This is a genomic window from Streptomyces malachitofuscus (genome assembly GCF_055571035.1).
The window spans coordinates 56454-110625 of sequence record NZ_JBVIGA010000015.1 but is presented as its reverse complement, the minus strand read 5'-3'; the positions used below and the strand labels follow the sequence as shown (position 1 = coordinate 110625).

Below are 54172 nucleotides of genomic sequence, written 5' to 3'. Positions count from 1 at the left end.
CCCGGTGTACGCGTCGGTGGCGAAGAACCGCAGCGTCCGCTCCGGCCATTCCCGCACCGGCAGTTGGGGTTCCAGCGCCTCGAACACATCGGTTGCCGACTTTCCGCGCACCGACAGCGCGAGTCTGCCCAGCCGCTGGACCACCGCCTCCGGGTCCCGTGAACCGAGGGCCGCCCAGAGGTACTTGACCGTCATGCGGAGGGTGAAGCGCACGTCCGGCATGACCCGCTTGCCGCCGACCTGCTCCTCGTACAGGTCGGCCGGCGCCGCCCCCGTCGCCAGCTCCAGCGCGAGCAGTGCACCCGCCGAGGTGCCGGCCAGCACCTCGGCGTCGCCGACGTCCACGCCTGCCTTCGCCAGCCCCGCCAGTACGCCGGCCTCCCAGGCGTACGCGGTCAGCCCGCCGCCGCCCAGCACCAGTGCCGTATCGGACACACCGACCCCTCCTCCCCAGCGGGGACCTGTCCCCGCTTCTACGGGCCGACGCTACCACGCAAACGGGGAGCACTCCCCGATTACTCGTGTCAGGCCCGTGTCGAGGAAGATCGACGATCGGCTAACATCCCGCCATGTCCGACACCGACGGCCGCACAGCACGAGGGAACCGATGCCCGATCCACTGACCCCAGACCCTCTTGCCGCCGTCATCGCCGCAGGTGAAACCATCACCGTCCCGGAGGGGCACAAGAAGGCGCTGCAGGCGGAGCTCCGGTCCGGCGAGACCGTGCGGGCCGTGTACCACGACGGGTGGGGCGTCGCCGTGCTCACCGACCATGGGCTCATCCTGCTCGGCAGCATCCTCTCCCCCCGGGCCACCCGGGTCCCGCGGCCCCTGCACCTTCTCCGGCGGGCGTCCGGGGTCCTCGACGCCGTCGAGATCCTCGTCGACGGCAGGCCGCGCAGGCTGCACGGATCGAAGATCGACCCGAAGGGCGCACTCCTCGAGGCGGCGGGGGAACTGGTGCCGCCCGGCTCCCCGCTGCGTCCCGGGCGGGGTACACGGCTGTTCACATGGGTGCGGAGGCACCCGGTCGCGGTGACGGTGCTCGCGGCGGCGATGGTGGTGGGCGGCCTGGGTTCCGGATCCGGCTCCGGGTCCGACGGGGAGCAGCCTCTGGCCCGGGACGACAGCAAGCGGTCCGCGGCCGTCGTCGCCGACTTCACGGGGTCCGCCCTGGACACGGCGGTGTTGCGGGCCCGTGAGGACGGCTGGAGGACGGTGTCGGCCTCCTACGCCGCCTCCGGTCCGCGGTCGGTGCCGACCGACGAACCGGGCTGGCGGGTGTGCTTCCAGACGCCCTCCCCCGACCTGTCCGTGCGCCCGTCCGGCAGGACGCTCACGCTGTACGCCGTCCCCGAGCAGGAGGAGTGCCCGACGCGGCTGCTCGGCCCGCGTCGGCTGACCATGCCGGACCTCGTCGGCTCGCGGTTCGACAACGCCTCGGAGACGCTCGAGAACCTTCGCCTGGACCCCGTGTTCCCCTTCCACGCCCACACGGGAAAGCTCCTGCGCGAACAGGACCCGGCCGACTGGGCCGTGTGCCGGCAGCATCCCGAACCCGGCGTCCGGATCTCGGGGTCGGAGTCGGTCCGCCTGTGGCTCATCGGCTCCGGCGAGCCGTGCACCGAGCCCAGCCCGGACCCCGAACCGAAGCCCAAGCCGAAGCCGAAGCCCGCGCCGAAGCCGAAACCCTCGTACAACAGCACCTCGGGCGGCGGCTCGACGGGAGGTGGCACCGGCGGGAGCACCGGGGGCGGCTCCACGGGAGGGAGCACCGGCGGGGGCTCGTCGAGCGGGGGCGGCTCCGGCAGCGGTGGCACCACCGGCGGTTCGGGCTCCGGCGGTGGCGGTCAGGCCGGTGTCGGATTCGGACAGTTCTGCTCACCCGTGGGCGCGACCGCGATCACCGCCGACGGCCGTCCCGCCAAGTGCTTCATGGGCAAGGACGGTCGTGCCCGCTGGGGGTACAACTCCGGGTGACCCGGCAGCCGGCCGGACGGCTCCGGGTGACCGGGGAGCCGGCCGGCTACTCCGCCTTCGCGTAGTCCTGGGCCATGGCGCCCGCGAAGTCGTACACCACGACCTGGTCGTCGCCGACGACCCACGCGTCGTGCCCCGGCGGGCAGACGAAGACGTCACCGGGGCCGACCTCGCCCTCGCCGCCGTCGTCCATGCGAATGTGCATGCGCCCCTGGACCACGTAGCCGTTGTGGTGGATCCGGCAGCTCTCCGTCCCCGCGATGGGGCCGACGGACTCGGACCAGCGCCACCCCGGCTCGAAGGTGGCGACGGCGAAGTCCAGTCCGCTCAGGTGGACGGCCTCGAGGTGTCCCCTGGGGAAATCGCGTCGCTCGTCGGGCTTGTCCAGCGTCTTGACCTCGAACATGCCCCTTCTCCCTTCCGGTCGTCGCTCCGTACGACCGGGTCCGGTCTCCGTCTGCCCCGAACGGTACCGGCGGGGGCCGGGCCCCACTCCTTCATCGTCCGCCCGTCCCGTCGGGGCCGCCATTCGGGTGACGGCCCTGCGGGTCCGTCAGTCGTCCGCCCCGCAGAGCCGGGCGAATCGCGCGGCGTCGACGTTGCCGCCGGACAGGATGACGCCGACGCGCCCCCGGAGCGGGGCCACTCGGCCGGTGAGCAGCGCGGCGAGCGGGGTGGCCCCGCTCGGCTCCAGGACGATCTTCAGCCGCTCGAAGGCGAACCGCATCGCGTCCCGGATCTCGCCGTCGCCGACGAGCGCGATTCCGTCGAGGAGCCGCCGGTTGACCGAGAAGGTCAGTTCACCCGGGGTGTGCAGGGCCTGGCCGTCGGCGATGGTGCGCGGGACCGGGATGCTGACGCGCCGGCCCGCCTCCAGCGACCTCTTGGTGTCGTCCCCGGCTTCCGGCTCGACGCCGATCACCCGCGTGGCCGGGTGCAGGCCCTTGACCGCGGTGGCGCTCCCGGCGATCAGTCCGCCGCCGCCGACCGGCGCCAGCAGGACGCCCAGCTCCCCCGCCTCCTCCACCAGTTCCAGCGCCGCGGTGCCCTGCCCGGCCATGACGTGCGGATGCTCGTAGGGCGGGACGACGGTCAGGCCCCGCTCTGCGGCGAGTGCCTCGGCGACGGCGACCCGGTCGCCGGTGTACCGGTCGTAGGTGACGATCTCGGCGCCGTACCCTTCGGTGGCCGCCCGCTTCGACGGCGGGGCGTCCTCGGGCATGACGATGACGGCGGTGGTGCCCAGCTCCCGTGCGGCCAGGGCGACCGCCTGGGCGTGGTTGCCGGAGGAGTAGGCGGCGATGCCCCGGGACAGCTGCTCGGGCGTGAGCCGGGAGGCCGCGTTGTAGGCGCCGCGGAACTTGAACGCGCCCACGCGCTGGAAGTTCTCGCACTTGAGGTGGACCTCGGCGCCGACGAGCGCGTCCAGTGTGCGGGAGCGCAGGACGGGCGTGCGGTGGGCGACGCCCTTGAGACGCTCGGCGGCGGAGCGGACGTCGTCGAGGGTGATCGGCGGGGTGGCGGTCGTCACGCGGTGCCTCCAGCGGGGGTCGGGTCGGTGGTCGTCCTGGACTGGGAGAGGTAGCTGTAGGCGGTCGCGCGGGAGATCCCGAGCCGGCCGGCGACCTGCTCGACCGCCCGCCGTACGGCGAAGACCCCGCGGGCGTCCAGGTCACGGAAGAGCCGCAGGCGTTCCGCGCGGTCGAGTTGCGCCCAGCCGCGGTGCTGCCGCAACTGGTGGGCGTCGACGATCGCCTCGACCACGGCGTCGATGTCGTTGCCGAAGGTGGTCGTCGGCGGTTCGGCCGGTCCCGCGCCGAGGCCGGCGAGCGCGCCGAGCAGGGTGTGCGCCTGGCCGACGGCGGTGATGTCGACGTTGACGCACAGGGCGCCGAACACCGCTCCCGTGGAGTCACGGAGCACCATGGTGGAGGACTTCACGAGGGTTCCGTTCCCGGTCCGGGTGACGTAGTTCAGCTCGTCGTCCGCCTCGTCGCCGCGGGCCAGCGCCCGCATGCCGATCTCGCTCATCGCCCCGCCCACCGCGCGCCCGGTCACCGACCCGGCCACGGCGACCACCGACTGCTCGGGGCGCCGGTAGTCGTGCAGCACCGCTTCGCAGACCGGTCCGAACGTCGCCGCGATCCCGTCGACGACCGGCGCCAGCGCGGCGAGGATCGCGTCCCGCTCGGCGTCCCTGGCCGGTTCGGCTGTCATGGGCAGACCTCCCGCCTTCTCCTCCCCTCATCCTAGACCACATGTCCGGCGTCTGGACAGATCGTCCAGACGCCGGTTCGCGTGACCGGACCAGCATGGGAATAGACCACTCACCCGATCCGTTGCCGCCGCCGAAGGAGGTCACGAGTGGACACCATGTACTACGACCACGGAACGCCGGCCGAGCGCTGGGAGCGCGCCGGGATGTTCTTCGACGCCAAGGACTACACCGCCGCCGCGCGCGTCCTGGGCGCGCTGGTCGAGGAGGTGCCGGAGCAGACCGGACCGCGGCTGCTGCTGGCGCGCGCCTACTACCACTCGGCCCAGCTGCGCCGGGCGGAGGCGGAGTTGAAGGTCATCGTGGAGCGCGACCCGGTGGAGCACTACGCCCGGCTGATGCTGGGGCGCACCCTCCAGCGGCAGGGACGTGACGACGAGGCCCAGCCGCATCTGCGTATCGCCGCGGCGCTGGGCGGCGAGTTCGACGACGCCTAGGCCGTCGGCGGGCTCGTGCCGTGCCCGGTCCCCCCTCGGGGAGCCGGGCACCGGCACGAGCGGCCCGCGTCAGGACACCGCGCTGCCGCCTCCGTACGTCCGCCGCCCCCGCCGGTGGGCAGCCTCCCCGAGGACGATGTCGACGACGAGGAACGCGGCCAGGGGGATGCCGAGCAGCGGCACGAAGTAGCCCAGTACGGCGACCAGCGCCAGCAGCGGGACCAGCACGTACGGCGGCACCTGCTGCCAGGCGCCCCGCGGGACCGGCCGGCCGAAGGCGGAGCCGCGGCCCCGCTGCCACCACATGCGGTACCCCCACAGGATGAGCAGGATCAGGGCGAGGGCGAGCACCATCAGAGCGATCTGGTTCGCCAGGCCGAAGAGGCTGCCGGTGTGCAGATCGATGCCCCAGCGGGTGAGCTTCGCGAGCACCGGGTAGTCGTCGAACCGCAGGACGTCGGTCACCTGTCCCGTCGCGGGATCGACGGCGACCGAGTCCTGCTTCTCGGGCCAGCTGCGCTGGATCTGCCGCACCACGTACGCGGACTTCGCGTCGGCCGGCGGGACGATCTCCACCGGGTTGCCCAGCCCTTCGGCCCGCGCCGCCGCGAGGGCCCGGTCCAGGCCGGCCCCGGACGCCGCGTCACCGGTCGCACCGCCGGCCGCGCCGTGCCTCGCGTGTTCGCCGGCCGCCGCCGACACCGACGGGGTCTCCTGGCCGAGGGAGGCGCGCAGTTCGCCGATGTTCGCGCCTGCGTAGGTGGACCAGGTCAGACCGGTCGCCGAAAGGAACACGAAGCCGGCCGCGGCCCAGACGCCCACACTGCCGTGCAGGCCCAGTGTGCGGCGCCGCCCGCCGGTGCCGCGTACCTTGCGCAGCGCGCGGCGCCGGGAGAACCAGAGGACCAGTCCGCCGCACGCGATCACCCACAGCCAGCTGGCCGCCAGCTCGCTGTAGAGACGGCCCGGTTCACCGAGGTGCAGATCGCGGTGGAACTCGTCGATCCAGGTGCGCAGGGGCAGTGCTCCCGAGGAGCCGTACTGTTCCAGCTCGCCGCGCACCTCGGCGGTGTAGGGGTCGACGAACACGGCCAGGGTGTGGTCGGGGTCCACGCCAGGTATGCCGGAGAGCATCACTCTGGTGGTGGCGCCCGCCTCGGGTGAGGGGCGTACGGCGGTGATCGTGCCGTCGGGCCGGGCCTCGCGGGCGGCGGCGACCTGTTCCGAGACGGGCAGTTCGCGGTCGCCGACGGGGACGGTCAGCTCGTGGCCGTAGACGATCTTCTCGGCCTGGAAGGAGGCGGCGTACAGCAGGCCGGTGAGGGCGGCGACGAGGAGGAACGGCGCCACCAGCACGCCCGCGTAGAAGTGCAGGCGCAGGACGAGGGGGCGCAGGGCGGCCCATGCGCTCTTCGCGGGTGCGGGGGCAGGGGGTTGCGGGGCCTCGTCCGTGGTGGTCGAGGGAGCGGTGGTCATCGGTGGGGTTCTCCCGGGAACATGGGCGGACATGGTGGTGCAGTAGTCGGGGCGACGGGGCGTGGGGTTCCCGGACGGGGTGTGTGACCTGTGGCACACGCCCTGGGCGTGCGATCCTGACAGGATGGAAATTCCGGACGATCGCGCGCCCTTGGCCGAGCGGGTCGAGCAACTGCTCGCCGTGGGAGGGCCGTTGCCCATTGTCTCGGCCGGCGATCCGGTGCTGCGCGGGGGCACCGAGCCGTACGACGGCCAGTTGGGGTCCGCTCTGCTGGCCCGGTTCGTCGCGGCCCTGCGGGTCACCATGCACGCTGCGCCGGGTGTCGGGCTGGCCGCGCCGCAGGTCGGAGTGGGGCTGCGGATCGCGGTGATCGAGGATCCGGCGCCCGTTCCACCTGAGGTGCGCGTGGCGCGCGGGCGGGTGCCGCAGCCGTTCCGGGTGCTGGTCAACCCCGTCTACGAACCGGCCGGTACCGGGCGGGCGGCGTTCTTCGAGGGGTGTCTGAGCGTGCCGGGGTATCAGGCGGTGGTGGCGCGTGCCGCCGAGGTGCGCCTGACCGGGCAGGACGAGCACGGGCGGGCGCTGGACGAGGTGTTCACCGGCTGGCCCGCCCGCATCGTGCAGCACGAGACGGACCATCTCGACGGCACGCTGTACCTCGACCGCGCCGAGCCGCGCTCACTGTCGTCCAACGCAGCCGTGGCGGAGCGCTGGTCGCAGCCGACGCCGGACGGGGCGGCCCGGCACCTGGGCTTCGAGCTGCCGTGAGCGGCCACTGACGGACCCCGTGGGTGGCTCCCGCACGCCACCCCTGCCCCGGCCCGGAGGGCCGAGAAGGCCACGCCCCGGACGCGCCACCCCGAGCGAGCGCCGCCCCGCGCTCGAGAACCGTTCGCGCCCGCCGTCCCTTCCCGGCCCGGGAGGGCTGCCGCCTCTGCGGCTCAGGCGTCCCGGTACGCCTCCAGCAGGCGCAGCCACACCTCGCTGATCGTCGGGTACGACGGGACCGCGTGCCACAGCCGGCCGATGGGGACCTGGGCGGTCACCGCGATGGTCGCCGCGTGGATGAGCTCCCCGACGCCGGGGCCGACGAGGGTGAGGCCGCGCAGGATCTCCTCCTCGAGGTCGACGACCATGCGGGCACGGCCCTTGTAGCCGTCGCCGTAGAGGCCTGCGCCCGAGACCGAGGACAGGTCGACGTCGACGGCGCGGACGCGGTGGCCGGCCTGCTCCGCCTCGGCCAGGGAGAGGCCGACGGCGGCCGCCTCCGGGTCGCTGAAGACGACCTGGGGGACGGCGGCGTGGTCGGCGGTGGCGGCGTGCGCGCCCCACTCCTCGGCGCGTACGGACTCGCCTGCGGCCCGGGTGACGATGGCGGCGCCGGCGATCCGGGCCTGGTACTTGCCCTGGTGGGTGAGGAGTGCCCGGTGGTTGACGTCACCGACGCCGTACAGCCAGTCGTGGCCCGTGACCCGCAGGCTGTCGTCGACGGAGAGCCATGAGCCGGGCTCCAGGCCGATCGTGTCCAGGCCGATGTCGTCGGTGCGCGGTGCGCGGCCGGTGGCGAAGAGGATCTCGTCGGCCTCGATCCGGTCACCGCCGTCGGTGACGACGAGGACGGTGCCGTTCTCCCTGGTCACCGACTTCACCGAGGTGCCGGTGCGGATGTCGGCGCCGGCCTCGGCGAGGCCCTCGGCGACCATCTCGCCGGCGAACGGCTCCATGCGGTTGAGCAGGCTCCTGCCGCGCACCAGGACAGTGACCCGCGAGCCGAGCGCCTGCCAGGCGCAGGCCATCTCGGTGGCGACGACGCCCCCGCCGACCACGACCAGCCTCCCGGGCGCGGACTGCGCGCTCGTGGCCTCCCGGCTGGTCCACGGCCTCACCTCGGCGAGCCCCGGCAGGTCGGGCAGCTTCGCGCGGCTGCCGGTGCAGACGGCGACGGCGTGCCGGGCGGTGAGGACTCGACGGCCGCCGTCGGGGCCGGTGACGGTGACGGTACGCGGGCCGGTGATCCGTCCGTGTCCCCGGTGGAAGTCGGCGCCGGTGCCCTCCAGCCACTGGACCTGACCGCCGTCCTTCCAGTCGGAGGTGAAGTAGTTGCGGCGGGCGAGCACGGCGTCGGTGTCCAGGGGGCCCCGGACCGACTGGCTCAGTCCGGGCAGGCGACGGGCGTCGGCCTGGGCGAGCACCGGCCGCAGCAGGGCCTTGCTGGGCATGCACGCCCAGTAGGAGCACTCGCCGCCGGCCAGTTCGCTCTCCACGACCGCGGTGGTGAGCCCGGCGGCGCGGGTGCGGTCGGCGACGTTCTCGCCCACGGGCCCGGCTCCGAGCACCACGACGTCGTAGGCGGTTGCTTCCAGTTGCGTCGATTGCGTTTCCGTCATGGCGTCAGTCTGGTGGGTGGTGTGCCCCCTGACCACATGGGTAGGGGCGCGGAATACGTGACCGGCCGGCCGTGTTGTGCCGACGGCTCGCCCCGACACCAGGAAGAGGGAATCACCCATGAGCAGCACCGTGGAGCTCACCAAGGAGAACTTCGACCAGATGGTCACGGACAACGAGTTCGTGCTGATCGACTTCTGGGCGGCCTGGTGCGGCCCCTGCCGTCAGTTCGCACCGGTGTACGAGAAGGCGGCGGAGGAGAACCCGGACCTGGTGTTCGGCAAGGTGGACACCGAGGCGCAGCCGGAACTGGCCGCGGCCTTCGGGATCCAGTCGATTCCCACGCTGATGATCGTGCGCGATCAGGTCGCCGTGTTCGCCCAGCCGGGTGCCCTGCCCGAGGCCGCGCTGACGGATGTCATCGGGCAGGCCCGGAAGCTGGACATGGACGAGGTCCGCAAGCAGATCGCCGAGCAGCAGGCACAGCAGGGGCAGGCGTCGGCCGCGGGCGAGTGAGCGCCTTCGCGCGGCCGGCGCGCCGCTAGAACGGGTACCGGGCGACGGCGCCGCGCACCGTCGTCCACCGCAGGTCGGTGAAGGCCTCCAGGTTGGCGTCCCCGCCGAAGCGGGAGCCGGTGCCGGACGCGGCCACCCCGCCGAAGGGGGCGACGGCCTCGTCGTTGACGGTCTGGTCGTTGATGTGGACGATGCCGGTCGGAATGCGGTCGGCGAGGTACAGACCGCGGGCCGGGTCCGCGGTGACGATGCCCAGGGAGAGTCCGTAGGGGCTGGCGGTGGCGAGCGCGACCGCCTCGTCGGCGTTCGCGAAGGACCGTACCGGGGCAACGGGCCCGAAGACCTCCTCCGTGTAGGCGGGGGTGAGGTCGTCCGCGTCGGCGAGGACCGTGGGCCGGTAGAAGAGCCGGTCGTGGGTGCCGCCGGCGGCGAGCTTCGCGCCTCCCGCCGTGCTGGCCTCGACCAGTCCATGGACCTTGCCGAGCTGACCGCGGTCGATGAGCGGGCCCAGATGGACCTCCTCGCGGTACGGGTCGCCGACGGTGAGGGAGTCGGCCCTGGCGGCCAGCCCCTCGACGTACTCGTCGTACAGCGACGCGTGGACCAGGTGCCGTCCGGCGGTCATGCAGATCTGGCCCTGGTGGAAGAACGATCCCCAGGCGGCCGTGGAGATCACCGCGTCGAGGTCGGCGTCCTCGAGCACGATGAGCGCCGAGTTCCCGCCCAGTTCCAGATGGGCCCGCTTCAGATGGCGGCCGGCGGCCTCTCCGACCGCCCGGCCGGCGCCGGTGGAGCCGGTGAAGGAGATGACGGGGATGTGCGGGTCCGCGACCAGGGCCTGACCGGTCTCCGGCCCCCCGGGCAGCACATGCAGCAGCCCTTCGGGCAACCCCGCCTCGGCGAACACCGCGGCGAGCGCCAGTCCGCCGCAGACGGCGGTGCGCGGGTCGGGCTTGAGGACGACCGCGTTGCCGAGCGCCAGGGCCGGCGCGACGGAGCGGATCGAGAGGATCAGCGGCGCGTTGAACGGGGCGATGACACCCACCACGCCCACCGGTACGCGCCGGGTGTAGGACAGCCGCGGTTCCTCGGTGGGCAGCACCTGTCCGGCGGGGCGGGAGGCGAGGGCGGCGGCCTCGTAGCACTCCTGGGCGGCCACATGGAGTTCGAAGTCGGCCTTGCCGGGGATGTTGCCGCCCTCGCGGATCAGCCACTCCCGCAGTTCGGTGTGGCCGGCGAACAGGTCGCCGGCCTTGCGGAGCACCGCCGCGCGGACGAAGTGCGGTGCTGCGGCCCATCCGGTCCGGGCCGCGCGGGCGGCCTCGGCGGCGGTCTCGACGTCCTCGGCGGTGGCGAGGGTGACGGTGCCGAGGGTGTCACCGGTGGCCGGCTCGGTGACGGGGTGCTCGGGTCCCGTGAGCGGGCGGGACGGCCGGGGCGTGGGGTCGAGCAACGTCATGGCGGCTCTCCGATCGGTCACCGGCACGCCGGAGCGGCGTGGGTGCGGTCGTCCTTCGCGTACCCATGCGGTTGAGCGCGCAACATCCTAGCCCCGGGAGGGCCTGGCGGCGGAGGGGTCGCGCCCCTTTCCTGCCCGGGCCCGGTACCCGTCGGCCGCCTCCCACGGTGTCAGCTGGACTCGCGTCGCACCACCGACGCCCCGAGCACCTTGTGGGCCTCGGGCGCGGCCGCCGGGTCGCGCACCGCGCGGTCGACCAGTTCGGCCAGTTCCCGGCCGGAGGGCAGTTCGAGGTGGACGGTGCTCAGCCGGGGCCGCAGCAGCCGGCCCAGCATCAGGTTGTCCGCGCCGACGACGGCGACCTCCTCGGGGATGCGGATGCCCTCGTCCTTCAGCGCGCGCATGAGCAGCATCGCGTACTCGTCGTTGTACGTGAACACGGCGTCGAGGCCCAGTTCGCGCCAGCGGGCGGCGAGCCGGGCGGCGGCGCCCTCGTCGTGCGCCAGCGGCAGCTCGGTGACCGTGGCGTCGGTGCCGTCCACGGCGGCGCGCACGCCGTCCAGCCGGGGCGCGGAGAACGTCTCCAGGCCGGGCTCGCGCGGGACGACCACGCCGATCCGGCGGCGGCCGCGGTCGAAGAGGTGGGCGCCGGCGCTGTGGCCGACGACGTCGTGGTCCATGAGCAGGGCGTGCGCGCCCTCGACGGCATCGGGGCCGAGGGTGACGACGGCCCGCGCCCCGGAGCGTTTGAGCACCTCCACCCCGCGCGGGCCGAGTCCGGAGCCGGGGACCAGGACGGCGACGGGCCGCAGCTCCGCCCAGGAGCGGGCGGCCTCGTCGTCGTGCAGGCCGACGGTGCCGTACTGCACGACCGTGTAGTCGAGGCGGCCGAGGGCGCTCTGGAGGTCGTTGATGAACTGGCTGTACAGCGGGCCGACGGGGAAGGCCGGCGCGGGCATCAGGACCATACGGCTGTGCCCGGCGCGCAGGCTGCGGGCCGCGGCGTGCGGCACGTACCCGAGTTCCCGCGCGGCTTCGCGGACCCGGCGCCGGGTGGGTTCGCTGATCCGGACGGCGCCGGCGTTGTTCAGGACGTAGGAGACGGTCGCGCGCGAGACTCCGGCCAGGCGGGCCACATCGGCGCTCGTGGGTACGGAGCGCGTCGGTGCGGGGGACGCGGGCGCGGGCGGGTTGGGTATCTGCACCATGACGTACCGCATCCTTGCAGAAGCCGTAACGGGCGCGGCGGCCGGGTGAGTTGAGACGGTCAGCCGGGACTCGCGGAGCACGTCACCCGGTCGACGAGGTCCACCCACGCGGCTTCCAGCCGCTCCAGGGGCATGCCGCACTGCCGGATCAGATGGTGGATGAGGGCGGGGTCGAGCTGCGCCATCAGCGTGTGGGCCAGCAGGGCGCAGTCCGCGCCCGGGACCGCCTCGCGCAGCAGCAGGTTGACGTGGTGGCGCCGCACCCGGCGGGGTGCGTTGGTGAAACGGCGTCCGGGTTCCGGCTCGGCGGCCAGCTGCAGTTCCAGTTCCTCGGCGGTCCGCCGGAGTGTGGCGAGTCCGAACGCCCGGAGCCGCTCGACCGCGGGCGCGCCCGGGCCGAGCGGTGGGGGCCCGCTGAGGAAGGCCGCCTGGAACTTCTTCTCGGAGTGGTCGAGGAGCGCCGTGAGCAGTCCGGTGCGGTCGCCGAAGCGGCGGAAGACCGTCCCCTTTCCCACGCGGGCTGCTGCCGCCACCTCCTCCATGGTGATGCCCTCGGCCCCGCGCTCGGCGACCAGCCGGGCGGCCGCCTCCAGCAGCCTGGCGCGGTTGCGGGCGGCGTCGGCACGCAGGCAGGGCTCGTCGGCGTCGGTGCCGAGCTGAAGCAACTCCAGCGGCTCGACGGGCTCCTGTGGCGTCGGGGCGGGCGGCGGCGCGGCGGACATGAAGTCAGCGTAAAGCATGGGGAAGAAACTGGACCGCGGTCCGGTTAAAGTGCTACAACAACGAAGCGGACCACGGTCCGGATTTTGTCGAGGCCAACTCAGCCCCCTGGAGTTTTCGTCATGTCTGTTCGCATCCTCGCTCTCGTCGGCAGCCTTCGCGCGGGCTCGCACAACCGTCAGCTCGCCGAGGCCGCGGTCAAGCTCGCTCCCTCGGGCGCCGACGTGGCGCTCTACGAGGGGCTGGCCGAGATCCCGTTCTACAACGAGGACATCGACGTGGAGGGCGGCGTCCCGGCCGCCGCCGCCAAGCTGCGCGAGGCCGCCGCGGGCGCCGACGCGCTGCTGCTCTTCACCCCCGAGTACAACGGGACGATCCCGGCCGTCCTGAAGAACGCCATCGACTGGCTGTCCCGCCCGTACGGTGCCGGCGCCATCAGCGGCAAGCCGGTCGTCGTCGTCGGCACCGCCTTCGGCCAGTACGGCGGCGTCTGGGCGCAGGACGAGGCGCGCAAGGCCGTGGGCATCGCCGGCGGCAAGGTGATCGAGGACATCAAGCTGTCCATCCCCGGCTCCGTGACCCGCTTCGCCGAGACGCACCCGGCGGACGACAGCGAGGTCGTCGAGCAGCTGACCGAGGTCGTCACCCGCCTGCACACCCTCGCCACGGAGCCGACGGCTGCCTGACGACGCCCCTGTGTGCCGGCCCCTCCGGCCCTGAGGAGCGGGGTCCGGGGCGGAGCCCCGGGTCGGGACGGGAAGGGGCGGCGGGGGCGACATCCCCGGCCCCCGCCACCCCATCGGCTCACGCAGCCGCCGGAGCCGGCCGCCCGTCCCGGTGGATCGGCGTGGCCGAGCCCGTCAGCGGGGCGCCCGTCCCCCCGCGCCGGGAGGCGACGATCTCCGCCGCGATGGACAGGGCCGTCTCCTCCGGGGTACGGGCACCGAGATCGAGCCCGATCGGGGAGCGCAGCCGGGCCAGGTCCCGCTCACCCACGCCGGCCTCCCGCAGACGGCGCTCCCGGTCGGCGTGGGTGCGCCGGGAACCCATCGCCCCGACGAACGCCACCGGCATCGCCAGCGCGGCCCGGAGCAGCGGAACGTCGAACTTCGCGTCGTGGGTGAGCACGCACAGCACCGTGCGCGTGTCCGTCCTGGTGCTCCGCAGATAGCGGTGCGGCCAGTCGACGACGACGTCGTCCGCCTCCGGGAAGCGGCCGCGGGTGGCGAAGACCGGCCGCGCGTCGCACACCGTGACGTGGTAGCCGAGGAACTTCCCCGCTCGCACCAGCGCCGCCGCGAAGTCGATCGCGCCGAAGACGATCATGCGGGGCGGCGGCACCGACGTCTCGACCAACAGCGTCACCCCGCCGGGGCAGTACGCCCCGTCCTCCCCGACCGCGACCGTGCCCGTGCGGCCCGCGTCCAGCAGGGCCCCGGCCTCGGCCGCCGCCGTGCGGTCCAGCTCCACGGGCCCGCCCAGCCCGCCCTGGTACGACCCGTCCAGCCGTACGAGGAGCGCCGCGCCGAGACGTTCCGCCGGGCCCTCGACGACCCGGACCAGGGCCCCCGGCCCGCCTCCGGCCGCGACGGACAGCGCCGCCTCCAGCACCTCCCTGACGGGTGACCGCGCCAGGACCGGGGTGATCATGATGTCGATGACACCGCCGCAGGTCAGGCCCACGGCGAAGGCGTCCTCGTCGCTGTAGCCGAAGCGTTCGACGCGGGTTTCGCCGTCCGCGACCGCCTGTGCGCACAGGTCGTACACCGCGCCCTCCACGCAGCCGCCGGAGACCGAGCCGATCACCGTGCCGTCGCTGTCGACGGCGAGGGCGGCGCCGGGACCCCGCGGTGCGCTGCCGCTCACGGACACCACCGTGGCCACGGCGAACTCCCGGCCCGCGGCCAGCCAGCCGCGCAGCTCACCCGCGATGTCAAACACGCGGTCCTCCCGCCTCCAGCACCCGGTCCGGGCGGATGGGAAGGCTCCGGTGGCGTACGCCGGTCGCGTGCCAGACCGCGTTGGCGACGGCCGCCGCCGCGCCCACGATGCCGACCTCGCCGATGCCCTTGATCCCTACGGGGTCGTCGGGGTCCGGGTCGTCCACCCAGTCCGCCTCGACCGCCGGTACGTCGGCGTGGCTCGCCACGTGGTATCCGGCCAGGTCGGCGCCGTAGAGACCGCCCGAGGCCCGGTCGCGCACCGCCTCCTCGTGCAGGGCCATCGAGATGCCCCAGGTCATTCCCCCGACGAGCTGGTTGCGCGCGGTCAGCGGGTTGACGATCCGGCCCGCGGCGAAGATGCCGAGCATCCGGCGCACGCGTACCTCGCCCGTGGTGACGTCCACGGCGACCTCGGCGAACTGCGCCCCGAAGGAGTGCCGTTCCTTCTGGGCGAGGGCGGCGAGGGCGGCGGTGGTGTCGGAGCGGACGGTGATGCCCTCCGGCGGAACGGTGCCGCCGGGGACGAGCCGCTCCCTCAGTTCCCCGGCGGCGGCCGTGACCGCCCAGGCCCAGGAACGGGTGCCCATGGAGCCGCCCGCGATCATCGCCGGACCGAAGTCGCTGTCGCCGATGCGCATCCGGACCCGCTCCACCGGCACCCGCAGCGCGTCCGCGGCGACCAGGGTGAGCGCCGTACGGGCCCCGGTGCCGATGTCGGCGGCCGAGATCCGCACGGTGAAGGTGCCGTCCGGCTCCGCCGTCACCGCCGCCGTGGACGGCATGGCGCCCGCGGGGAAGGAGGCCGCGGCCGTGCCCGTGCCCAGCAGCCAGCGTCCCTCACGGCGCACACCGGGCCGCGGATCGCGGTCCGCCCAGCCGAAGCGGCGGGCGCCCTCGCGGAAGCAGGCGGCGAGATTGCGGCTGCTGAACGGCAGCCCGGAGACCGGGCCCCGGTCCGGCTCGTTGCGCAGCCGCAGTTCTACCGGGTCGATCCCGCACTTCTCGGCCAGTTCGTCGAGCGCCGCCTCCACAGCGAAGGACCCCGGGGCCTCGCCGGGCGCGCGCATCCAGGTCGGGGACGGGACGTCCAGTCGTACGACCCTGTTCTCCGTGCGGTGGGCGTCGGCGTCGTACATGATCCGCGCCACGCCCGCGCTCGGCTCGACGAACTCCCAGACCGTCGACGTCTGGTTGAGCGAGCGGTGGTCCAGGGCGCGCAGCCGGCCGTCGGGACCGGCGCCGAGCCGGATCCGCTGGGTGGTGGGGCTGCGGTAGCCGGTGAGCGAGAACATCTGACGGCGGGTCAGTACGACGCGCACCGGCCGCTGCAGGACCGTGGCGGCCATCACCGCGGACACCTGGTGGGCGCGCAGTCCCTTGCTGCCGAAGCCGCCGCCGACGTGCTCGGAGCGCACCCGCACGGCGGAGGCGTCCAGCGAGAACATCCGTGCCAGCTCGTCGACGACCCAGGTGGTGCCCTGGTTGGAGTCGACGACCTCGAGTCGCCCGCCGTCCCACCGGGCCGTCGCCGCGTGCGGCTCCATCATGCCGTGGTGCTCTTCGGGTGTGGTGTACTCCTCGTCCACCACATGGGCGGAGGCGGCGAGTTCGGCTTCGAGGTCGCCCTTCTCCGTGAGGGCGGGCATGTGTCCGTCCGCCGGGTAGGCGTCCGGGTGGCCGGCGGAGAACGCGATGTCGTGCGGCTCCCGCTCATAGGTGACCACAAGCGCCTCGGCGGCCTCCCGGGCCTGCTCGGAGGTCTCGGCGACGACGAGGGCGACGGGCCAGCCGGCGTGCGGGACACGGTCGTTCTGGAAGACCGCGGCCGTCAGGTCCGGCCGCACGCCCAGCATGCCGACGTAATCGGTGTGCAGCCGGGGGGCGTTGCCATGGTGCAGGACGGCCAGCACGCCCGGCATGTCCAGGACGGGCCCGGTCTCGACGGAGCGCACGCGGCCGCGGGCGACGGTGGAGAGCACGAGCCAGCCGTGGGCGAGGTCGGCGAAGGGGATCTCACCGGCGTAGCGGGCGGCGCCGGTGACCTTGTCGCGGCCCTCGACGCGGGTGTGCGCGGTGCCGACGGCGCGCGTCGGAGCCGCGGCGCCGGTCGTGGCGGTGGTCATCGGGCGGCCTCCTCGGTCAGTTCGGAGAGCACGGCCACCACGAGGTTGCGCATGAGGGTCACCTTGTATCCGTTGTCGGGCAGCGGCCTGGCGGCCGCGAGTTCGGCGTCGGCGGCGGCGGCGAAGTACTCCGCGGTGGCGGGGGCGCCGGTCAGGACGCGTTCGGCGGTGCGGGCCCGCCAGGGCCGGGAGGCGACCGCGCCGAAGGCGAGCCGGGCCTCGCGGACGACGCCGCCCGAGACGTCGAGGGCGGCGGCGACCGAGCCGATCGCGAAGGCGTACGAGGCCCGTTCGCGGACCTTGCGGTAGCGGGAGCGGGCGGCGACGCGCGCCGGCGGCAGGGTGACGCCGGTGATGAGCGCGCCGGGCGGCAGGGCGGTCTCGCGGTGCGGGGTGTCCCCGACGGGCAGATAGAGGTCGGCCAGCGGCAACTCGCCGGTGCCGTCGGCGGTTTCGTACGAGACGACCGCGTCGAAGGCGGTGAGGGCCACGCCCATGTCGGAGGGGTGGACGGCCACGCAGTGCTCGGAGGCGCCGAGGACGGCGTGGTTGTGGTGCTCGCCCTCGACGGCGGGGCAGCCGCTGCCGGGTGAACGCTTGTTGCAGGGCTTGCTGACGTCGGTGAAGTAGCCGCAGCGCGTGCGCTGGAGGAGGTTGCCGCCGACGGTGGCCATGTTGCGCAGCTGCCCGGAGGCGCCCGCGAGCACGGCCTGGGCGAGCGCCGGGTAGCGGTTGCGGATCCCGGGGTGTGCGGCGAGGTCGCTGTTGGTGACGGTGGCGCCGATGCGCAGTCCGCCGTCGTCGGCCGGTTCGATCCGGTCCAGCGGGAGGGTGCGGACGTCGACGAGCCGGGCGGGGCGCTCCACACCGGACTTCATCAGGTCGACGAGGTTGGTGCCGCCGCCGAGGTAGCGGGCGTCGGGGTCGTCGCCGAGCAGGGCCACCGCGCCGGACACGTCGTCGGCGCGCCGGTAGTCGAACTCCCTCATGCGGCTGCCTCCTCGGTCTCGGTGCGGGTCTCGGCGGCGGCGCGGGCGACGGCCTGGACGATCTGCACGTAGGCGCCGCAGCGGCACAGGTTGCCGCTCATGCGTTCCCTGATCTCCTCGGGTGTCAGAGCCGGCGGTCCCGCTTCCGGCCGTACGTCCCCGGTGACGGCGCTGGGCCAGCCCGCGGCGTGCTCCTCGATGACGGCGACGGCGGAACATATCTGGCCGGGGGTGCAGTAGCCGCACTGGAAGCCGTCCAGGTCGAGGAAGGCCTGCTGCACGGGGTGCAGTCGGTCCCCCTCGGCGAGACCCTCCACGGTGGTGATCTCGCGTGCGTCGGACGCGACGGCCAGTTGCAGGCAGGACCCAGTGCGGCGGCCGTCGACCAGAACGGTGCAGGCACCGCACTGCCCGTGGTCGCAGCCCTTCTTGGTGCCGGTCAGGTCCAGCCGCTCGCGCAGCGCGTCGAGCAGGGTGGTGCGATGGTCGACGGACAGCGTGTGCTTCTCGCCGTTGATGTTCAAGGTGACGGTGCTGGACGTCGAGGTGGCCATGAGCAGCCTTCTTTCAGGGATCTGGAAGGCGGACGGGTCGGTGACGTGGGGTGGGGGCGGGCTGTACGGAACGGGGGGCGTCCGGGACCATGCGGGAGGGCGGAGGAGCCGGGAACGCCGGTCGTTCGGGGCATGCCGCGGCCGTCCGTGTCCGCCGATACGATGGAGCCGAAGCGGACAGCTGTCCGTTACCCCCGAAAACGTAGTGGACAGCTGTCCGGTTAGCAAGGACGGGTTTCGGCCACGACCCGTGAGGAGGACGCATGGGGCACGAGAAGGACGCACCTCTGCGCGCGGACGCGCAGCGCAACCGGGAGCGGATCCTGGAAGTGGCCGTGGCCGAGCTCACGCGCTCGGCGGACACCCCGCTGAGCGTGATCGCCAAGAAGGCGTGCGTCGGGCAGGGCACCTTCTACCGGAACTTCCCCAGCCGTGAGGCACTGGTCCTGGAGATCTACCGCTACGAGATGCGGCAGGTCGCGGACAGTGCGGCGGAGTTGCTGCAGAACCGGGACCCGGACCGTGCCCTGCGCGAGTGGATGGACCGGCTGGCCCGGTTCGCCATGACCAAGGCCGGACTGGCCGACGCCATCCGGCAGGCGACCAGCGGGCCGGGAAGCCCCGAGAAGCCGGCCCACAGTCCGGTGACCGAGGCGGCCGAGCATCTGCTGCGCCGCTGCGAGGAGGCGGGCGCCATCCGCCCGGGAGTGACCGCGGACGACCTCATTCTCGCCATGGGCGGCCTGTGGCAGCTCGACCCCGCCGGTGACTGGCAGCCGCGCGCCGCCCGGCTGCTGGACCTCATCATGGACGGCCTGCGCGTGGGGGCACCGGGCCGGTAGGACCACCCGGGCAGCCCGGGTCACGCACAGGCGTCCGGACACCCGGTCGGGTCACGCCGACGCGCGGCCGATCCCGCGCGCGGGTCGTCGTCGGCGGGACCGCCGACACCCCAACAGCCGCGACACGCCACGGACAACAGCACCCCGGGCACCTGGACCCGCACCGTCCGTCCCACCGCATGGACACCCCACGACCCAACCCCCACCGCCGGCCCCCCACCAGGCCGAACCCACACCGCCCCTCCCACCGCATGGACACCCCACAACCCAACCCCCACCGCCGGGCCGAACCCGCATCGCCCCTCCCACCGCGCGGAAACCGCACGACCCAACCCGCACCGTCCGTCCGGCCCGTGGAGGCCGCGGGTGACGGCTGCGACGGCGCCCGAGCGGCCGGGGCCTGGACGCCGGGGACGGTGACCTTGGTGAGACTCCACCGTCGGCGTCGAGCGGGCACCGCGGACGCGGGTTCCGCGTGACGCCGACGGTGGATACCGCGTGGTGGCGGCGGTCAGGCGACCGCCGTGGGGGCCAGTGCCCGTAGTTCGCGCAGCGCCGCCGCCACCGCGGGACGGGCGTGGCCCCCGCCGCGGGTGCAGGTCAGCAGCTTGCGGTGCGGGTTGCCCGCACAGCGCACGCGGGAGATCGGCAGATGCGGCGTCAGATGGGCGAGGCGCGGGATCAGGGCGACGCCGAGTCCGTGGGCGACGAGATGGGCGGTGACGTTCCAGTCCAGGGCGTGGTGGACGACGTCCGGGGAAAAGCCGGCCGCACCGCACGCGGCCATCACATGCGGCCGGCAGGGGCTCTCCGGCACCGGAGCGATCCACGGCTCGCGCGCCGCCTCGGCGAGGTCGGCCCGCTCCGCACCGGCCAGCGCATGCCCGTCCGGGACCACCAGGTCGAACGGGTCGTCCAGCAGCGGCTGCTGGTCGAACCGGGCGTCACTCAGCGGCGGGTTGTGCGGCGTGGACTCCACCACGGCCAGATCGGCGGCTCCCTCGAACAGCAGGTCGAAGCTCTGCGGCACCCCCGCCTCCGCGATCCGCACCGACAGCCTCGGATGGCGCGCACGCAACCGGGCGGCCATCGGCGCCAGCAGCACCGAGATCGCCACCGGGAACCCGGTGACGCGCAGCAGCCCGGCCGGGGCGTCGTGATCGGCCCGCAGATCCAGTTCCGCCTGCTCCCAGCGCGCCTGGATGGCGTCGGCGTGCGCCAGCAGACTCTCGGCGGCGGGGGTCAGCCGCACCCCTCGCCCCTGCGGCTCCAGCAGCGTGACATCCAGGTCACGGGCGAGCTGGCGGATCTGCTGGGAGGCGGCGGACGGGGTGAAGTGCAGGGCGCGGGCCGCCGCGGTGACCGTGCCGTAGTGGGCGACCGCCCGCAGGACGTGCAGCCTGCGCAGATCAATCATGAAGGAAACGCTTCACGGTTGCGTCCATAAAGTCAACCTGGACGTGTACGGACGTGACGGCGCACCCTTGCTGTGTCGCGACAACTGACATGCACCGAGGCAATTGAGCAACGAGGAGTCACCATGACCAGCACGACCGGCGCCGCGGGGACGACCGGCACCTTCTGCCCGTACTGCGGGTGGCCGGACGACGCCGAGCCGTTCCAGGTGGTCTCCCGGCACGGCACCGCGACGGGCAGCACGGTCTGGACCCGCTGCGGCTGCGGGTCGCTCCAGGTCCGCTCCGTCGACGGGAGCGGCGCCCGCATCGTCTCCCGCAGCCGCCCCGCCGACGCTCCGTGGAGCCGGGCCGGCCAGTGAGCGGACGGGGCGGCCGTTGACAGACCGTCCGCCCCGGCGGTACTGATCGAGACCGGTGCTCCGGGAGCAGGCAGGAGGCGTGGACGTGCGGAAACTCCCCTTGTCCGGGGTGACGGTGGTCAGCGTGGAGCAGGCGGTGGCCGCCCCCTACGCCACCCGGCAGCTGGCCGATCTCGGCGCACGCGTGATCAAGGTGGAGCGGCCGGGCGAGGGCGACTTCGCCCGGCGCTACGACACGACGGTGCACGGCCACTCCAGTTACTTCGTCTGGATCAACCGCTCCAAGGAGTCCCTCACCCTGGACCTCAAGGACTCGCGGGGCCGGGACATCCTCCACCGGCTCCTGCGGGACGCCGACGTGTTCGTGCAGAACCTCGCACCGGGCGCCGCCGACCGGCTCGGCCTCGGGACCGGTGAGCTCACCCGCCGCTACCCGAGGCTCATCCCCTGCACCATCTCCGGTTACGGCACGAGCGGGCCATGGGCCGACCGCAAGGCGTACGACCTGCTGATGCAGTGCCAGACGGGTCTGGTGTCCCTGACCGGGACGGCGCAGGAGAGCGCCCGTACCGGCATATCCGTCGCCGACATCGCCGCCGGGATGTACGCGTACAGCGGCGTGCTCACCGCCCTGTACACGCGGGCGACCACCGGCAAGGCCCACCCCGTGGAGGTGTCGTTGTTCGAGGCGCTGGCGGAGTGGATGGGCCAGCCCGCCTACTACACCCGCTACGGCGGCAGCCAGCCTCCGCGTCTGGGGACCCAGCACGCCACCATCGCCCCGTACGGGACCTACCGGGCCGCCGACGGCCGCGAGGTGCTGTTCTCCATCCAGAACGAACGCGAGTGGGCGACCCTGTGCGCGGAGTTCCTCGGCCGGCCGGAGCTCACCGACGATCCACGGTTCGCGACCGGTTCCGACCGCGTGGCGCACCGGGAGGAGCTGAACGTGATCATCGCGGAGCGTTTCGCCCGCGACGACGCCGAGGAACTGCTCAAGGACCTGGAGGCGATCGGCATCGCCTGCGCCGGTGTCAACGACGTCGCCGCCTTCCTCGACCACCCGGTGCTCGCCGCGCGCGACCGCTGGCGTGAGGTGGAGGTGCCGGGCGCGACGGTGTCGGCGCTGCTCCCGCCCGCCGACCTCGCAAGCCTGCCCGCGCGCATGGATCCGGTACCGGCCGTGGGCGAGCACACCGAGGCGATCCTGACCGAACTCGGCCACGACCCGCAGGAAATCGAGGCCCTGCGCGCGGACTCCGTCATATGAACCGCCGCCGGGCGGCCCAGGTGTGCTCTCCCGGGACGTTGGTGACACGCGTGCCACCGTCAGTTCCCTGCGACATGATCCGAAGCACAGACCCTAGGCCTGCCGCTGGCGCAGGGCTTCCAGGACGTCCTCGTCCGTCAGCTGGTCGAACTCCTCGTACCACTGGCCCACGGCCATGAACGCGGCGGGCTCGTGCAGGCACACCACCTCGTCGGCCTCGGCGCGCATCAACGCCACGCCCTCGGGCGCGCCGACGGGTACGGCCAGCAGGAGCCGGCCGGGGCCCTGCGCGCGCAGGGCGCGCAGGGCGGCGCGGGCGGTGGAGCCGGTCGCCAGTCCGTCGTCGACGACGATCACGGACCGTCCGCGCAGCTCCGGAGCGGGGTGGCCCCGGCGGTAGAGCTCTTCGCGGCGGCGCAGTTCGGCACGCTCGCGCTCGACGACGGGCGCGAGGTCGGACTCGCTCAGGCCCAGCCGGCGCAGGGTGTCCTCGTCGAACACCGGCACCCCGTCACCGGCCATCGCGCCGACGCCGAACTCCTCGTGGAAGGGGGCGCCGACCTTCCGTACGACGAGGACGTCGAGGGGAGCGTCCAAGGCGTGGGCGACCTCGGCGGCCACGGCGACACCGCCGCGGGGCAGGGCCAGCACGACCGGGTCCGGCAGCCCTCCCTCGTCCTGCCTCTGCCGCAGTCGGGCGGCCAGTTCGCGGCCGGCCTCCCGGCGATCACGGAACCGCATGGCGGATGCCTCCCTCCGCGCGGACGGCACCTGAAGCACCTGGTCCGCACCCGCGTACCCGCTCCCCAGCACCCGAAGCACCGCCGACCGGCATGGGTCCGCGAGCGTCGGGCAGTCGAGGGTCATGGTCGGTGACACGGGCGACTACGGGCAGGCGCGGCGACCGGACGAGAGCGGGCACCGGGCGGTGGCGCAGCAGGACGAGGTCCGCATCGAGGCGTGGGCGGCGAGCCGGGAGCACTGTCTCGCGGAGGCGGTGTCGGCGATGGTGGAGTGCTTCGCCGACGTCTCCGGGGTACGGCCGACCGGTGTGGGCCGCATCCGTCTCGACGAGGCCAGCGACGACGATCTGCTGGCCGCGCTGCTGGACGAGGTCCTGTACCGGCTGGATGTGTACGGCCAGGTCCCGGTGGACGTGGAGGCGGACGAGGCGGAGGGCGGCCTCGATGTGCGCCTGGCGGTCGCCGGCCTGTCGGACGTGCGCCTCACCGGAACCGCCCCGACGGCCGTGACCTGGGAGGATCTCCATGTCGCCCCGGGCCCGTGCGGGTGGTCGTGCGCGGTCACCGTGGACGCCTGACCCTCCCCGGCTCGGTCGGCCCCTCCGGCGTCCGGGTGACGGACGTCCCGCTGCATGTCCGAAAAGCGTCAGGGGTACCCCGCCCGTATGACCGGCATCCACATCGGCAGTGACGCCTTCGACGACAACACGTTCATCGGCCGCCGGCACGCGTACGAGGGACCCAACCTCTCCCCTCCCCTCACGTGGCAGGGCGTACCGGACGACGCGGCGGAACTCGTCCTCCTCTGCGAGGACCCCGACGCCCCCTCGGGCACGTTCGTGCACTGGATCGTGGTCGGCATCGACCCCCACAGCGACGGAGTCGGCGCGGGCCAGAGCCCGCCGCGGGGCACCGAACTCGTCAACGGCTACGGCGACCGCGGCTGGGGCGGCCCGCACCCGCCCCCGGGCGACGACGCGCACCACTACCTGTTCCGGCTCTACGCCCTCGCCGAACCGTGCGTGCTCCCGGACGCGCCCCGTGCGCAGCAGGTGCACGAGGCGGTCGAGGAGCGGCAGCTGGCGAGCGGCACCCTGGTGGGCCTCTACCGGCGCTGACCGCACCGCGCTCAGTGGGTGGGCGCGGCCGTGCTGATGTCCGCGAGGGCGGAGTGCGGGTCCTCGACGGCGGCGAGATCACCGAGGCTGACCATGCCCACCGGACACCCCCCGTGTTCCACCACGGGGAGCCGGCGGACGGCGTGCCGCCGCATCAGCTCGACGGCGTGGTCGGTGGTGTCCTCGGGGTCGAGGGTCACCAGGGGCGGGCGCGTGCACACCGAACCGACCGTCGTGACCTCGGGATCGTGTCCTTCGGCGACGCCCCTCAGCACGATGTCGCGGTCGGTGAGCACACCGAACAGATCACAGTCGTACGCGACCAGGACGTCGCCTATGTCGTGCTCGCGCATCAGGCGCGCCGCCCGCGCCACCGTGGTCATGGGCTCGACGGACGCGGTGTCCCCGGACATCACGTCCCGTATCCGCTGGGTCATGGCACCTCCCGGCACGAGTGACCGGCCTGGACTTCCGTGTGCGCCGCGTAGCCCGCGTCGCGGCACGTAAACCGGCGCGGGCAAGGCTGCCCCCGCCGCGCTCACGTGCCGCGGGGCGGCCGTGCCGGTCGGACGGCTCCGGGGATCTCCTCGGTGACGCCGTTCAGCGGTGAGTCGGGGTCGGTGCCGTAGGGACGGGTGATGGCCTCGAGGCCGTGACCGGCCGGGTCGAGGAAGTACACGCCGCGCCCGCCGTCGTTGCGGTTGATGCTGCGGGGGTGCTTGCCGTGCGGGTCGGCCTGGAAGGGGACCCCGGCGTCCACCAGCCGGTTGAGAAGCGCGTCGAACTCGTCCTCGGAGACGAGGAACGCGTAGTGCTGTGCGGGGATGTCGATGTCGACGGTCGCGAAGTCCAGGGTGACGCCGTTGGCGGTCGTCACCGGGAGGAACATCCCGGCCGGCTCCCCGACCTCGAGACCCAGGATCCGGGCGAGGAAACGGGCGGACTTCTCCCGGTCGCGGGTGAGAACGATGGTGTGGTTGAACTCGACTGACACGTGCAATGCCTCCACGGGCATCCGCGGCGCCTCCATGCCTCACCCAGCCGGTGACCGGCACGCGATGCCGCGCGGAAGAGCCTAGACACGGCGGCGGACGCCTGTCGAGCGGCCGAGCGGCCGCGCAACGGCCCGGACAACCGGCCGCCCGGCCCGTTCCGCGCCGACGGCGCTGTGCGATCGCGAAGGCCCCGATCGCACGACCCTCGAAGGGCGCCTTACGGGCCGGGGCCGCCCGCGGCCCCTCAGAGCGGTGTGCCGTGGCCGCCCTCGGCCTCGACGGCCTCGTCCACCCGGCCCGCCACCCAGGCCAGGAACTCCCGCACCGCCGTACCCGGCAGCGCGAGCGCCGACTCCCTGGGGAGTTCGAAGCTGCGCAGCGCCTCCGTGAGCAGCGGGGCGAAGGCCGCCTCGGAGGCGGCGACGATCCCGGCCGCCCTGCGCTTGGCGAACCAGTGCCCCGTGCGGCAGTACACGACGGAGCGGCAGCCGTTGAGGACCCGGTTGTCGGCCGCGTGTCCCTCGCCTTCGGCGTGCTCGCGCACGGAGGCGCGGAGCGCGGTGAGGACGGCGGCCCGCCGGGGCGCGGCGATCGCATCGCGGACCGGCGTTCCGTACAGCGGGAGGCCCGCCTGGTGGGCGATGGAGCGGTCGAGGACGTACCAGAAGGCGGGGGACTCCCCGGCGTCGTGGCTGACCCGCTCCGGCAGGGACGGTCCGGTGTTGAGGTCCAAGAGGTACCCGGCCGCGTCGGAAGGGCCGGCGGCGAAACCGTGGGCATACACCACCAGTTCCAGTCCGGCGGCGGGGCAGTCCAGGGCGGGGTGGGCGAGCCTTTGGGCCAGTTCGGGCAGTGACCCGAGCGGAAGCGAGTCGTCCACCACCACCGTCACGTCCACGTCGCTGCGTCCGTGGCGGTAGTCGCCGAGGGCCAGGGACCCGACGGCCAGGACGCTCACCAGGTGCGGTCCGCAGACGGCCCGGGTGCGGTCGACCAGTTCGTCCAGGTAGGGGCGGAGCACGGGCGGAACGGGCGTACGGCTCATGGTGCCAGTGTCGGCCCTCGGACGCGCCCCGAGGGCGTCAGTTCCACAGTTCGTCGCTGTCGCACACCCGCGCCCCCATGTTGCGTTCCATCATCCGCAGCGCGGCGTCGGCGAGATCGGCGTGCATATGGGCGACCGCGTCTCGCGGGACGATCACGTCGAGGTGCCGGATGTGCGCGTCGAGCGAGGAGTACAGGACGCACTGCTCCGTCACCTGGCCGCACAGCACCAGCCGGTCGATGCCCTGCTGGGCGAGCAGATAGCCCAGCGGGGTCTCGAAGAAGATCGAGTGCCGGGCCTTGACGACGAACAGGGCGGAGTCGTCCGGCCGCAACGGCTCCACGAGGTGGGCGTGCGGTCCCGCCAGGGCCTTGTCGAGCAGCTCTCCGTGATGGGAGCGCCACTCGCCGAAGTTGTCGTTGACGTAGATGACCGGCACGTCCCGCCGCCGCGCCCGTTCCAGCAGGGCCGAGACGACCGGTACGACCGACTCGGCGGACGGCAGCAGCAGCTCGGCGTCCGGATGGTCGTACGTGTTGATCATGTCGATGACGATCAGTGCGGTCCTGCCCATGCCACCAGGGTTCCACCTGCAAAGGGAAGTCAGCCATCGCGGCTCGGCACTTGACAGAAGACTTCTCGCGTCACAGCCTTTGGCAACGTTGTCATACTGTTCGGCACCACGGGCGGGCGAGGCGGTTCCGGCTCGCGCCGCTGCTTTCTGATGGGACATCACGCTCATGAAGGAACCACGGACGGACGATCCGCAGTGGATCTCGGTCGACCTGGAGGCCGTCTGCGGGATCGACTGGATCCGCCTCGCCTTCGAGGGCGACGCGAGCGACCCGCTCTTCACACCGCCCGCCACGGGCCGGCCGTACAGCGGCACGACCGCCAAGCAGATCCGGTCCAGCTACCCGCTCGAGTTCGTCGTCGAGGCCAGCACCGACCACTCCGAGTGGACGAGCGTCTACCGCACCATCGCCGGAACCGGAGGGGTGGTGAACATCCAGCCGGCCCACCCGGTCAGGGGCCGCTGGGTGCGGATGACGTCCCTCCGCCGCTCCAGCCCCCACCCCCTGGGTCTGAGCGGCTTCGAGGTGTACGGCACCGCCGGGGACGGCCGTCCGGCCGGCGCCTTCCTCGGGGCGCCCGCCGACCGGGGCGGGCTTGCCGTCCCGGCGACTATCAGGGCCGTCCGGCCCTAGCATCGCCAGGTGCGGTCGCCGACCATGGACGAATGATCCACAGCGATGGCTTCCGCGCGCTCGACCGGCAGGAGTGCCTGCGCCTGCTGGCCAAGGCGCCGGTCGGTCGCGTCGTCTACACCCGGCAGGCGCTGCCCGCGGTCCTGCCCGTCAACTTCTCCCTGGACACCGACTCCGCCGTGGTGCTGCGCACCTCCGCCGCCTCCGATCTGGTGCGGGCGATCGACGGTGTGGTGGTCGCGTTCGAGGCCGACGACTTCCACGCCGAGCGCCGGGCCGGCTGGAGCGTGGTCGTCACGGGCCGCGCGGCCGTGGTCACGGACCCGGCGGAGCACGAGCGTCTGCTGCGGACCGGACCCCGGTCCTGGATGCCGATGCACGACGGCGTGTTCGTCCGGATCGACGCCGAGATGGTGACGGGCCGCGAACTCACGGGCGTGCCCGGCTGAACCGCCACTCGCGAGGGCTCCGGCCGGCGTGTCACGGGTGTGCCGTACGGTACGCCTGTGACCGCCTACAGCCCTGAGAACGCCCCGGGCCGCCACGGCCCCACCGCCACCGTCGAGGCCACGCCCGGTGAGGTGGGCCGGGTGCGCACCGAGTACTCGCCCGCGCACGACGGCGACCCCGATCCCGGGGAGATCGTCTGGACCTGGGTTCCCTACGAGGAGAACGACGGCCGGGGCAAGGACCGTCCGGTGCTGGTCGTCGCCCGGGAGCCGGGCGGGACGTTCCTCGCGGTGCAACTGTCCAGCAAGCGGCCCTCCGCCGGGCCGGCGGGCGGGGGAAGAGAGGCCCGGGAGTGGGTGCCGATCGGCAGCGGGCCGTGGGACCGGGCGGGCCGCGACTCATGGGTGGACGTGGCCCGGGTACTGCGGCTGCACGAGGAGGGCATGCGCCGGGAGGCGTGCGCCCTGGACCGGATGCGGTTCAACCTCGTACGTCAGCGGCTGCGGGAGCGCTACGGCTGGAGCTGATCGCCGCCGGCCCGGACACCAGGTCCGCGAACCCCCGCTCGAAGGCGGCGCGGACCGCGCGGTCACGGGTGCGGTCCAGGATGCCGAAGACGACGTGCGCGAAGGCCCCCGCGAAACGCCCGCCCGGCTCCAGAAGGGCGCGGAACGCCGCTGCCACATGAGCCGGGTCGTTGCGGAACACCCCGCAGCCCCAGGCGCCCAGCACCAGCCGCCGGTAGCCGTGGGCGGCCGCGGTCTCCAGCACCCGCTCGGCCCGTATCCGCAGGGCCCCCGGCACCTGCGGCGCGCGTTCCGGCGCCGACCGGAGGATCACGCCGGCGTTGGGCGCGGGCGAGGTGAGGAAACCGGCCGTGAACGGCTCGTCCAGGAGGCCGCCGCGGTCGTCGCGGAAGACGGGCACCGCCGGTGAGTGGATCACCCGGTCCGAGTAGAACGGGTCGCGGTGGGTGCGGTGGTGGTCGTAGTAACCGGGGGCACGCAGCAGGCAGGTGTGCAGCGCGGAGGAGCGGCACAGGGCCTCCTCCTGGGCCTGCGCGCCGTTGAGGTAGCCGCCGCCGGGATTGCGGGCGGAGGCGAAGTTCAGGACGGCCACGGGGCCCTCCAGTCGCCGGGCGGCCCGAAGGCTGCTCTCCCCGGTGACCTCGAACCGGGTCCCCACCGGACGGAAGGCCGGAACCGGGACCGGATCCGGCCCGAACACCCGTGTTCCGTCGGCCGCGGCCCCGACCGCCGCCGCGACGGACACCTCGTGCCCGGCGGGCGCCCGGTAGACCCCGGACGCGACGATGCGCTCGGTCTCGCGGGCGATCCCCCGCAGACGCGCGCTCACGGCGCCACCCCCGTAGCCGCCGTGACCGCGCACCGCGCGTTCCCCCTCGTCGTGCTCATGCACGCATCGTGGGTGATGCTGGTGATGCGGCGCAACGGAGTTTCCGCCCCCTCGGCGGGCCCGGGCGACAGGCGGGAAACCCCCGGCGACAGGCTCGAGAAAGGATGACCGAACCGGGACGCCCCGCCAGGCACCCTTGTGCCGGGCGGCACGAAGGTTTTGGGTGGACGAGTTGCTGTCGGCCGGGAGCGTGGAACCTCCGGGCCGGCGACATGATGGAATCTCAGGAGGATCCCGACATGTCCGATTCGGCAGGTGGCTGTACGCAGCCGCACACCGCCGTCACAGAGACCGAGGTGGACGCCCTGGTGCGGGGCATCTGCTTCAAGACCGGACCGCCGCGCCGCCTCGGGGTCGAGGTGGAATGGCTCGTCCACGAGCTGCGGGACCCGCGGCTCCCCGTGTCACCCGAACGACTCGACGTGGCCTACACCGCTCTGCGGACCGTGCCCCTGAGGTCGGCGCTCACCATCGAGCCCGGCGGCCAGCTGGAACTGAGCTCGCCGCCCGCCGCCTCCCTGATGGAGTGCGTCGGTACCGTGTCCGCCGACCTCGACGCCGTCCGCGCGGTACTGCGCCGGGACGGACTGGCCCTCGTGGGCCTCGGCCACGACCCCTGGCACGCACCCCGCCGCTTCCTGCGGGAACCGCGCTACGACGCCATGGAAGCCTGCCTCGACCGCACCGGCCCGGCCGGCCGCGCCATGATGTGCACCTCCGCCTCCGTGCAGGTGTGCGTCGACGCCGGGTACGAGGAGCCCGGACCCCTCGGCCATGTGCGGCGCTGGTGGCTGGCGCACCAGCTGGGCGCGGTCCTGGTCGCCGTGTTCGCCAACTCCCCCGTCGCCGGCGGCCGGCCGACGGGCTGGCTGTCCACGCGCCAGCTGCGCTGGGCGCAGATCGGCACCGGCCGGGCGGGCGGCCCCCTGCTGGACGCCGACCCGCGCGGCACCTGGGCCCGGCATGTGCTGGACGCGCCCGTCATGTGCGTACGGAACGGGGACGGGCCGTGGGAGGTGCCTCAGGGGCTGACCTTCCGGGAGTGGACCAGGTCCGGGACGCCGCGGCCGCCCACCCGGGAGGACCTCGACTACCACGTGACCACGCTGTTCCCGCCGGTCAGACCGCGCGGCCATCTGGAGCTGCGCATGATCGACGCGCAGCCCGGCGACGACGGCTGGATCGTGCCGCTGGCCGTGACGGCGGCGCTGTTCGACGACCCCGAGGCCGCCGAGACCGCCTACCGTACGGTGAAGCCGCTGGCCGAGCGGACGCACGGCATGCCGGCACCGCACAATCCGCTCTGGCGGGACGCGGCCCGGGTCGGACCGGCCGATCCGGAGCTGAGGGACGTGGCCGCCGCCTGCTTCGAGGCGGCGCTGCGCGCACTCCCCCGGCTCGGCGCGAGTACCGAGGTCGTCGACGCCGTCGAGGAGTACCGGGACCGCTACGTCGCCCGCGGCCGCTGCCCGGCCGACGACACGCTCGACGAGCTGCGGACGACGGCCCGCGCCGCGCACCCCCGCACGACGACCACGCACGGGAAGGACACCCCCTCATGACCGACCCCGCCCTCGACGCCGAAGCCCTGCGCGAGCGCGCGGTCGCCTCGCTGATCACCGCACGGGACCGCACCACGCTGCTCACGAGCTGCGTGGAGGAGCCTGAACTGACCGCGCAGCACTCGCCGTTGATGTCGCCGCTGGTGTGGGACCTCGCCCATATCGGCAACCAGGAGGAGCAGTGGCTGTTGCGGGCCGTCGCCGGCCAGGAGGCGCTGCGGCCCGAGATAGACGGTCTGTACGACGCCTTCGAGCACCCGCGTGCGGAACGTCCGAGCCTGCCGCTGCTGCCGCCGGGCGAGGCCCGCAGGTACGCCGCCGACGTGCGCGGCCGGGCGCTGGACGTGCTGGAGGCCACCGCGTTCGACGGGACGCGGCTGACGGAGGCGGGCTTCGCCTTCGGAATGATCGCGCAGCACGAGCAGCAGCACGACGAGACCATGCTGATCACCCATCAGCTCCGCCGGGGTCCGCAGGCCCTGACCGCGCCCGACCCGGGGCCGGCCCCGCTGTTCACGGGCCCGTCCGAGGTGCTCGTGCCGGGCGGCCCGTTCACCATGGGCACCTCGGACGAGCCCTGGGCGCTGGACAACGAACGGCCCGCGCACCGGCGGGAGGTGGCACCGTTCCGCATCGACACCACTCCGGTGACGAACGCCGCGTACCAGGCGTTCATCGAGGACGGCGGCTACGACGAGCCCCGCTGGTGGACCGCCGAAGGATGGGCCCACGTGCGCCGCAACTCCCTGACCGCGCCGCTGTTCTGGCGCCGGGACGGCGGACAGTGGCTGCGGCGCCGGTTCGGCGTCACGGAGGTCGTGCCGCCCGACGAGCCGGTGCTGCACGTGTGCTGGTACGAGGCCGACGCCTACGCCCGCTGGGCCGGGCGCCGGCTGCCCACCGAGGCGGAGTGGGAGAAGGCGGCCCGCCACGACCCGGCCGGCGACCGGTCGATGCGCTACCCGTGGGGCGACGCCGACCCGGGTCCCGAGCACGCCAACCTCGGTCAGCGGCACCTGCGTCCGGCGCCTGCCGGGAGCTATCCCGCCGGGGAGTCGCCGCTGGGTGTGCGGCAGCTGATCGGTGACGTGTGGGAGTGGACGTCGAGCGACTTCGCCCCGTACCCCGGCTTCCGGGCGTTCCCGTACAAGGAGTACTCGGAGGTGTTCTTCGGGCCGCAGTACAAGGTGCTGCGCGGCGGTTCGTTCGCCGTGGACCCGGTGGCCTGCCGGGGCACCTTCCGCAACTGGGACCACCCGATCCGGCGGCAGATCTTCTCCGGGTTCCGCACCGCGCGCTCGGAGGCCGTCTGATGTGCCGTCATGTGGCCTACGTGGGGCCCGAGGAGGCGCTGGGTGAGCTGCTCGTGCGGCCGCCGCACGGCCTGTACCGGCAGTCCTGGGCTCCCCGGCGGCAGCGGTACGGCACGGTCAACGCGGACGGCTTCGGTGTGGGGTGGTACGCGCAGGGCGATCCGGTGCCGGCCCGGTACCGGCGGGCCGGGCCCGTCTGGGCGGATCTGTCGTTCGCGGATCTGGCCCGGGTCGTACGCACCCGGGCGCTGCTCGCCGCCGTACGGGACGCGACGCTGTCCGGTGCCGACGCCGAGGCGGCGGCGGCCCCGTTCGCGGCCGGGACCTGGCTGTTCAGCCACAACGGCGCGGTGCCGGGCTGGCCGGGCTCACTCGCGCCACTGGTCGCGTCCCTGTCCGCCGAGGACGTGCTGTCGCTGGAGGCCCGCAACGACTCCGCGTTCGTGTGGGCGCTGGTGCTGGCCCGGCTGCGGGCCGGCGACGACGAGGGCCAGGCACTCGCCGACACCGTCCTGGAGGTCGCCGAGGCGGCCCCGGAGGCCCGGCTCAACCTGCTGCTCACCAACGGTGACACCGTCACCGCGACCGCCTGGGGCGACACGCTGTGGTACCTCGCCCGGGCCGGCGGCGGCACCGTCGTGGCCTCCGAGCCCTACGACGACGATCCGCACTGGTGCGAGGTCCCCGACCGCACGCTGCTCGCCGCGAGCGGCACGAACGTCCTGCTGACCCCGCTCAAGGAGCCCGGCGACCGCCTGACGTCCGCCGACGCACCCGTACCTTCGAGGGAGCCCCTCACGTGAGTCCGTTCCGTCTCACCCGCACCCTGCCCGAGGACATCACCGACGCCGCCCTGCGCGCCGACGTCCAGGAGGGCCTGACGAGCAGCCCCAGGACGCTGCCGCCGAAGTGGTTCTACGACGCCCGCGGCAGCGAGCTCTTCGAGGAGATCACCGGCCTGCCCGAGTACTACCCGACCCGCGCCGAGCGCGAGATCCTGCGCGCCCGCGCCGGGGAGATGGCCGAGGCGTCCGGTGCCCGCACCCTGGTCGAACTGGGCTCGGGCTCCTCGGAGAAGACCCGGTATCTGATCGACGCGCTCACCGGCCTGCACACCTATGTCCCCGTCGACGTCAGCGAGAGCGCCCTGACGCAGGCCGGGCAGGCGCTGGCCGCGGAGCGGCCGGGGCTGGAGGTGCACGCGCTCATCGCCGACTTCACCGCCCGGCTGACACTGCCCGGGACCCCGGGCCCGCGGCTGGTGGCGTTCCTCGGCGGCACCATCGGCAATCTGCTGCCCGCCGAGCGTGCCGCCTTCCTCGCCTCCGTCCGCGCCCTGCTGGCCCCGGGCGACGCCCTGCTGCTGGGCACGGACCTGGTGAAGGACGAGCGGGTGCTGGTCCGGGCGTACGACGACGCGGCCGGGGTGACGGCCGCGTTCAACAGGAACGTCCTGCACGTCATCAACCGCGAACTGGGCGCCGACTTCGATCCGGACGCCTTCGCGCATGTCGCGCTGTGGGACGCCCGGAACGAATGGATCGAGATGCGGCTGCGCTCCCGTACCGCGCAGACGGTGAAGATCCCGGCCCTGGAACTCGCCGTGGACTTCGCTGCGGACGAGGAGCTGCGCACCGAGGTGTCCGCGAAGTTCCGGCAGGAAGGAGTGCGAGCGGAGCTGTCGGCCGCCGGGCTGGAGCTCACCCGGTGGTGGACGGACGAGGAGGGGCGGTTCGCCCTGTCCCTGAGCGTCGCCCGCTGATCCGGGCGTGCCGTCCGAACGACAGGCCCTAGTCGAAGGCCAGGGCCTCGGTGATGCGGCGGGCGGCGCGCTCCGCCTCCGTGGCCGGGTCGGCTCCCGTGAGCACCTTCGTCATGTACGCCTTGATCGGGTTGTCCGCCTCGACCGCGCTCCACTGGGGTGTGATGGGGGTCGCCCGGCCCTGTGCGGCTCCGGCCGCCATGGCCGCGACCCCCTCCTCCCCGGCCACCGATTCGGCGAGGCCGGCCTTGTTGGGGACGTAGTTCATCGTGCGGGCCAGATCGGTGTTCCAGCGGGCGCCCGTGAGCGCGGCGACCACCTCCACGGCGGCGTCCCTGACATCGGTGTTCGCGGGGACGACGAGGTCGGACCCGCCGGTGAAGACGGCACCGGGTTTCTCGGCGGTCCTGCCGGGGACGGGGAAGTAGCCCAGCTTGTCCTCCAGGTCGGGATTCTGCTTGAGGATCGCCCGCGCCACTCCCGGGACGGCCACGATCTGGGCGACGTCGCCTTCGGCGAACACGCCCGCCTGCGGCGGGTGTTCCTCGTCGGAGTCGACCGGGCCGTCGCCGAGTGCCTGGAGCCGGCGGTAGAAGTCCATGCCACGCAGCGCCGCCGGGCTGTCGAGCGTGCCGCGCCACACTCCGTTCCGCTCCGTGGCGAGCTCTCCGCCCTCCTCCCAGATGAAGCCGGCGAGGGTGTACCAGTCCTGACCGGCCAGGTAGATGCCCTGGTCGCCACCGGTGTTGAGCTTCTCGGTGATGGTGAGCCACTCCTCCCGGGTCTTCGGCGGGGCGGTGATGCCGGCCTGGCGGAAGAGGTCCTTGCGGTGGATGACGACGCGGTTGGCCGCGTACCAGGGGATGCCGTACTGCTGTGACCCCCACTGGCCGGGCTCGGCGAGGCCGGGGAGCCAGTCGTCGCGGCCCCAGTCGCGCATGGACTCCAGGGTGAGGTCGAGCAGTCCGTCGCCCTCCGCGTACGTGGCGACCTGGGTGTTGCCGACCTCGATGACGTCGGGTCCGTCCGGCGCCTCGGTCTCCAAGGCCTTCTGCACCTTCTCGCCGATGCCGGTCCACTCCTGGATGCGGATGTCGAGGTCGAGCCCCGGGTGCTCGCGCTCGAAGTCGGCGGTGAAGCGCTCCAGATAGTCCTGCGAGGCGCTGTGCTGCATCAACCACACGGTGACCGTGCGCCGTTCCGTTGCGCTGTCGGACATCAGTCCGCAGCCACTGAGCAGGGAGGCGGACACGCAGACGAGGGCGAGCAGACGGCGTCTCACGAGGGACCTGTTTCTGTCTGACGGACAGGGCGGGGCCCGACGTGGGGGGCGAGCGGAAGCTCGGGCGGGTCTCCAGCATCTTGGTATGGACCAATGCGTGAGGTCAAGGCCGTCAGGTGAACGGTGCCGACGCCTCGCGCTCCGCCGCGCGGTAGGGCACGGTGGAGTGACGTGTGACACAGGCGGTGCGCCGTGCAGTCGGGCGGCCGCCGGGGAGAGGAGCAGCAGCATGTCGGACCACACCTACCGGGTCACGGAGATCGTCGGCACCTCACCCGAAGGCGTCGACAAGGCCGTACGCAACGGCATCGAGCGCGCGTCGCAGACGCTGCGCAATCTAGACTGGTTCGAGGTGACCCAGGTGCGCGGCCAGATCGAGGACGGGCGGATCGCGCACTGGCAGGTGGGACTGAAGGTCGGCTTCCGCCTGGAGGAGACGGACTGACCCCGCCGGGGCTCAGGTTCGCCCTTCACGCTCCTGAGCGTCCTTCAACTCCCCGGACGGGGCCGTCCAGCGGGCCTGGACGACGGTGAAACCGGCCCGCCGGGCGTCCAGACAGACGAGTTCGTCGTCGTCCACGAGCATGCGGATCTCCCGGGTGCGGGCGAGGCGGCGCAGGATCGCCAGCTTGGTGTGGCGGGCGGGCCGCCGGTCGGCGTTGCCCCGCATGTACACCTCACCCTCGGGCAGCCCCTGGGCGGCGAGCCAGTCCACTGTGTCGCGCCGGCAGCCCTCGGGCCGCCCGGTGAGATACACGATCTCGCACTCCCGCGCACTCCGGCGCACCAGCGCGATGCCCTCGTCGAGCGGTGGGTCCTGCGGGGCGGCGGCGAAGAAGGCGTCCCAGTCGCGCGGCCTGCGCTCCAGGAACCGCTGCCGGTGCGCCGTGTCGGCGAGGGTGTTGTCGAGGTCGAACACGGCCAGCGGCCGCTCGTTGCGGTCGGTCACATCCCTCACCTTAGACATCCGCCGGGCGGAATCCTGAGGGCCGCCGGGTGTTGAACCCGGTATGGGTTCCGTCATCGCCTCGGTCCGCTTCTCCGTCCTCGACCGTTCCCGCACGCGTGAGGGGCACACCGGCCCCGAAGCGCTGCGGGACACCGTCAGCCTGGCGCGGGAGGCGGAGCGGCTCGGCTACCACCGCTTCTGGGTGTCCGAGCACCACGGGGTGCCCGGGGTCGCCGGTTCGGCGCCGACCGTGCTGGCGGCGGCCGTCGCGGGGGCGACCCGGACGATTCGCGTGGGCACCGGCGGCGTCATGCTGCCCAACCACCGGCCGCTCGTCGTGGCCGAGCAGTTCGGGGTGCTGGAATCGCTGTTCCCGGGCCGTATCGACATGGGGCTGGGCCGCTCGGTGGGCTTCACCGACGGGGTGCGCAGGGCGCTGGGCCGCGACAAGGGCGACGCCGACGACTTCGCCGCCCAGCTCGACGAGTTGCTCGGCTGGTTCCGGGGCACCTCCCCCACCGGGGTGCGCGCGCGCCCGTCCGAGGGCCTGACCGTGCCGCCGTTCGTGCTGGCCATGGGAGAGGGCGCCACGATCGCGGCCCGCGCGGGCCTGCCGATGGTCGTCGGCGACCTCCGCGACCGCGACCGGATGCGGCGCGGCATCGACCGCTACCGCGCGTTGTTCCGCCCCTCTCAGTGGGCGAGCGAGCCGTACGTCGTCGTCTCCGGCACGGTCGCGGTGGCCGCCACACCCCGGCTGGCGCAGCGGCTGCTGGTTCCGGAGGCCTGGTCGATGGCGTACTCCCGAACGCACGGGACCTTCCCGCCGCTGCCGCCCGCCGAGCGGGTGGAGACGCTTTCCATGACCGCCAGGGAGCGGGGCCTCTACGAGTCCGGGCTCGCCGGCCAGCTCGCCGGCACCGAGGAGGAGGTGGCGCACGAACTGGAGTCGGTGCTCAAGGACACGGGCGCGCAGGAGGTGCTGGTCACCACCAGCACCTACGACCGGGAGGCGCTGCTGGACTCCTATCGGCGGCTCGCCGCGATCGCGGGGCTCGAGGACAGCAGTGCGACGCGCCGGTGACGGAGCACCGGCGCGTCGTACGGGTGGACGCCGAGGGCGAGGGCCTACTGCCTCCCCTTCCTCGGGTCACGGCCCCGGCGGCCGGTGTCCTCGTCCATCTCCGTCTCGGCCTCGATGCGCTCCTTGCGGACCTGCCCGCGCACCGTCTCCTCCGTCTGCTTCTCCTCCGTGGTCATCCTGACCCGCTCCACCGGAACGGTCTCCGTCGTCACGACGGGGCGCTCCTCGTGCAGGGTGACCTCGTGCTCGGCCTCCGAGATCTCCGGGCCCGCCATGGCCTCGTCACGGTTGGCGTCCGTGATCGGCTCGCGCTCCACGCGCACTTCCTCGTGGCGCACGGGCACGGTCTTCTGGACCTCTTCGGTGACCACGTACTTGCGCAGCCTGGCCCGTCCGCTCTCGCGCCGCTCGACGCCGACGTGCATCTGCTCCTCGGAGCGGGTCATGGCGTCGTCACGCGCTCCCGTGCGGGCTTCGCCGCGGCGGCCCGTGGTGCCCGCGGTTCCTGCCATGCCCGCGGTTCCGGCGGCCCCCGCTGTTCCGGCCGTTCCCGCTGTTCCGGCGGTGCCCGCTGTTCCGGCCGTTCCCGCCCTGCCGGTGCTGCCCGGCGCGCCGGCTCCCCGGGTGGTGTCGCCCCGGCGCCCGGCCGTACCGGCCGCTCCCGCGGCTCCCGCGGCTCCCGCGGCTCCTGCCGCGCCCGCGGTACCGGCCGTGCCCGGGCCTCCGGACCGGTCGCCCTCGCCCGGTTCGGCCAGGACCGAGTCCCAGTTGATGCCGTAGTACTCGTACAGGCGCTGCTCCTCGTCCACCGAGAGGTGGCCGCCCGCGTCGATGTCCACGTTGGGGGCGTTCTTGATCTTGTCCTTGCGGTACGGGACCTCGAGGTGGTCCTTCACCAGTGCGGCGTCGCGGATGGGCACGAACGACTCGTTGGAACCGAACATGCCCGTTTTGACGGTCACCCACTCGGGGCGTCCGCTCGCGTCGTCGAGGAAGACGTGCTTCGCGTCGCCGATCTTGTTGCCGTCCCCGTCGTACACGGGGTGATCCAGGAGGATCGAGATCTCTTCGCGGGTGATCATCTTCCATCACCCTCCCTTCGGGGCTCGCTCCTCTCCGGTTCTCCTGATCAGCTCACGGAAAACAGTACAAAAGCCACAAAAGGCACTGAATTTTCCACAGTGCTCACTGATGTCCACCGCACGCGTGGGTCGCTGCAGCCTCCGGCTGTGCCGCGCGGGCCAGTGCCCGGCGATCACGGTGACGTCCGGGCGGGATGAGGGCCCGCACATCGACCTCGGCGGTCAGCCCACGGGCCGAGACCACCCGCCACAGCGAGGCGAGCAGGGTGTCCTCGCCGACAAAGGCGGCCGCGGTGGCCGTTCCGCCGAGCGGCTCGCGGTAGCGGATGCGCACCGGCTGCACCGGGACCCCGGCGTCCAGGGCCGCCTGGAAGACCGCGCGGCGGAAGGTGCCCCTGGCCCGGCCGCACCAGGTGCTGCCTTCCGGGAACACCGCGACCGCCGCACCGCCGCGCAGCACCCCGGTGAGGGCGGCGACCGTGTCGGGCAGCGCGCGCAGCCGGCCGCGGTCGATGAACAGCACGCCCCCGCGCGCGGCCAGCGCCCCTGCCACGGGCCAGCGGCGTATCTCGGACTTGGCCAGCATGCGGGCCGGGCGCACCGCTGCGAGCAGCGGTACGTCCAGCCAGGAGATGTGGTTGGCGACGAGCAGCAGTCCGCCGCTGGGCGGAGCGGCCCCGGCGACCCGGACCCGCACCCCGGCGGCCCGCACCAGGCACCGGCACCAGCGGCGCACCGCACCCGCCGGGATCCAGCGCCCGAACGGCAGCAGCACGATCCCGCCGACCAGCACCAGCCCGACCGCCGCCAGCCGGAGCACGGCCGGCGCTGCCACCGCCGCGGGCGCCGTGCGGACCACACAGCGCCGCGGGGTGCACGGCGCGCCCGGCAGCCAGGCGCTCATCCGGCGGGGACGAGGGAGAGGAAGTGCCGCAGATAGCGGGGGTCGACCCGGTCCATCGGCAGCAGCACATAGAGGTCGGCGACACCGAACGCCACGTCGTGCGCGGGCTCCCCGCAGACCCAGGCGCCGAGCCGGAGGTAGCCACGTAGCAGGGCGGGCAGCCCGGCGGCGGGTGCCGCCGCGGGACCCTCGTGCGGCGGCAGCCAGGGCAGCAGCGGGCGCACCCGGTACTCCTCGGGCGCGAGGTGCCTGGCCCGCACCCGGCGCCAGGCGGCGGAGGCCGGCGCGCCCCCGTCGGCCAGCGGGAGGGAGCAGCAGCCGGCCAGCCAGGCGTGTCCGTTCTCGGTCATGTAGCGGGCGATACCGGCCCAGATGAGTCCGATGACCGCGCCGTCGCGGTGGTCGGGGTGCACGCACGAGCGGCCGACCTCGACGAGGGACGGCCGTATCGCGGCGAGTCCTGACAGGTCGAACTCGCCCTCGGCGTACAGCCGTCCCGCGATCGCGGCGCGTTCCGGCGGCAGGAGCCGGTACGTTCCGACGACCTGCCCGCTCGCCTCCTCGCGCACGATCAGGTGGTCGCAGTAGGCGTCGAAGGGGTCGACGTCCAGACCCGGCTGGGAGCCGGACAGCAGGGCACCCATCTCCCCCGCGAAGACGTCGTACCGCAGCCGCTGGGCGGCCCGCACGTCCTCCTCGTCGCGGGCGAGGGTGACGGTGTAGCGGGTGGGGGTGGCGGGATTCGGTGGGTGGTCGACGGTCAGCACGCCGGTCATGGCTCTCTCCTGGTCACGCGCGGAGCGGGGATGGGGACACCCCCTGTTCTTCCGACCGGGGTTGGCTTGTGCGTGACCGGAGCCGGGAGCACGGATGTGGAAATGCTGAATGCCAGGAGCGAAAGCGCGACGGGGCCGGGAGGAGCACCTCTCCCGGCCCCGTCCGTCCGCGGAGCTACCGCTTGCCCGCCTTGCGGGCGGCCCGCAGCCACTCCCTGTTCATGCCGGTGATGGAGGTGAGCGGGATGCCCTTGGGGCAGGCGGTGGCGCACTCACCGGCCAGCGTGCACCCGCCGAACCCCTCCTCGTCCATCTGCGCCACCATGTCCAGCACCCTGGTCTCCCGCTCCGGCGCTCCCTGCGGCAGCACATTGAGATGATTGATCTTCGCGGAGGTGAACAGCATCGCCGCACCGTTGGGGCAGGCCGCGACGCACGCCCCGCAGCCGATGCACTCCGCGTGCTCGAAGGCGAGATCGGCATCCGGCTTCGGCACGGGCGTGGCATGCGCCTCGGGCGCGGAGCCCGTGGGCGCCGTGATGTATCCGCCGGCCTGGATGATGCGGTCGAAGGCCGACCGGTCGACCACCAGGTCCTTGACGACGGGGAAGGCGGACGCCCGCCACGGTTCGACGTCGATGGTGTCGCCGTCCTCGAAGGACCGCATGTGCAACTGGCAGGTGGTGGTGCGCTCGGGCCCGTGGGCGTCGCCGTTGATGACGAGCGAGCAGGCGCCGCAGATGCCCTCGCGGCAGTCGTGGTCGAAGGCGACCGGGTCCTCGCCCTTGAGAATGAGCTCCTCGTTGAGGGTGTCCAGCATCTCCAGGAAGGACATGTCGGGTGAGATGCCGTCCACCTCGTACGTGGACATGGCGCCGTCGGCGTCGGCGTTCTTCTGCCGCCAGACGCGCAGGTTGAGCTTCATGCGTAGCTCCGCTGGGTGGGGTGGACGTACTCGAAGACCAGGTCTTCCTTGTGCAGGACGGGAGCCTCGCCGGTGCCGGTGAACTCCCAGGCGGCGGCGTAGGAGAACGCGTCGTCCTGGCGGGCGGCCTCGCCGTCCGGGGTCTGGGACTCCTCGCGGAAGTGACCGCCGCAGGACTCGGCGCGGTGCAGCGCGTCGAGACACATCAGCTCGGCGAGCTCCAGGTAGTCCACGATGCGGTTGGCCTTCTCCAGCGACTGGTTGAACTCCTCACCGGTGCCGGGCACCTTGATCCGCCGCCAGAACTCCTCGCGGATCTGCGGGATGCGCTCCAGGGCCTTGCGCAGCCCGGAGTCGGTGCGGGCCATGCCGCAGAACTCCCACATGAGCTCGCCGACCTCGCGGTGGAAGGAGTCGGGGGTGCGGTCGCCGTCGACCGACAGGAGCAGGTTGAGCCGGTCCTGGGTCTCGGCGAGCACCTCCTGCACCACCGGGTGGTCGGCGGTCACCTCCTCCTGGTGCGGATTGCGGGCCAGGTAGTCGTTGACGGTGGCCGGGAGGACGAAGTAACCGTCGGCCAGGCCCTGCATCAGCGCCGAGGCACCGAGCCGGTTGGCGCCGTGGTCGGAGAAGTTGGCCTCGCCGATCGCGAACAGCCCCGGAACGGTGGTCTGGAGGTCGTAGTCGACCCACAGGCCGCCCATCGTGTAGTGCACGGCCGGGTAGATCCGCATCGGCACCTCGTACGGATCCTCGTCGGTGATCCGTTGGTACATGTCGAAGAGGTTGCCGTACTTGGCCTCGACCGCCTTGCGTCCCATCCGCTTGACGGCGTCGGCGAAATCGAGGTAGACGCCCTGGCCGCCGGGGCCGACGCCACGGCCCTCGTCGCAGACGTTCTTGGCGGCGCGGGAGGCGATGTCGCGGGGCACGAGGTTGCCGAAGGAAGGGTAGACGCGCTCCAGGTAGTAGTCGCGCTCGTCCTCCGGGATCTGCGCGGGCGGGCGGGTGTCGCCCGTGGCCTTCGGCACCCAGATGCGGCCGTCGTTGCGCAGCGACTCGCTCATCAGCGTCAGCTTGGACTGGTGGTCGCCGGTGCGCGGGATGCAGGTGGGGTGGATCTGGGTGAAGCAGGGGTTGGCGAAGTACGCGCCGCGCCGGTGCGCCCGCCAGACGGCGGTGGCGTTGGAGTTCATGGCGTTCGTCGACAGGTGGAAGACGTTGCCGTAGCCGCCGCTCGCCAGGACGACGGCGTCCGCAAAGTAGGTGTCGATCCTCCCGGTGATCAGGTCCCGGGCGACGATGCCGCGGGCCCGGCCGTCGACGACGATCAGGTCGAGCATCTCGGTGCGCGGGTGCATCTCGACGTTGCCGGCGGCGATCTGCCGGCTGAGCGCCTGGTAGGCCCCGAGTAGGAGCTGCTGGCCCGTCTGGCCGCGGGCGTAGAAGGTGCGGGAGACCTGGACGCCGCCGAAGGAACGGGTGTCGAGCAGCCCGCCGTACTCGCGGGCGAAGGGCACGCCCTGGGCCACGCACTGGTCGATGATCTCGACGGAGATCTGCGCGAGGCGGTGGACGTTGGACTCACGGGAGCGGAAGTCGCCGCCCTTGACGGTGTCGTAGAACAGGCGGTGGATCGAGTCGCCGTCGTTGCGGTAGTTCTTCGCCGCGTTGATGCCGCCCTGCGCGGCGATGGAGTGGGCGCGGCGCGGGGAGTCCTGGTAGCAGAACTGAACGACGCGGTAGCCCTGTTCGGCAAGCGTGGCACCGGCCGAGCCGCCCGCGAGGCCGGTACCGACGACGATGACGGTCTTGCCGCGCCGGTTGGCGGGATTGACCAGCTTGGCCTCGAAACGGCGCTTGTCCCAGCGCTCGTGGACCGGGCCGGCCGGGGCCTTGGTGTCGGCGACGGGTTCGCCGGTCGTGTACTGGGTGTAGGAAGTCATGGTCAGCTCACCACTCCGGTCATGACGCCCACGGGTACGGCGATGAAGCCGGCCGTGAGCAGCAGCGCGAGGGCATTGGCGGTGGTCTTGAGGGCGCGGTCCCGGGTGCGGCTGCCGGCGCCGAGGGTCTGGGCGGCGCTCCAGAAGCCGTGGCGGATGTGCAGGCCGACGGCGAGCATCGCGACGATGTAGATGACGTTGCCGTACCAGGTGGAGAAGGTGTCCACGACGTTCTGGTACGGCTTGCCGGTCTCGAAGCCGCCGGAGTGCACGGTGCCGGTGGTCAGGTCGAGGATGTGCCAGACGATGAACAGCGCGAGGATGATGCCGCCCCAGCGCATGGTGCGGGTGGCGTAACTGGCGCGCGGCTTGTTGTGCACGTACTTGCTGGGGCGCGCCTTGATGCCGCGGCGGCTGAGCTGGTAGGCGGAGACGGCGTGGGCCACCACGGCGACGACGAGGACGACGCGGATCAGCCACAGCGTCCACTCGTAGTGCATGAAGGGTTCGCCGACCGTGCGCAGCCAGTGGGCGTAGTGGTTGAACTCGCCCGCCCCGAAGAAGATCTTCAGGTTCCCGATCATGTGGGCGACCAGGTACAGCAGCATGATCAGGCCGCTGACCGCCATCACTGTCTTCTTGCCGACGGTCGAGTCCCACACGGTGCGTGCCATGGACGGCCGTCGGTCCGTCCGCGTTGCCAGAGCCATGTCACCAGACGCTAGGGCCGGAAGGCCCCATCGGTCCAAGACATGGTCCGGCTCGATTCGATAGGGGGTGCCTATGATGGGCCCATGCAGTTCCAGCAGCTCCAGTACTTCGTGGCCGTTGCGGAGACCAGGCACTTCACCCGGGCCGCCGAGCTGGTGCACGTCGCACAGCCATCGCTGTCGCAGCAGATCAGGGTGCTGGAGCGGGAGCTGGGGGCCGATCTGTTCCGGCGGGCGCGCGGGAACATCACGCTGACCGACGCGGGCGAGGCGCTGCTGCCGCTGGCCCGGCGGATCCTGGCCGACGCGGACACCGCGCGGCACGAGGTGCAGGAGGTCGCGCAGCTGCGGAGCGGGCGGGTGCGGCTGGGGGCCACGCCGAGTCTGTGCACCGGCCTGCTGCCGGATGTGCTGCGCGCGTTCCACGACCGGTATCCGGGGGTCCGGCTGCTGATCGAGGAGGGCGGCTCGCACGATCTGGTGCGGGAGCTGGCCCGCGGCGCGCTCGATCTCGCCCTGGTGGTGCTGCCGCTGCCGACGCCGTCGCCCGCGCTGACCACGGTGGAGCTGCTGCGCGAGGACCTGGTGGTGGTGTCGTCACCCGACGTCCCCCGGCCGGGGCGGGGCCGGCGCACCGTGCACGTCGCCGATCTGGAGGGCGAGCGGCTGGTGATGTTCCGGCACGGCTACGACCTGCGGGAGCTGACGGTCGCGGCGTGCCGGGCGGAGGGGTTCGAGCCGGAGTTCGCGGTGGAGGGCGGGGAGATGGACGCGGTGCTGGGATTTGTGCGGGCGGGGCTGGGGGTGGCGGTGGTGCCGCGGATGGTGGCCGCGCGGTCGGGGCACGGGTTGCGGGTGACGCCGCTGGCTCGGCCCGGTCTGTACCGGGCCATCGCACTGGCGCACCGCAGTGACGTGGCTCCGCCGCGGGCGGCGCGGGAGCTGCAGCGGATGCTGCTGGAACGCTGAGGCCCCGGGGGTGCCGGGAGTGTTCCTCGCCCCCGCCGCCCCTGCCCGTCCCGTCCTGGGGGCTCCGCCCTCAGACCCCTTCGCGCCCATGCGACGGAGCCGCACATCGACACAGCCCCTCGCCCCTCAGGTGACGCCTCGGAGCGGCGCTGCACACCTCAGGGGCGCGGGGAACTGCGCGGGCAGCCACAGCGTGCCCGCACCTGTTCAGCCCGTCGCGTCGACGAGGGCGAGTTCGTGGAGGCGGTCCGGAGGGCCCGGTCGGGCGTAGTACCAGCCCTGGGCGGTGTCGCAGCCGAGGATGCGGAGCTGTTCGGCCTGGGCGCCCGTTTCGACGCCTTCCACGGTGACCGCGAGGTCGAGGCTGTGGGCCAGCGAGACGATCCCCTCGACGATCTTCAGGTCGACGGGGTCGGCCGGGAACCGCTGCATGCTCTGGGTGAAGGAGCGGTCCAGCTTCAGGACGCTCACCGGGAGGCGACGCAGGTTGGCCAGGTTGGAGTAGCCGGTGCCGAAGTCGTCGAGGGCGATATCGACGCCCATCTCGGCGAGCCGGCGCAACGGCTTCAGCAGGTCGTCGTCGGCTCCGATCAGCGCCGACTCGGTCACTTCCAGGCACAGCGCGTCGGGGGTCACGCCGGTGCGCTCCAGGATCTCCACCGTGTCCTGGACGAGACCGGGGTGGGTGAGCTGGCAGGGCGAGAGGTTCACGTTGATGCGCAGCGGGCCGAGCGACTCGCCCCCATGGCGGTCGCGCCACTCGCGGGCCTGGAGCACGGACTGCTCCAGCACCCAGCGGCCCAGCGGCACGATGAGTCCCGTGTGCTCGGCGAGCGGGATGAACCGGTCCGGGGAGAGCACGCCGTGCTGCGGGTGCAGCCAGCGCACCAGCGCCTCGGCGCCCCGGACGCTCCCGTCGCCGAGGTGGACCAGTGGCTGGTACTCAATGAAGAACTCGCCCCGGTCCAGGGCCGTGGGGAGCGCCGTGGTGAGGCCGTGCCGGGTGATGGCGCGGGCGTCCGCCTCGGGGTCGGCAAGCTCGAACCGGTTGCCGCCCGCCGACTTGGCCCGGTACATCGTGATGTCGGCGCTGCGCAGCACCTCGGCCGCGCTGCGCTCCCCGGCCGGTCCCTCGACGATGCCGATGCTGCCGCGCACGGTCAGTTCCCTGCCGTCGACGCTGATCGGGGCGAGCAGCGCGTTCATGATGCGGGCGGCGAGCTCGTCGACCGTGCGCTGGGTGTCCGGGCCGGTGGTCAGGGCCACGAACTCGTCGCCGCCGAGCCGGGCCACCATCTCGCCGGGCGCGGTGGCGCAGGCCTGGAGCCGGTCGGCGACCTCGACGAGCAGCCGGTCGCCGGCCGCGTGCCCGAGGCTGTCGTTGACGGTCTTGAAGCCGTCCAGGTCGAGGTAGCACAGGCCGAAGCGCCGGCCCTCGCCGGCGCTCAGTGCCTTCTCCAGGCGTTCGAAGAAGAACGTGCGGTTGGGCAGCCCGGTGAGCGCGTCGTGCGTGGCCTCGTAGCGCAGCCGGAGGTTGAGCAGCCGCCGCTCGGTGGTGTCCTCCATCAGGGCGAGCTGGTACTGCGGTTCGCCGTCGGCGTCGCGGAGCAGGGACACCGTCAGATTGGTCCACAGGACCGTTCCGTCCGGGCGGTGGTACGCCTTCTCCAGGTGGTAGTGCTCGCGCTCACCGCTCACCAGCTCCTCGTAGAGCCGCCAGGTCTGCGGGGCGTCGTCGGGGTGGACCCAGTCCTTGACGTTGCGGCTGCGCAAACCCTGCTCGGACAGACCGAACATGCGCCGCAGCGCACCGTTGACCTGCAGGACGTTGCCCTCGAGGTCGGCGATGCCGATGCCTATGGCGGCACCCTCGAAGACGGCGCGGAAGCGGGCCTCGGTGGCGTGCAGCGCCTGCGCCACCACGCCCTGGGCCTCCAGCGCGGCCTGCGCGATGGCCTCCTGTTCGGCCAGCGTCCGCTCGCGCAGCGCCTGCGCGAACCCCGCGGCCATCGCGTGCTGGAGCCTGGCGCTGCGCGCCCTGAGGTGCTCGCGGTCACCGTCCTCTCCGCAGTACAGGACGAGGTAGGCGTCCACGCAGTCCAGGGTCCGGCTGAGCGCCTCCGGGTCGGTGCAGTGCTCCGCCACCAGCGCCGCGCCGGCCTCCTTGCCCGCGTCCGCGTCGAAGGACCTGGCCCGCAGTGCCTCGCTCAGCCGGCGGGCCAGCGGCAGCAGCCGGGCCTCGAACTCCGGGCGGGTCGACGAGGTGGAGGTCACCGGGAAGACCGCCCGGCTCCAGATCGTCGCGAAGCGGCGCAGTCTGTCCTCGGGCCCGTCCGGTTCCGCGCTCACGCCGTACGCCCCACGCCCGCGAAACCGGAGAAGGCGTAGGGATCCTCGTCCTCCGGTGCGGTGTCCGGCCGCCACTGCGGCATCGGCACCAGTCCGGGTTCCACCATGTCGTACCCCTCGAAGAACCGCGCGATCTCCTCGCGCGTGCGCATGATCAGCGGGTTGCGAATGTTCTGGTACACGTCCACCGCCCCCTCGGCCCGCTCCGGCGGCAGCGGGACGCCGTCGTACGAGGCATGGGTGAGCACGAGCATGCTGCCGGGCGCGAGGGCCTCGCGCAGTTCGGTCACCGCCCCGTAGGGGTCGTCCGCGTCTTCCACGAAGTGAAGTATGGCAACGAGAAGCAGCGCCACTGGCCGATTCAGGTCGATCAGTCGCTGCACTTCGGCACTGCTCAGGATTTCCCGCGGCTTCCGGAGGTCCGCGGCGAGGATGTCCGCCCGGTCGTTGCCCTCGAGAACGGCCTGGCTGTGCGCCACGGCAACGGGGTCGTGGTCGACGTACATCACGCGGGCGTCCGGGTCGGCCGCCTGGGCCACTTCGTGAACGTTGCCGAACGTCGGAATGCCGGAGCCGATGTCCAGGAACTGGGTGATGCCCTCGGCCGAGGCGAAACGCACCGCTCGCCGCATGAACGCCCGGTTCGCCTGCATGATCTTGGGCAGCCCCGGCATGAACTCCATGGCCTTGCGGGCCGCTTGCCGGTCGACCTCGAAGTTGTGCGAACCGCCCAGGTAGTAGTCGTACATCCGGGAGACGCTGGGCACCGTGACGTCGATGCTCCGGGGAGCCCAGGCGGGACGCTCCATGTATCTCTCCAAGGCGTAGGCGATCCGGTGTTCGAGCAGAGGCTACTGATCGCCCGCCAATGGAGCGACCCCAAACGGAAATTGACCATCCGTTCCCGGTCACTGCCAGTGGCACGTGCCGCATTGGCATATCCACATCCGTGACAAGAAGTGTCCGCGGGAATCCGGAGAGTTCCGACACGCAAACGGTCCGCCCCTCCGCGGGCTGCGGAGGGGCGGACACGGGCCGGCGTCATCCGGAGTGGACGACACCCTGGGGAGGTTGCTACTTCTCCGAAGCGCCGACCGGCTTTCCGTCGGGGCGTACGGCGTACCAGGTGCCGCCGACTCCCTGACCGTTGGTGTCACCGGGAGCCTTGTCCCCGGCGAAGGTGTAGATGGGCCAGCAGTTGATCGTCTGCTGCTCGGCGCCGTCCGGGCGGGTGAAGGTCATGTAGCCCTTCTTCTGGATGCCCTTGGTGTCCTTGAAGTCGACCGGCGACACCACCGGCCACTTCTCCAGGCAGGCGCCGGTGCAGGCCGACACGGGCTTCGGCCACGCCTCGTCCTTCATGAACCGGTAGACGGTCATGCCGTTCTTGTCGACGACGATCTCACCGAGGTCGGGGTCCTGGCGGGTGGACAGCCCGGCCTGGTCGGCCGCCTGCGCCTTCTTGCCCTCGGGGTTCAGCGCGTACCACTTGCCGCCCACGCCCTGGCCCTTGACGTCACCGGCGTTGACGTCCTTGACATAGCGGTAGGCGGGCCAGCCGGCGACGGTGAGCTGCTTGGTGCCGTCGGCCCGGGTGACCTCGCCGAGCAGCGACTTGTCGATGCCCTCTCCGGCCGAGGCGTCGTCGGCGGGCACCGGCGGCCAGGTCTTGGCGCAGTCGCCCTCGCAGTTGGACTTGGGCGGTTCGGCGGTGTCCTGGTCGAAGCGGTACAGGGTCAGACCGAGGTTGTCGGTCACGACCTTGCCCAGTTCGGCGTTGGTGGAGACATTCAGTTCGCCCGCGGTGTTGGAGGGGCTCGCGGCGGCCTGTCCGCCGCCGCTCGCCTTGTCGCCGCCGCTGCCCGCGTTGCCGTAGTCCCCGGCCGCGGCCGTGGCACCCACGTTCTGGCTGGAGGCGGGCGGCGGGGCGTCCTGACCGCACGCCGTGGTCAGGGACAGCACCGCCGCGGCGCTCGCCACCAGTGAGGCGGTCCGCCAGGAGGTCTTCATCGTCAACTCCACATCATCGCCAGGGTCTTGCAGCGCCCTGTGTGCCGCCGCTCGACGATGGGTACGCACGGAGGCACGCGTTGTGTTCAACCGCGGCCCGGATTTCTTTCATTAACTCCTTCGGGGCAATCGCCCCGGTCCCGTGCGTGAGCGGGCGGCCGGCGACTCATGATCCTCGTCGTGCAACCACTCGTACCGACCCAATCCCGCATCACGGCAACCGCGTTGGCCGCGACGGCGCTGGTCTGGGCGCTCGTCGGCGCGCCCGGCGCGGCGGTGGCCGACGCCTGCGCGTACGCCTCGACGGGACCGGGCGGCACGGAGGCGGTGGCGGTCGCGGGAAGCCTCACCTGGACGGATCCCCCGCCCTGCGTACCGCCTCCCCCGTCCCCGACGCCCACTCCCACGCCCTCTCCGACCCCGCCGCCTCCGCCGCCGCCCGAGCCGACCACGCCTCCCCCGCCGAGTCCCAGCCCGACACCGGAGCGGCCCCCGCCACCCCCGCCCGCGGCTCGTCCGGCGCCGCCCCCGGTCCGCCCGACACCGGCTCCCCCGCCGCCGCCTCCGCCGCCGCGCCCCGCGCCGCCCCCGCCACCGGCCCCGGCGCCGTCCGAGCCGGAACCGGAGCCGTCCGTGACGCCCGTGCACTATCCGCCGTACCGCGCGACCCCGGACCGGCGGCCCTCCGGCGGCGCCACGTCGCCGCTCACCTTCGTTCTGCTCATCACGACGCCCGCGGTGGTCGCCGTCGCCGCGCTCCGCCCGCGCTGACGCACCACCCGGTCCGATCCCTTCTGGAGGCACCTCTTGCCGGAATGGCTTGTTCTCACTCTCGCGATGCTCGCCGCGTGCGTCGTCGTGGTGGTCATCACCCTCGTACGGCACCGCAGGGCGGCCGACGACGAGGACCCCAGCGAGACCCCGGACGTCATCGAGTACATGACCATGTGGATCGGCGTGGTGTACGCCATCGTCCTGGGTCTCGCCATCGCCGGCGTCTGGGAGGGGCGCAGCGCCGCCCAGGAGCACGTACGGGCGGAGGCGGTCGCCCTGCACGAGATCACCGAGCGGGTACGGGTCTATCCCGCCGAGGTGCGTGACCGCATCCGGGACGATGTCAACGCCTATGTCGGACACGTCGTCACCACCGAGTGGCGGACGATGGCGGAGGACGGCGAGGTCACCGAGCGAGGCGCCGAACTGCTCGACCGGGTCCGCCGGGACGTCACCGACTACGAGCCGCGGACGGACTTCGAGGCGCAGGCCTACCAGCCGCTGGTCGACCAGGTGGCCGCCGCCGACGAGTCGCGCAGCGCACGGGCCGAGTCGACCGGGGAGACCATGCCGGGCGTGGTGTGGTTCGGACTGGTGGCCGGCGCCGTCATCACCATCGGGATGATCTTCGCGCTGCAGATCCGGCGCACCAGCCGGGAGATGATCCTGGCCGGGCTGTTCTCCGCGCTGATCGCCTTCCTGCTCTTCCTCATCTGGGACTTCGACGCCCCTTACAGCCGGGGCCTCGCCGCGTCGGCCGACCCGTTCCTGCGGCTGTTCCCGCACATCGAGGGCTGAGCCCCCGGACAGCGCTCCGCCCCGGATCCGGCGGGATCCGGGGCTCGGCCTTTCGAGCAGGTGCGAAACGGGACCGAGGGGGACAGCGGCTCAGATCCGCTTCTCGGCGCGGCGGCGCATCCAGAAGACACCGCTGCCGACGACCGCGGCGGTCACCAGCGCGCCGCCGATCGCCATGTCGGTCGGGGTGGCCCCGCTGGTGCTGCTGCCGCCAATTCCGCCGCGGACACCGCCGATGACGGTGAAGGCGGCCGGGCGGGTCAGGGTCCTGCCGGAGCAGTGGACCGTGATGTCGTAGGAACCGGCGCGCGCGTCGTTGTCGACGGTGGCGGTGCCCTTCGAGGTGTCGTTGGCGCCGTGGATGGGCGTCAGGTTGGTCCTCGGGAAGGCGTTGGAGGTCGCCGTGCCACCGTTGGGGCAGCCGTCGACCGTGATGGTCAGCTGGCCGCCGCGGGCGATGACGCTGGGCAGGGCGACGATGTTGGACGGGTGGGGAACCCGGCCGGAGTCCGCGACGGCCGCCGGGGCGGCGAGCCCGAGTACGGCGACCGCGGCGCCGGCGGCCGCCAGGGCACGTGAGTTACGCATGTGATCCTCCGCGGAAGACGCCCCGGGTCCCGTCCCCGGTCCGATCGGCGAGAAAGCGTCTCCCAGAAAGACCCTCAGTTGCCCTGCGCGGCCCCGCATTTCGGGAATGGTCCGTACCGGTGAGGGACGCCCCTCGGGGACCGCGCCGCCAGGGGATATCGCCGCAGGTCACGGACCGTCAGAAAATCTTCGTCGCCCCGCGCCCCGGATGGCGCACCTCCCCCGCCCGTGCCACCCGTTCGCCGCCGCCCCGTCGCCGGTTGCGCACGCTCCGCCTAGCGTTTTCGTCATGCGCGAGTGGTACGGCGACGGCCGTGTCGAGAGGGGAAGGCGAATGTCTGCTTTCGAGCCGGACGAAGCCGAATGGGAGGCGCGGCGGAGAAGACGTGCCCCGTGGGGCGTGATAGCGCTGGTTCTGCTGACCGGCCTCGCGCTCATTCGCAACGGCTCGGGGGAATTCGACGTGGGCCCGCCGCAGCCGGCCGGGGCGGCCGCCGCGGACAGCACCCCCGGCATCGTGGCCGAAGCGGTGCAGCCGCTCCCGCACGCGGTTCCCGACCGGGTACGGATCCCGGCGATCCAGGTGGACGCGCCGGTCATGCCGGTGGGGCTGGACGCGGAGGGCTGGGTCGACGCACCGCCGCCCCAGGACCCGAATCTCGCCGGCTGGTTCACCGGTGCCGTCTCTCCTGGTGAGAAGGGCACGGCGGTGGTCGTCGGCCATGTCGACAACGCGCAGGGACCGGCCGTGTTCTACGGGCTCGGGGCGCTGAAGAAGGGCAACCGGGTCGAGATCGCGCGGAGGGACGGCAGGACCGCCGTGTTCGAGATCTACGGCATCGAGGTCTTCGCGAAGAACGACTTCCCCGGCGACCGGGTCTACGCCTCCAAGGGGACCGCGGAGCTGCGGGTCATCACCTGCGGCGGCGGTTTCTCCCAGCAGAACGGCTACGACGGGAACGTCGTGGCCTTCGCCCGCCTGGCCGAGGTCCGCTGAGCGGTCCCCGCCCGGGCGGGCGGGGAGCGCTCAGAGGTACTGCCGCCTGGGCACGGTGACGTGATAGCCGGAGTCCAGCAGTTCGGGCAGATAGTCGCGCAGGGCCCGGACGCTCTGCGAGCGGTCGCCCCCGGCGTCGTGCGAGAGCACCACGACGCCGGGGGCGGCGCCGTGCTCGACCCGCTCGACGATGGTGTCGGTGCCCGGCGTGGTCCAGTCGAGGGTGTCGACCGTCCAGGCCATGGGTTCCATGCCGAGTTCGGCGCCGAGCTGGAAGGCGGCGCGGTTCCATGCACCGTAGGGTGCGCGGAACCACTCGGGGCGTTCGCCGTACGCCTTCTCGATGATGTCGCAGGTGCGTTCCATCTCGGCGCGGATCCGGCGGCGGCTGAGGCGGGTGAGCAGGGGGTGGGTCCAGGTGTGGTTGCCGACCACATGCCCCTCGTCGGCCATCCGGGCCAGCAGGTCCCGGTGCTCGGTGGCCATCTCGCCGCACACGAAGAACATCGCGCGCACGTCGTAGCGGGCCAGTGTGTCCAGGATGTGCGGGGTGTAGCGGGGGTCGGGCCCGTCGTCGAAGGTCAGCACCATGGTGCGACCGCGTCCGGACATCCGCAGCAGCGGTTCCTTGCGCACCGGCGTCCTGGTGGTGGTGCTGCGCGGCGGGCCGTAGCCGGTCAGGGGCCTCAGCCGGTACTCGGAAGGGCTGAGCGGACGGCGGGCGGCCTGGGCGCCGGCCGCGGGCGGCGCGGGAGGTGCGGCCCGGTGTGCGGCGCCCGGCGCGAGTGCCGCGGCGACACCTGCCGCGCCCAGGGTGGCGGCGCCGGTGAGCAACGCCCGCCGCCTGGTGAGCAACTGATCCTTCTGCATGACTCATCAGTCGCCCCACGAAGGGCCGACGCACCTCAGCGACACCGGTGCGGCGGCACGATTTCACCCGTTCGGCACAGTGCGGGGCGGTGGAACCGCATGGACGCCGGGGGGCGGCCCGGGCGACGGATTCCGCTAACCTCGCTGCCGTGACGGAACAGCAGGCCCCTCGGTTCGAGCGGGGTACGGACGGCCCCAAGGTGATCGTGGCGGGCGTGGACGGATCCGACTCCTCCCTGCGGGCGGCGGCGTACGCCTCCGGTCTGGCGCGGCGTCAGGGGGCGCTGCTCGCCATCGTGTACGTGCAGCCGGTGCCGGGGGCGGCCGCGGCGCTCGGCGCGCCGGTGACCGAAGCGACCGAGGAGATCGCCGAGGATCTGGTGGCGCAGATCCGGGAGGCGATGGAGCGGATCAAGCCGGACTCGGGCCTGCGCTGGGAGTTCCACACCTTCCGCGGCGATCCCTACAGCGGCCTGGTGAAGGCGTCGGACGACCTCAAGGCGGACGCGGTGGTCGTGGGGGCCTCCGAGCAGGCGGGCCACCGGATCGTCGGATCGGTCGCGGTACGGCTGGTGAAGGCGGGGCGCTGGCCGGTGACGGTGGTGCCGTAGTTCCGTAAAGGGGCGGCCGGGAAGCGCGTGGTGGCTTCCGCCGGCGATGTCGCGGCGGCATCATGATCGGCCGTCAGCCGTTTGCCGATCGTGAAGAGGTGAGGCGCGTGGCCGGGCTCCGCATGGGTGAGGGAATTCTCCGCCGCAAACCCATCGAACACATCGAGGCGACGGAGGTCGGGGAGGGCACGCGGCTGGAGCGCACCCTCGGTCTGTGGCAGCTCACCGCGATCGGCGTGGGCGGCATCATCGGCGCCGGCATCTTCACCCTCGCCGGTACGGTCGCCAACGGCACGGCGGGCCCCGCGGTGCTGCTCTCGTTCCTCATCGCCGGTGTCGCGAGCGCCGCCGCCGCGCTGTCGTACGCCGAGTTCGCGGGCCTGATCCCGAAGGCCGGCTCGGCCTACACCTACGGGTACGCGGTGCTCGGCGAACTCGCCGGCTGGTTCATCGGCTGGGATCTGCTGCTGGAGTACACGGCGATCGTGGCGGTGGTCGCGATCGGCATCTCCGGCTACTTCAGCTTCCTGATCGACGAGATGGGCGCCGATGTCCCGGCCTGGATGCTGGGCGCGCCCGGTACCGGTGACGGTCATCGCGTCGATCTGTTCGCGATGCTGCTGTGCCTGCTGATCGCCTTTCTGCTCAACCTCGGCATCAAGAACGCGGCCCGGTTCGAGACGGTGGTCGTGGTGCTGAAGGTGCTGGTCGTGCTGCTGGTGATCGCGGTGGGGGTGTTCCACATCGAGACGGCCAACTACAGCCCGTTCTTCCCGTTCGGGGTGGGCGGGGCGTTCACCGGTGCGGCCACGGTGTTCTTCGCGGTGTTCGGCTACGACGCGATGTCGACGGCGGCGGAGGAGTCCAAGGACGCGCAGCGGCACATGCCGAAGGCCATCATCCACTCGCTGATCATCTCGATGGTCCTGTACGTGGCGGCCTGTCTGGTACTGACGGGCATGCAGAACTACAAGGACATC

Annotated in this window: 58 protein-coding genes (2 of these 58 only partly in view); 25 read left to right on the top strand and 33 right to left on the bottom strand. The window is 72.8% G+C overall.

Annotated features, from left to right (window positions below):
* On the bottom strand, positions 1-435 hold the 5' portion of the coding sequence (locus tag ACZ44S_RS22410) for a patatin-like phospholipase family protein (protein WP_466931689.1). The gene continues 405 nt to the left of window position 1, outside the view; the window shows 435 of its 840 coding nt (coding positions 1-435); it begins with the start codon at positions 433-435; its stop codon lies off the left edge, out of view.
* A gap of 172 nt (positions 436-607) precedes the next feature.
* On the opposite strand from ACZ44S_RS22410, the gene ACZ44S_RS22405 reads away from it, so the two are divergent.
* Positions 608-1981: a hypothetical protein gene (locus ACZ44S_RS22405; protein WP_466931687.1), complete on the top strand. Its 1374-nt coding sequence runs from the start codon at positions 608-610 to the stop codon at positions 1979-1981.
* Between the two features lie 46 nt (positions 1982-2027).
* Here ACZ44S_RS22405 and ACZ44S_RS22400 read toward each other — a convergent pair whose 3' ends face one another.
* The 3 genes from ACZ44S_RS22400 to ACZ44S_RS22390 all read right to left on the bottom strand — a co-directional run bounded on the left by ACZ44S_RS22400 (position 2028) and on the right by ACZ44S_RS22390 (position 4198).
* Complete coding sequence (locus tag ACZ44S_RS22400) at positions 2028-2387, bottom strand: cupin domain-containing protein (protein ID WP_466931685.1); 360 nt, start codon at positions 2385-2387, stop codon at positions 2028-2030.
* A gap of 147 nt (positions 2388-2534) precedes the next feature.
* A complete protein-coding gene (locus ACZ44S_RS22395) occupies positions 2535-3512 on the bottom strand; it encodes a pyridoxal-phosphate dependent enzyme (protein WP_466931683.1) in 978 nt (325 codons plus the stop codon).
* Positions 3509-4198 (bottom strand): helix-turn-helix transcriptional regulator, encoded by a 690-nt coding sequence (locus ACZ44S_RS22390; protein ID WP_466931681.1) that lies wholly within the window; start codon positions 4196-4198, stop codon positions 3509-3511. Before ACZ44S_RS22390 ends, ACZ44S_RS22395 begins: the two co-directional genes overlap by 4 nt.
* 147 nt (positions 4199-4345) lie before the next feature.
* Between ACZ44S_RS22390 and ACZ44S_RS22385 the strand changes: the two genes are divergently transcribed.
* The gene (locus ACZ44S_RS22385) at positions 4346-4693 is read left to right on the top strand and encodes a tetratricopeptide repeat protein (protein WP_466931679.1); all 348 of its coding nucleotides are present in this window, start codon (positions 4346-4348) and stop codon (positions 4691-4693) included.
* A 69-nt stretch (positions 4694-4762) separates the two neighbouring features.
* Here ACZ44S_RS22385 and ACZ44S_RS22380 read toward each other — a convergent pair whose 3' ends face one another.
* Entirely contained in the window at positions 4763-6169 is a 1407-nt protein-coding gene (locus ACZ44S_RS22380) for a PepSY-associated TM helix domain-containing protein (RefSeq protein WP_466931677.1), read from the bottom strand.
* A 124-nt stretch (positions 6170-6293) separates the two neighbouring features.
* On the opposite strand from ACZ44S_RS22380, the gene ACZ44S_RS22375 reads away from it, so the two are divergent.
* Complete coding sequence (locus ACZ44S_RS22375) at positions 6294-6938, top strand: peptide deformylase (protein ID WP_466931675.1); 645 nt, start codon at positions 6294-6296, stop codon at positions 6936-6938.
* A 173-nt stretch (positions 6939-7111) separates the two neighbouring features.
* Here ACZ44S_RS22375 and ACZ44S_RS22370 read toward each other — a convergent pair whose 3' ends face one another.
* The gene (locus ACZ44S_RS22370; protein ID WP_466931673.1) at positions 7112-8557 is read right to left on the bottom strand and encodes a dihydrolipoyl dehydrogenase family protein; all 1446 of its coding nucleotides are present in this window, start codon (positions 8555-8557) and stop codon (positions 7112-7114) included.
* Between the two features lie 118 nt (positions 8558-8675).
* Between ACZ44S_RS22370 and trxA the strand changes: the two genes are divergently transcribed.
* The gene (gene trxA, locus ACZ44S_RS22365) at positions 8676-9071 is read left to right on the top strand and encodes a thioredoxin (RefSeq protein ID WP_466931671.1); all 396 of its coding nucleotides are present in this window, start codon (positions 8676-8678) and stop codon (positions 9069-9071) included.
* A 25-nt stretch (positions 9072-9096) separates the two neighbouring features.
* On the opposite strand, the gene ACZ44S_RS22360 is transcribed toward trxA, so the two are convergent.
* The 3 genes from ACZ44S_RS22360 to ACZ44S_RS22350 form a co-directional block, all read right to left on the bottom strand.
* Positions 9097-10530, bottom strand: a complete 1434-nt coding sequence (locus ACZ44S_RS22360) for an aldehyde dehydrogenase family protein (protein ID WP_466931669.1) — start codon at positions 10528-10530, stop codon at positions 9097-9099.
* Between the two features lie 170 nt (positions 10531-10700).
* Positions 10701-11738 (bottom strand): LacI family DNA-binding transcriptional regulator, encoded by a 1038-nt coding sequence (locus ACZ44S_RS22355; protein WP_466931667.1) that lies wholly within the window; start codon positions 11736-11738, stop codon positions 10701-10703.
* Positions 11739-11797: 59 nt separating this feature from the next.
* On the bottom strand, positions 11798-12460 hold the full coding sequence (locus ACZ44S_RS22350) for a TetR/AcrR family transcriptional regulator (RefSeq protein WP_466931665.1): 663 nt from the start codon (positions 12458-12460) through the stop codon (positions 11798-11800).
* A 120-nt stretch (positions 12461-12580) separates the two neighbouring features.
* On the opposite strand from ACZ44S_RS22350, the gene ACZ44S_RS22345 reads away from it, so the two are divergent.
* The gene (locus tag ACZ44S_RS22345; protein WP_466931663.1) at positions 12581-13144 is read left to right on the top strand and encodes an NAD(P)H-dependent oxidoreductase; all 564 of its coding nucleotides are present in this window, start codon (positions 12581-12583) and stop codon (positions 13142-13144) included.
* Between the two features lie 118 nt (positions 13145-13262).
* Here ACZ44S_RS22345 and ACZ44S_RS22340 read toward each other — a convergent pair whose 3' ends face one another.
* The 4 genes from ACZ44S_RS22340 to ACZ44S_RS22325 are packed head-to-tail and all read right to left on the bottom strand — an operon-like array spanning position 13263 to position 18067.
* Positions 13263-14399 (bottom strand): XdhC family protein, encoded by a 1137-nt coding sequence (locus tag ACZ44S_RS22340; protein ID WP_466931662.1) that lies wholly within the window; start codon positions 14397-14399, stop codon positions 13263-13265.
* Entirely contained in the window at positions 14392-16524 is a 2133-nt protein-coding gene (locus ACZ44S_RS22335) for a xanthine dehydrogenase family protein molybdopterin-binding subunit (RefSeq protein WP_466931660.1), read from the bottom strand. The genes ACZ44S_RS22340 and ACZ44S_RS22335 overlap by 8 nt, the downstream gene beginning before the upstream one ends.
* Positions 16521-17513: an FAD binding domain-containing protein gene (locus tag ACZ44S_RS22330; RefSeq protein ID WP_466931658.1), complete on the bottom strand. Its 993-nt coding sequence runs from the start codon at positions 17511-17513 to the stop codon at positions 16521-16523. The genes ACZ44S_RS22335 and ACZ44S_RS22330 overlap by 4 nt, the downstream gene beginning before the upstream one ends.
* The gene (locus tag ACZ44S_RS22325; RefSeq protein ID WP_466931656.1) at positions 17510-18067 is read right to left on the bottom strand and encodes a (2Fe-2S)-binding protein; all 558 of its coding nucleotides are present in this window, start codon (positions 18065-18067) and stop codon (positions 17510-17512) included. Before ACZ44S_RS22325 ends, ACZ44S_RS22330 begins: the two co-directional genes overlap by 4 nt.
* 263 nt (positions 18068-18330) lie before the next feature.
* Between ACZ44S_RS22325 and ACZ44S_RS22320 the strand changes: the two genes are divergently transcribed.
* On the top strand, positions 18331-18909 hold the full coding sequence (locus ACZ44S_RS22320) for a TetR/AcrR family transcriptional regulator (protein ID WP_466931654.1): 579 nt from the start codon (positions 18331-18333) through the stop codon (positions 18907-18909).
* A 511-nt stretch (positions 18910-19420) separates the two neighbouring features.
* On the opposite strand, the gene ACZ44S_RS22315 is transcribed toward ACZ44S_RS22320, so the two are convergent.
* Positions 19421-20326 (bottom strand): LysR family transcriptional regulator, encoded by a 906-nt coding sequence (locus ACZ44S_RS22315; RefSeq protein WP_466931652.1) that lies wholly within the window; start codon positions 20324-20326, stop codon positions 19421-19423.
* Positions 20327-20449: 123 nt separating this feature from the next.
* On the opposite strand from ACZ44S_RS22315, the gene ACZ44S_RS22310 reads away from it, so the two are divergent.
* Positions 20450-20686 carry a hypothetical protein gene (locus ACZ44S_RS22310; protein ID WP_466931650.1) on the top strand — a complete coding sequence of 79 codons (237 nt, stop codon included), beginning with the start codon at positions 20450-20452 and terminating at the stop codon, positions 20684-20686.
* 79 nt (positions 20687-20765) lie between these two features.
* Positions 20766-21956 (top strand): CaiB/BaiF CoA transferase family protein, encoded by a 1191-nt coding sequence (locus ACZ44S_RS22305; RefSeq protein ID WP_466931648.1) that lies wholly within the window; start codon positions 20766-20768, stop codon positions 21954-21956.
* Between the two features lie 93 nt (positions 21957-22049).
* Here ACZ44S_RS22305 and ACZ44S_RS22300 read toward each other — a convergent pair whose 3' ends face one another.
* A complete protein-coding gene (locus ACZ44S_RS22300; protein WP_466931646.1) occupies positions 22050-22697 on the bottom strand; it encodes a phosphoribosyltransferase in 648 nt (215 codons plus the stop codon).
* Positions 22698-22821: 124 nt separating this feature from the next.
* On the opposite strand from ACZ44S_RS22300, the gene ACZ44S_RS22295 reads away from it, so the two are divergent.
* Both ACZ44S_RS22295 and ACZ44S_RS22290 read left to right on the top strand, forming a co-directional pair.
* Complete coding sequence (locus ACZ44S_RS22295) at positions 22822-23277, top strand: archease (RefSeq protein WP_466931644.1); 456 nt, start codon at positions 22822-22824, stop codon at positions 23275-23277.
* A gap of 87 nt (positions 23278-23364) precedes the next feature.
* On the top strand, positions 23365-23817 hold the full coding sequence (locus ACZ44S_RS22290; protein ID WP_466931642.1) for a YbhB/YbcL family Raf kinase inhibitor-like protein: 453 nt from the start codon (positions 23365-23367) through the stop codon (positions 23815-23817).
* 11 nt (positions 23818-23828) lie between these two features.
* On the opposite strand, the gene ACZ44S_RS22285 is transcribed toward ACZ44S_RS22290, so the two are convergent.
* The 4 genes from ACZ44S_RS22285 to ACZ44S_RS22270 form a co-directional block, all read right to left on the bottom strand.
* The gene (locus ACZ44S_RS22285) at positions 23829-24254 is read right to left on the bottom strand and encodes a CBS domain-containing protein (RefSeq protein ID WP_466931640.1); all 426 of its coding nucleotides are present in this window, start codon (positions 24252-24254) and stop codon (positions 23829-23831) included.
* Positions 24255-24355: 101 nt separating this feature from the next.
* The gene (locus ACZ44S_RS22280; RefSeq protein ID WP_466931638.1) at positions 24356-24811 is read right to left on the bottom strand and encodes a VOC family protein; all 456 of its coding nucleotides are present in this window, start codon (positions 24809-24811) and stop codon (positions 24356-24358) included.
* Positions 24812-25056: 245 nt separating this feature from the next.
* A complete protein-coding gene (locus ACZ44S_RS22275) occupies positions 25057-25857 on the bottom strand; it encodes a nucleotidyltransferase domain-containing protein (RefSeq protein WP_466931636.1) in 801 nt (266 codons plus the stop codon).
* Positions 25858-25894: 37 nt separating this feature from the next.
* Positions 25895-26431 carry a cysteine hydrolase family protein gene (locus ACZ44S_RS22270; RefSeq protein WP_466931634.1) on the bottom strand — a complete coding sequence of 179 codons (537 nt, stop codon included), beginning with the start codon at positions 26429-26431 and terminating at the stop codon, positions 25895-25897.
* A gap of 166 nt (positions 26432-26597) precedes the next feature.
* Here ACZ44S_RS22270 and ACZ44S_RS22265 point away from each other — a divergent pair, with 166 nt between their 5' ends.
* From ACZ44S_RS22265 to ACZ44S_RS22255, 3 genes are read left to right on the top strand one after another with little or no spacing between them, the layout of a single operon-like run.
* On the top strand, positions 26598-27065 hold the full coding sequence (locus ACZ44S_RS22265) for a discoidin domain-containing protein (protein WP_466931632.1): 468 nt from the start codon (positions 26598-26600) through the stop codon (positions 27063-27065).
* Between the two features lie 32 nt (positions 27066-27097).
* On the top strand, positions 27098-27514 hold the full coding sequence (locus tag ACZ44S_RS22260; protein ID WP_466931630.1) for a pyridoxamine 5'-phosphate oxidase family protein: 417 nt from the start codon (positions 27098-27100) through the stop codon (positions 27512-27514).
* 57 nt (positions 27515-27571) lie between these two features.
* Complete coding sequence (locus ACZ44S_RS22255; protein WP_466931628.1) at positions 27572-28042, top strand: type II toxin-antitoxin system PemK/MazF family toxin; 471 nt, start codon at positions 27572-27574, stop codon at positions 28040-28042.
* On the opposite strand, the gene ACZ44S_RS22250 is transcribed toward ACZ44S_RS22255, so the two are convergent.
* Complete coding sequence (locus tag ACZ44S_RS22250) at positions 27996-28871, bottom strand: TIGR02452 family protein (protein ID WP_466931893.1); 876 nt, start codon at positions 28869-28871, stop codon at positions 27996-27998. The genes ACZ44S_RS22255 and ACZ44S_RS22250 overlap by 47 nt on opposite strands.
* A gap of 299 nt (positions 28872-29170) precedes the next feature.
* On the opposite strand from ACZ44S_RS22250, the gene egtA reads away from it, so the two are divergent.
* The 4 genes from egtA to egtD are packed head-to-tail and all read left to right on the top strand — an operon-like array spanning position 29171 to position 33568.
* Entirely contained in the window at positions 29171-30493 is a 1323-nt protein-coding gene (gene egtA / locus ACZ44S_RS22245; RefSeq protein ID WP_466931626.1) for an ergothioneine biosynthesis glutamate--cysteine ligase EgtA, read from the top strand.
* Positions 30490-31806 carry an ergothioneine biosynthesis protein EgtB gene (gene egtB, locus ACZ44S_RS22240; RefSeq protein ID WP_466931624.1) on the top strand — a complete coding sequence of 439 codons (1317 nt, stop codon included), beginning with the start codon at positions 30490-30492 and terminating at the stop codon, positions 31804-31806. Before egtA ends, egtB begins: the two co-directional genes overlap by 4 nt.
* Positions 31806-32609, top strand: a complete 804-nt coding sequence (egtC, locus tag ACZ44S_RS22235; protein ID WP_466931622.1) for an ergothioneine biosynthesis protein EgtC — start codon at positions 31806-31808, stop codon at positions 32607-32609. The genes egtB and egtC overlap by 1 nt, the downstream gene beginning before the upstream one ends.
* Entirely contained in the window at positions 32606-33568 is a 963-nt protein-coding gene (gene egtD / locus ACZ44S_RS22230) for an L-histidine N(alpha)-methyltransferase (protein ID WP_466931620.1), read from the top strand. Before egtC ends, egtD begins: the two co-directional genes overlap by 4 nt.
* Positions 33569-33596: 28 nt before the next feature.
* Here egtD and ACZ44S_RS22225 read toward each other — a convergent pair whose 3' ends face one another.
* Positions 33597-34850 (bottom strand): extracellular solute-binding protein, encoded by a 1254-nt coding sequence (locus ACZ44S_RS22225; RefSeq protein WP_466931618.1) that lies wholly within the window; start codon positions 34848-34850, stop codon positions 33597-33599.
* A 229-nt stretch (positions 34851-35079) separates the two neighbouring features.
* Here ACZ44S_RS22225 and ACZ44S_RS22220 point away from each other — a divergent pair, with 229 nt between their 5' ends.
* Entirely contained in the window at positions 35080-35295 is a 216-nt protein-coding gene (locus ACZ44S_RS22220; RefSeq protein ID WP_466931616.1) for a dodecin, read from the top strand.
* Positions 35296-35307: 12 nt separating this feature from the next.
* Here the strand turns inward: ACZ44S_RS22220 and ACZ44S_RS22215 are convergent, their stop codons facing one another.
* Positions 35308-35817, bottom strand: a complete 510-nt coding sequence (locus ACZ44S_RS22215) for a phosphatase domain-containing protein (RefSeq protein ID WP_466931614.1) — start codon at positions 35815-35817, stop codon at positions 35308-35310.
* A 43-nt stretch (positions 35818-35860) separates the two neighbouring features.
* Here ACZ44S_RS22215 and ACZ44S_RS22210 point away from each other — a divergent pair, with 43 nt between their 5' ends.
* Positions 35861-36883, top strand: coding sequence for an LLM class flavin-dependent oxidoreductase (locus ACZ44S_RS22210; RefSeq protein ID WP_466931612.1), 1023 nt, complete (start codon positions 35861-35863; stop codon positions 36881-36883).
* Between the two features lie 44 nt (positions 36884-36927).
* On the opposite strand, the gene ACZ44S_RS22205 is transcribed toward ACZ44S_RS22210, so the two are convergent.
* The 6 genes from ACZ44S_RS22205 to ACZ44S_RS22180 form a co-directional block, all read right to left on the bottom strand.
* Positions 36928-37965 carry a DUF2382 domain-containing protein gene (locus ACZ44S_RS22205; RefSeq protein ID WP_466931610.1) on the bottom strand — a complete coding sequence of 346 codons (1038 nt, stop codon included), beginning with the start codon at positions 37963-37965 and terminating at the stop codon, positions 36928-36930.
* 103 nt (positions 37966-38068) lie between these two features.
* Positions 38069-38869, bottom strand: coding sequence for a lysophospholipid acyltransferase family protein (locus tag ACZ44S_RS22200; protein WP_466931608.1), 801 nt, complete (start codon positions 38867-38869; stop codon positions 38069-38071).
* Entirely contained in the window at positions 38866-39645 is a 780-nt protein-coding gene (locus ACZ44S_RS22195) for a GNAT family N-acetyltransferase (RefSeq protein WP_466931606.1), read from the bottom strand. The genes ACZ44S_RS22200 and ACZ44S_RS22195 overlap by 4 nt, the downstream gene beginning before the upstream one ends.
* Positions 39646-39820: 175 nt before the next feature.
* A complete protein-coding gene (locus tag ACZ44S_RS22190; RefSeq protein ID WP_466931604.1) occupies positions 39821-40570 on the bottom strand; it encodes a succinate dehydrogenase/fumarate reductase iron-sulfur subunit in 750 nt (249 codons plus the stop codon).
* The gene (locus ACZ44S_RS22185) at positions 40567-42516 is read right to left on the bottom strand and encodes a fumarate reductase/succinate dehydrogenase flavoprotein subunit (RefSeq protein ID WP_466931602.1); all 1950 of its coding nucleotides are present in this window, start codon (positions 42514-42516) and stop codon (positions 40567-40569) included. The genes ACZ44S_RS22190 and ACZ44S_RS22185 overlap by 4 nt, the downstream gene beginning before the upstream one ends.
* A gap of 2 nt (positions 42517-42518) precedes the next feature.
* Positions 42519-43190 carry a succinate dehydrogenase gene (locus ACZ44S_RS22180; protein WP_466931891.1) on the bottom strand — a complete coding sequence of 224 codons (672 nt, stop codon included), beginning with the start codon at positions 43188-43190 and terminating at the stop codon, positions 42519-42521.
* Positions 43191-43310: 120 nt separating this feature from the next.
* Between ACZ44S_RS22180 and ACZ44S_RS22175 the strand changes: the two genes are divergently transcribed.
* Positions 43311-44195 (top strand): LysR family transcriptional regulator, encoded by an 885-nt coding sequence (locus ACZ44S_RS22175; RefSeq protein ID WP_466931601.1) that lies wholly within the window; start codon positions 43311-43313, stop codon positions 44193-44195.
* Between the two features lie 207 nt (positions 44196-44402).
* Here ACZ44S_RS22175 and ACZ44S_RS22170 read toward each other — a convergent pair whose 3' ends face one another.
* The 3 genes from ACZ44S_RS22170 to ACZ44S_RS22160 all read right to left on the bottom strand — a co-directional run bounded on the left by ACZ44S_RS22170 (position 44403) and on the right by ACZ44S_RS22160 (position 48554).
* Positions 44403-46544, bottom strand: a complete 2142-nt coding sequence (locus tag ACZ44S_RS22170) for a putative bifunctional diguanylate cyclase/phosphodiesterase (RefSeq protein ID WP_466931599.1) — start codon at positions 46542-46544, stop codon at positions 44403-44405.
* Positions 46541-47353, bottom strand: coding sequence for an SAM-dependent methyltransferase (locus ACZ44S_RS22165; RefSeq protein WP_466931597.1), 813 nt, complete (start codon positions 47351-47353; stop codon positions 46541-46543). Before ACZ44S_RS22165 ends, ACZ44S_RS22170 begins: the two co-directional genes overlap by 4 nt.
* A 265-nt stretch (positions 47354-47618) precedes the next feature.
* Positions 47619-48554, bottom strand: a complete 936-nt coding sequence (locus ACZ44S_RS22160; protein WP_466931595.1) for an SCO0930 family lipoprotein — start codon at positions 48552-48554, stop codon at positions 47619-47621.
* 633 nt (positions 48555-49187) lie between these two features.
* On the opposite strand from ACZ44S_RS22160, the gene ACZ44S_RS22155 reads away from it, so the two are divergent.
* Both ACZ44S_RS22155 and ACZ44S_RS22150 read left to right on the top strand, forming a co-directional pair.
* Positions 49188-49325 carry a hypothetical protein gene (locus ACZ44S_RS22155; RefSeq protein ID WP_466931593.1) on the top strand — a complete coding sequence of 46 codons (138 nt, stop codon included), beginning with the start codon at positions 49188-49190 and terminating at the stop codon, positions 49323-49325.
* A gap of 36 nt (positions 49326-49361) precedes the next feature.
* Positions 49362-50126, top strand: a complete 765-nt coding sequence (locus ACZ44S_RS22150; RefSeq protein ID WP_229853497.1) for a bestrophin-like domain — start codon at positions 49362-49364, stop codon at positions 50124-50126.
* Positions 50127-50216: 90 nt separating this feature from the next.
* On the opposite strand, the gene ACZ44S_RS22145 is transcribed toward ACZ44S_RS22150, so the two are convergent.
* Positions 50217-50714 (bottom strand): hypothetical protein, encoded by a 498-nt coding sequence (locus tag ACZ44S_RS22145; protein WP_466931591.1) that lies wholly within the window; start codon positions 50712-50714, stop codon positions 50217-50219.
* A gap of 334 nt (positions 50715-51048) precedes the next feature.
* Between ACZ44S_RS22145 and ACZ44S_RS22140 the strand changes: the two genes are divergently transcribed.
* Positions 51049-51711 (top strand): class F sortase, encoded by a 663-nt coding sequence (locus tag ACZ44S_RS22140; protein WP_190162371.1) that lies wholly within the window; start codon positions 51049-51051, stop codon positions 51709-51711.
* Between the two features lie 30 nt (positions 51712-51741).
* Here the strand turns inward: ACZ44S_RS22140 and ACZ44S_RS22135 are convergent, their stop codons facing one another.
* On the bottom strand, positions 51742-52581 hold the full coding sequence (locus tag ACZ44S_RS22135) for a polysaccharide deacetylase family protein (protein ID WP_466931589.1): 840 nt from the start codon (positions 52579-52581) through the stop codon (positions 51742-51744).
* 149 nt (positions 52582-52730) lie between these two features.
* Between ACZ44S_RS22135 and ACZ44S_RS22130 the strand changes: the two genes are divergently transcribed.
* Entirely contained in the window at positions 52731-53192 is a 462-nt protein-coding gene (locus ACZ44S_RS22130) for a universal stress protein (protein WP_466931587.1), read from the top strand.
* Between the two features lie 107 nt (positions 53193-53299).
* Positions 53300-54172: the 5' portion of an amino acid permease gene (locus tag ACZ44S_RS22125; RefSeq protein WP_466931585.1), read on the top strand. Its footprint extends 540 nt past the window's final position; the window shows 873 of its 1413 coding nt (coding positions 1-873); it begins with the start codon at positions 53300-53302; its stop codon lies beyond the right edge, outside the window.

Coding starts and splice junctions, on each gene's coding strand:
- ACZ44S_RS22405 (WP_466931687.1), top strand. CDS start 608: ATGCCCGATCCACTGACCCCAGACCCTCTTGCCGCCGTCATCGCCGCA.
- ACZ44S_RS22400 (WP_466931685.1), bottom strand. CDS start 2,387: ATGTTCGAGGTCAAGACGCTGGACAAGCCCGACGAGCGACGCGATTTC.
- ACZ44S_RS22390 (WP_466931681.1), bottom strand. CDS start 4,198: ATGACAGCCGAACCGGCCAGGGACGCCGAGCGGGACGCGATCCTCGCC.
- ACZ44S_RS22380 (WP_466931677.1), bottom strand. CDS start 6,169: ATGACCACCGCTCCCTCGACCACCACGGACGAGGCCCCGCAACCCCCT.
- ACZ44S_RS22375 (WP_466931675.1), top strand. CDS start 6,294: ATGGAAATTCCGGACGATCGCGCGCCCTTGGCCGAGCGGGTCGAGCAA.
- ACZ44S_RS22370 (WP_466931673.1), bottom strand. CDS start 8,557: ATGACGGAAACGCAATCGACGCAACTGGAAGCAACCGCCTACGACGTC.
- trxA (WP_466931671.1), top strand. CDS start 8,676: ATGAGCAGCACCGTGGAGCTCACCAAGGAGAACTTCGACCAGATGGTC.
- ACZ44S_RS22360 (WP_466931669.1), bottom strand. CDS start 10,530: ATGACGTTGCTCGACCCCACGCCCCGGCCGTCCCGCCCGCTCACGGGA.
- ACZ44S_RS22355 (WP_466931667.1), bottom strand. CDS start 11,738: ATGGTGCAGATACCCAACCCGCCCGCGCCCGCGTCCCCCGCACCGACG.
- ACZ44S_RS22350 (WP_466931665.1), bottom strand. CDS start 12,460: ATGTCCGCCGCGCCGCCGCCCGCCCCGACGCCACAGGAGCCCGTCGAG.
- ACZ44S_RS22345 (WP_466931663.1), top strand. CDS start 12,581: ATGTCTGTTCGCATCCTCGCTCTCGTCGGCAGCCTTCGCGCGGGCTCG.
- ACZ44S_RS22335 (WP_466931660.1), bottom strand. CDS start 16,524: ATGACCACCGCCACGACCGGCGCCGCGGCTCCGACGCGCGCCGTCGGC.
- ACZ44S_RS22330 (WP_466931658.1), bottom strand. CDS start 17,513: ATGAGGGAGTTCGACTACCGGCGCGCCGACGACGTGTCCGGCGCGGTG.
- ACZ44S_RS22325 (WP_466931656.1), bottom strand. CDS start 18,067: ATGGCCACCTCGACGTCCAGCACCGTCACCTTGAACATCAACGGCGAG.
- ACZ44S_RS22320 (WP_466931654.1), top strand. CDS start 18,331: ATGGGGCACGAGAAGGACGCACCTCTGCGCGCGGACGCGCAGCGCAAC.
- ACZ44S_RS22315 (WP_466931652.1), bottom strand. CDS start 20,326: ATGATTGATCTGCGCAGGCTGCACGTCCTGCGGGCGGTCGCCCACTAC.
- ACZ44S_RS22310 (WP_466931650.1), top strand. CDS start 20,450: ATGACCAGCACGACCGGCGCCGCGGGGACGACCGGCACCTTCTGCCCG.
- ACZ44S_RS22300 (WP_466931646.1), bottom strand. CDS start 22,697: ATGCGGTTCCGTGATCGCCGGGAGGCCGGCCGCGAACTGGCCGCCCGA.
- ACZ44S_RS22295 (WP_466931644.1), top strand. CDS start 22,822: ATGGTCGGTGACACGGGCGACTACGGGCAGGCGCGGCGACCGGACGAG.
- ACZ44S_RS22290 (WP_466931642.1), top strand. CDS start 23,365: ATGACCGGCATCCACATCGGCAGTGACGCCTTCGACGACAACACGTTC.
- ACZ44S_RS22285 (WP_466931640.1), bottom strand. CDS start 24,254: ATGACCCAGCGGATACGGGACGTGATGTCCGGGGACACCGCGTCCGTC.
- ACZ44S_RS22275 (WP_466931636.1), bottom strand. CDS start 25,857: ATGAGCCGTACGCCCGTTCCGCCCGTGCTCCGCCCCTACCTGGACGAA.
- ACZ44S_RS22270 (WP_466931634.1), bottom strand. CDS start 26,431: ATGGGCAGGACCGCACTGATCGTCATCGACATGATCAACACGTACGAC.
- ACZ44S_RS22265 (WP_466931632.1), top strand. CDS start 26,598: ATGAAGGAACCACGGACGGACGATCCGCAGTGGATCTCGGTCGACCTG.
- ACZ44S_RS22260 (WP_466931630.1), top strand. CDS start 27,098: ATGATCCACAGCGATGGCTTCCGCGCGCTCGACCGGCAGGAGTGCCTG.
- egtA (WP_466931626.1), top strand. CDS start 29,171: ATGTCCGATTCGGCAGGTGGCTGTACGCAGCCGCACACCGCCGTCACA.
- egtB (WP_466931624.1), top strand. CDS start 30,490: ATGACCGACCCCGCCCTCGACGCCGAAGCCCTGCGCGAGCGCGCGGTC.
- egtC (WP_466931622.1), top strand. CDS start 31,806: ATGTGCCGTCATGTGGCCTACGTGGGGCCCGAGGAGGCGCTGGGTGAG.
- ACZ44S_RS22220 (WP_466931616.1), top strand. CDS start 35,080: ATGTCGGACCACACCTACCGGGTCACGGAGATCGTCGGCACCTCACCC.
- ACZ44S_RS22215 (WP_466931614.1), bottom strand. CDS start 35,817: ATGTCTAAGGTGAGGGATGTGACCGACCGCAACGAGCGGCCGCTGGCC.
- ACZ44S_RS22210 (WP_466931612.1), top strand. CDS start 35,861: ATGGGTTCCGTCATCGCCTCGGTCCGCTTCTCCGTCCTCGACCGTTCC.
- ACZ44S_RS22205 (WP_466931610.1), bottom strand. CDS start 37,965: ATGATCACCCGCGAAGAGATCTCGATCCTCCTGGATCACCCCGTGTAC.
- ACZ44S_RS22200 (WP_466931608.1), bottom strand. CDS start 38,869: ATGAGCGCCTGGCTGCCGGGCGCGCCGTGCACCCCGCGGCGCTGTGTG.
- ACZ44S_RS22195 (WP_466931606.1), bottom strand. CDS start 39,645: ATGACCGGCGTGCTGACCGTCGACCACCCACCGAATCCCGCCACCCCC.
- ACZ44S_RS22190 (WP_466931604.1), bottom strand. CDS start 40,570: ATGAAGCTCAACCTGCGCGTCTGGCGGCAGAAGAACGCCGACGCCGAC.
- ACZ44S_RS22185 (WP_466931602.1), bottom strand. CDS start 42,516: ATGACTTCCTACACCCAGTACACGACCGGCGAACCCGTCGCCGACACC.
- ACZ44S_RS22180 (WP_466931891.1), bottom strand. CDS start 43,190: ATGGCACGCACCGTGTGGGACTCGACCGTCGGCAAGAAGACAGTGATG.
- ACZ44S_RS22175 (WP_466931601.1), top strand. CDS start 43,311: ATGCAGTTCCAGCAGCTCCAGTACTTCGTGGCCGTTGCGGAGACCAGG.
- ACZ44S_RS22165 (WP_466931597.1), bottom strand. CDS start 47,353: ATGGAGCGTCCCGCCTGGGCTCCCCGGAGCATCGACGTCACGGTGCCC.
- ACZ44S_RS22160 (WP_466931595.1), bottom strand. CDS start 48,554: ATGAAGACCTCCTGGCGGACCGCCTCACTGGTGGCGAGCGCCGCGGCG.
- ACZ44S_RS22145 (WP_466931591.1), bottom strand. CDS start 50,714: ATGCGTAACTCACGTGCCCTGGCGGCCGCCGGCGCCGCGGTCGCCGTA.
- ACZ44S_RS22140 (WP_190162371.1), top strand. CDS start 51,049: ATGTCTGCTTTCGAGCCGGACGAAGCCGAATGGGAGGCGCGGCGGAGA.
- ACZ44S_RS22135 (WP_466931589.1), bottom strand. CDS start 52,581: ATGCAGAAGGATCAGTTGCTCACCAGGCGGCGGGCGTTGCTCACCGGC.